This window comes from Amycolatopsis sp. NPDC058986 (assembly GCF_042741125.1).
Lineage (GTDB): Bacteria > Actinomycetota > Actinomycetes > Mycobacteriales > Pseudonocardiaceae > Amycolatopsis.
The window spans coordinates 1-55,249 of sequence record NZ_JBHYJW010000027.1 but is presented as its reverse complement, the minus strand read 5'-3'; the positions used below and the strand labels follow the sequence as shown (position 1 = coordinate 55,249).

The window sequence follows — 55,249 nt, the reverse complement described above, 5'->3', positions numbered from 1 at the left end:
CCGTCCACACCGCCGAAGGTGAGTTACACCCTCACCGAACTCGGGTGCAGCGTCATGCGGCCGCTCGGTGATCTCGTGCGGTGGATCGAGGACAACGGGAGCGCCGTCCTCGCCGCCCAGGACCGGCACGACCGGGAGCACGCCGGCTGATGCCCGGTCTCGTCGAACTCGCGTACACGACCGCGGGCGGCGCCGTCGGGGCGGTCGTGACCAACTACTTCGCCAAGCACCAGGAACGCCGCCAACTGCGTGGCACGGTGATGGAGGCGCTCTACACGGTGGCTGCCGTACCCGGCAGCGTGTGTGCGCTCGCACCCGGTGCCGCGCCGATCCCGCCGGTTCCCGGGCGACCTCGGTCCATTGCCGCCGAACTCGGTCTCAGCGTGAGACTCGGCGAAGAAGCCTCGGCGGATTCCGCGTTTCGCAAGGCGCTCGCGACGTACATGGTGGCCGCACTGGCCGCCGGGATCCCGCGCGTCGCGATGGACTTCGCCGCGGGCGCGTACGAGCGCGAGCTGGAATGCGAGGTGCTCCGGCTGATCGACGCCGAGGCCGGCAATCCGCTCGGGGCGGCGACCGCCGAACTCCTCGCCGCGTGCGTGAGCTACCGGAAGTCCGCCACCGGGCTGCTGCTCGCCCTGTTGTGGCACCCCCGGCGTTCGCGGCCGCGGATGCGTTCGCGTATCCGCGGCTTGCGGGCCGAAGTCGGGTCGCTGGGCGAACTGCAGGAAGCCGCGTACCGGCGGCTGCTCGCCTCCGAGCGCACCGCCGCGTTGGCAGAGCGGCTCAAGAGCACCACGGAACCGGATATCTAACGGACGTTTTCTGTCCTATATGGCTTCTAGCGTGGTCCGCACCAGACCACGGACGAAGGAGCCACCGATGACCACCCACCCCGCCGCCGGCCCGATCCCCGCCGGATACACCACGGTCACCCCGTGGATCATCTCCCGGGACACCGCCGCGCTGATCGACTTTCTCAAGCGTGCTTTCGGTGCCGAGGAACTGGGCAGGGTGACCGGCGAGGACGGCAGGATCGGGCATGCCGAGGTCCGCATCGGCGACGCCGTCGTGATGATGTTCGACGCGCTGGACGAGTGGATCGACACACCCGCCTTCCTGCGGCTGTACGTCGAGGACAGCGAAGCCACGCAACGCCAAGCCCTCGCGGCCGGGGCGACCGAGGTGACGAAGCAGACCGAACTGGCCTTCGGCGACCGTGTCGGCCGTGTGCTCGATCCGTTCGGGAACCTGTGGTGGATCCAGACGCGGCTGGAGGACCTCGACTATCCGGAGATGGAGCGCCGGATGCGGGACCCGAAGTACATCGCCGCCATGGAATACGTGCAGAGCGCGGACATCGTTCCGCGTAAGGCGTGACCGCGTCCGGTAGCGATGTGTCATCCTTGCCGGGTGACCACCGAGACCGCCGAAGACTACCGCGAGGCCGTGCTTTCCGGACAGTGGTGGGAAAAACGTCATTTCACCGGCTGCGATTTCACCGATGCCGACCTGCGCGGGCTGCGGACAAGGGGCTGCACGTTCGACGACTGCGACTTCTCCGGGGCCGATCTCAGCGGCTCCCGGCACGACGCGTCGGCGTTCCGCTCCTGCGTGTTCGAGCGGACCGCGCTCGGCGAAAGCCGGTGGACTTCCTGTTCGCTGCTCGGTTCGTCCTTTGTGGACTGCTGGTTCATCGGCATCGCGCTGACCGAATGCGACCTGTCACTGGCGTCGCTGGCACGGGCGCGGCTGCGCAAACTCGGCCTGTCCGGGCTGCGGCTGCGCGAGGTCAGCCTGATCGAGGCCGATCTCACCGGCGCGGACCTGCGCGGCTCCGACCTGACCGGCGCGCGGCTGGGCGACGCGAAACTGTCCGGCGCGGATCTGCGCGGCGCGATCCTGGACGCGAACGGGCTCGTGCAGGCCGACCTCGCCGGTGTCTACGTCGATCCCGAGACGGCGGTCGCGTATGCCGCCGCGCACGGCCTGATCGTCAAGTAGCCCAAGAGAAACGGGGCACGCGATTGCTCGCGTGCCCCGTTCGGCGAAGCCGGATCAGTCCACCGGGGGTTCGCCAGGGTCGAGTTCGATCAGGTCGCCCTCGGCCAGCAGTTCCTCGATCGACGCGGGCAGCAGGTACGCCGACCCGCCGCCGGGCTGGTTGAACCACGGGATCGCGACGCCGGCGAGCGTTTCGAGCGGACGCTGCACGCGGTAGACGTGGTACGGGCGGTTGACCCACTCGGGCACGAGCGAACGCTCCTCGAACGGCGTGCCCGCGGCGTAGGTCAGGTTCCCGCTCGGCCCGCCGAACCGGTCCAGCTCGCTGCCCGCGGGCAGCTCCCGCAACTCCTTGCCACGGAACAACGTCAGCGGCGGTTCCCCGGCCATCGGGGCGATCGGCCACTGCTGGTTCCCGCCGCCACCGCCGGAAGCGGCGGCACCCTGCGCGGCGGCCCGCACGGGCGCTTCGCGGCGCGGAGCGGGCGGTGGCGGAACCGGGACGACCGCTGTCGGCGCCGCGGCGGGCGGCTCGCGCCTCGGCGGTGCGGGCGGGGGCGGCGGAGTCACCTGTCCGCTCAGCGCGGGGGCAGGGGGTGCCTGCGGACGCCCGGGCGGCGCCGGCTCGTCGAGCGGGTCGTCCCCGAGCAGTTCCTCGGCCGTGGTGAACGCGGTCTGCTCCTGGGCGGGAATCGCCTCCCGCGGTGGAACGGGTTCCCGCACGGGCGCGGGCTCGCGTGGCGGGATCGGGTGCGAGCCGGTCGCGATCTCCGGCGACAGCGTCGCCAGCACCGGGGGCGGCGGGGCGTCCGCCGGGTCCGGCTGCGCGGGCTCCGGCTCGGCGGGCGGCGGCGGGGGTGGCGCGGCCACGTGACCGTTCGGGTTGAGCAGCACCTTGCCGAGCATGAACGCGGCGGCGTCCTCCGGGTCCCCGAAGACCGCCGGGTTGCTCAGCTCGCCGTCGTACCAGCCGACGCGCCAGCCCTCTTCGACCTGTTCGACACTCCAGCCGTGTTCGGCGGGCTCGCCCAGCCGATAGCCGTCGGCGGGCACGCCGAGCTCGTCCAGCTTCTCCCGCAGATCCGCCAGCGCGGGCACTGGATGACGCTCTTCGGGCTGGGCCCGGCGCGGCTCTTCGCGCAGTGCCCGGCGCGGCCCGGACTGCTGCTCGCGCTGCGGCGTCGCCAGGGGAGCGGGCGGCTGCTCCGGCTCGGCCACGGGCAGCGGGCCGGGCACCGGCGGCACACCGGCGATACCGGGCTCCGCGATCATGGTCGGCGGGCCGGGGTCGTAGGCCTCGGGCTCCTCATGGGCACCCACCGGCTCCGAGGGCACCTGCTGGACCGGGCCCGTGTCTCCGTCCTCGTGGGCCGCGGCGGGGGAGTACTCCTCGGTCTCGCCGAGATCGGGGTGGTGTCCCGGCTCGGGCGAGGAGCCGTTGCTCTGGGCGCTGTGCGCCGCGTGCGCGGCCGGTTCCTCCGGCTCGTGCTCGTGCTCGTCGGCGAACCGGTCGTCGAACTCCTCGTGCTGGTGGTACGCCTCGTCGTCGTAGTGCTCGGCGTAGTCCCCGGCCTGCTCGTCATGCGCGGAATCCGCGTAGTCGTGCTGTGGCTCGAACGTTTCCTCGAACGGCGGCTCGGCCTGTCCGGCCGCGGGCGGCTCGGCAGACGGGGCGTGCACGGCGAGCGGGCTTTCGACCACCGGAGCGGCCTGCGCGGCGGCGGGCGGCTCGACGGGTGGGGGGCCGTCCTGAGCAGGCGGCGCCGGAGGCGCAAACGCTTGCGGAGCCACCGGCGGGGGCGGCGGCGCGGCCTGCGGGGGCGGTCCGCCGGGGCGCTGCTGCGGCGGCTGGTTGCCCCGCGTGAGGTACGCGCCGGCGGCCTGCAGCGTCGCGTCGTCGACCGGCGGCAGCGCGAAACCGACGGACCGGATGTGCTCGATCAGGTCCGATTCGGGCGAGACGCCGTAGGTGCGCAGGTAGAAGTTGACCGCCGCGGGCCAGATCCACTGCCCGTCGCTGTGGAACGCGACCGGGACGGTGGCCTCCGGCGTCTGGGCGAGCCGGTCGATGTCGTAGCCGCGCTCGGTGACCACCAGCGGCGCGTGGTCGAGGTACTCCAGCAGCCGGTCCTGTTCCTCGACCTCGAGGTCGGGGCGGTTGATCACCGGACGGCCCGCCGGGCCGATCGTGTCGAAGATCCGGGCGATCCGGAAGTGCGGGCCGGGCAGTTCGGGACCGAGACCCGACATGCGGCGGATCAGCCAGTCCGGCACGTTCTCCTCGGTGCGCGGGAACATCCTCAGCTCGTCGGAGTACGCCTGCGGCGGCGGCGCGAGGTCCCACTGCGGTTCGTCGCGGTTGTACTCGAGGTTGTAACTGGACGGGTGGTCGAGCTGGTAGCGCGCGTTGAACCAGGTGCCACGGCCGTCGCGGTACATCCCGGCACGCAGGCGCCCGAACAGCGTCGCGATGTCGTGGGTGGCGACCCACTCCTGCGCGGTGCCGTCCTCGGTGATGATCTCCCCGGTCAGCTCGTGGTATCTGCCGACGGCTCGGTACTCCGCGGTCACCTTGCGCCAATCGCGCGGGGCGGCGCGCAGCAGGGCGAGGCCGATCTGCTTGACCAGGGTGTCCTGCTCCGTCGCGTTCAACTGCGTCGTCGGTTGTGCCACGGAGACATTTTGACTGTTCGCGCGCGCGTGTGCACCCCGCATGTGGGTTTTGCCGCCCTCCGGCAGCCGGACACGCCCGCTGACCTCGGCGTATGCGGAGTGTCCTGCATCACGTCATGATCGCGGGTGGGTGAGCCCGGTGTCCGCGTCACGATATCGGGAGAGCCCGTCGAAAGCCGGGAACGACGCGCGGGGAGGCGGCCGGGCGCGCTTTGCCAGAATGGTGCCCATGACGGCCAAGGTTCTCGACGGTAAGGCCACCAAGGACGCCATCTTCGCGGAGCTGCGCCCGCGAGTGGCGGCGCTCGCCGCGCGGGGGGTGACCCCCGGGCTGGGCACGGTGCTGGTCGGCGACGACCCCGGCTCCCACGCGTACGTGAAGATGAAGCACGCCGACAGCGCGAAGATCGGCGTCAACTCGATCCGCCGCGATCTGCCCGGTGACATCACCCAGGACAAGCTCGAAGCCGTCATCGACGAGCTCAACGCCGACCCGGCGTGCCACGGCTACATCGTCCAGCTGCCGCTGCCGAAGCACCTCGACCCCGGCCGGGTGCTCGACCGCATCGACCCGGCCAAGGACGCCGACGGCCTCGCCCCGGTCAGCCTCGGCCGCCTGGTGCTCGGCGAGCGGGGCGCCCTGCCGTGCACTCCGTACGGGATCATCGAGCTGCTCAAGCGGCATGACGTCCCGATCAACGGCGCGCAGGTCACCGTCATCGGCAGGGGGATCACGGTCGGCCGCACCCTCGGGCTGCTGCTGACCCGGCGCAGCGAGAACGCCACGGTGACGCTCTGCCACACCGGCACCCGCGACCTCGCCGCCGAGGTCCGCCGCGCCGACATCGTCATCGCCGCCGCCGGCGTGCCCGGGATCATCACCCCCGAAATGGTCAAACCCGGTGCCGCGGTGCTCGACGTCGGCGTCTCGCACGTCGACGGCAAGCTGACCGGCGACGTCGCCCCCGGCGTTGCCGAGGTCGCCGGTTGGCTGTCGCCCAATCCCGGCGGCGTCGGCCCCATGACCAGGGCGATGCTGGTCAGCAACGTGGTCGAGGCCGCGGAACGTTCGGTCGCGGGCTGATGGCCGTGGCCGGACACCGGAGCGTCCGCCGCACACCGCGGGAGCACCTGCCGTTCGCGCTGGTCCTGCTCGTCGTCGCGGTCGCCGCGCTGCGGATCTTCCAGTACCACTGGCGGGAGGGCGCGGTGCTCATCGGCGGCGCGCTGCTGCTCGCCGGCCTGCTCCGCGGGATCCTGCCCACCGAGAAGGCGGGGCTGCTCGCCATCCGCGGCAAGCCCGTCGACGTCCTGACCTACGCGGCCTTGTCGGTGCTCATCCTCTTCGTGGCGCTGACCATCATCGGCGGCCCCTTCGGCGGCTCTTCCTGAAGGGGACCTTTGTCTCGCAGGATGAGCTGAAGGGGACTTTACTCGCATCAAAATGCGAGGAAAGTCCCCTTCAGCACACGCGGGGTCAGGAGGCCATCGCGGGGGCGAGGCGGGACTCGCGGCGGTCCAGGCCGCCGGACACCGCCGCGATGGAAAGGCCGAGGACGGCGAGCAGCGCGCCGACCCAGTTCGGAGCGACCAGGCCGAGACCGCCCGCGATCACCAGGCCGCCCAGGTAGGCGCCGATCGAGTTGGCGATGTTGAACGCCGACTGCACCGCCGCCGACACCAGCGACGGCGTCCCGCCCGCCTTCTCCATGATCCGCGCCTGCATCATCGGGCCGATCATGAACCCGGCGACGCCGACGAAGAAGATCGTGATCGCCGCGCCGACCTTGCCCTGCGCGGTCACCGTGAAGATCCCGAGCACCGACGCGAGCCCGAGCAGCGCGACGTACAGGCTCGGCATCAGCGCCCGGTCCGCGAGCCGTCCACCCAGCAGGTTGCCGATCGTCATGCCGACCCCGGCCAGCGCGAGCAGCACCGTGACGTTCGACGGCGAGTAGCCCGCGACGTCGGTCAGCATCGGAGCGATGTAGGACAGGCAGGCGAACACACCGCCGAGGCCGAACATCACGATCGCCAGCGCCAGCCACACCTGCGGACGGCGGAACGCGCCGAGTTCGCTGCGCAGCGAGGGTTCCGCCGGCCTGCCCTGGTGCGGCACGAGCTTCGCGATCGCGGCGATCGCGACCAGGCCGATCACCGCGACGACACCGAACGTCGCGCGCCAGCCGACCCGCTGCCCGAGCAGGGTGCCCAGCGGCACGCCGACGACGTTGGCCAGTGTCAGGCCGAGGAACATCATCGACACGGCCTTCGCGCGCTGGCCGTTCTTGGCCAGGCTCGACGCGACCACCGCGCCCGCACCGAAGAACGCGCCGTGCGGCAGCCCGGCGAGGAAGCGGAACGCCACGCCGAACTCCTGGTTGGGCGACAACGCGAACAACGCGTTGCCCAGGGTGAACAGGCCCATCATGGCCAGCAGCATCGTCTTGCGCGGCAGCCGGACGGCGGCCGCGGTGAGCAGCGGCGCACCGACCACGACACCGAGCGCGTAGCCGGAGATCAGGTAGCCCGCGGTCGGGATGGACACCCCGAAGTCGGCGGCGGCCTGGGGCAGCACACCCATCATGACGAACTCGGTTGTCCCGATGCCGAAGGCACCGATGGCGAGCGCGAGCAGCGCGACGGGCACGGCTCTCCTTCCCTGGGTAAACGATTTCTCAGACCAGGCTTCGCCACAGTGTCCGTGGCGGCGTCTGAATCGATTTAGTCGGCTGGCAAAAAGGAAGACAGCTTCAGCGGCCCCGACGTCGCGTGCTGTCCCGCGTTCAGTTCAACCCACGAGGGGTGCCGTTGTCATCCCGGTTTCGCGTGAGCCCGCCCACGTGGCCGATCAAGGGTGGTGGGGTGCGGCCAGCACCGCGTCGAGCAGCCCGGGGAAGACGACGTCAAGATCGTTGCGCCGCAACGAGTTGTAGCGCGTCGTGCCGTCCTGGCGGCTGGCGAGGACGCCCGCCTGGCGCAGGATTCCCAGGTGGTGGGTCAGTGTGGACTTCGTCACGGGGACGTCGAACGCGCCGCACGCGACCTCGCCCTCGGTGTTCGCGACCTGCCGCACGATCGCCAGGCGGATCGGGTCGGCCAGTGCGCGGAGCAGGGCCTCGATCGTCAGCTCGGCGCGGTCGGGATGGACGATCGGCGTCAGGGGTACGGCGCTGTTCACGGTCCCATAGTACGACAGTCATCGAAATTGTCGGTGCCGCGTAGTACGGTGATCTTCGTACTACGACAGCTATCGAACTATGCTTGTTGGGGGATCCACCTCATGGCCACCGTCTCCACGGCAGCACCGCCGGCACCGCCGGTGAAGCAGGCGAGAACGTCCGTGCTCGCGCTCGGCACGTTCGCCGTCGGCACCAGCGGGTACGTCGTCGCCGGGCTGCTCCCGGCGCTGACCACGCAACTGCACATCTCCGCCACCACCGCGGCGCAACTGGTCACCGCCTTCGCCGTCGCGTACGCGATCGGCTCCCCACTGTTCGCCGCGCTCACCGGGCGCTGGGAACGGCGTGCCGTCCTGGTCGGCGCGCTCGTCGTCACCGCGGTCGGCAACGTGCTGGCCGCGCTCGCGCCGGAGTACTACACCCTGCTGGCCGCGCGGGTCGTCACCGCGATCGGGGCGGCCGTGTTCACGCCCGCGGCCAGCGCGGTCGCCGCCGAGCTCACCGCGCCCGAGCGGCGGGGCCGCGCGGTGGCGCTCGTGTTCGGCGGGCTCACCATCGCCACCATCCTCGGCGTTCCGCTGGGCAGCCTGCTGTCCCAGCAGCTCGGGTACCAGACCGTGTTCGCGCTGGTCGGGGCATTCTCGCTGGCAGGGGCGGTCGCGGTCCGGTTCGCGCTGCCGAAGGTCGCGCCACCGCCTCCGGTGCGGTTCGCGGAGCGCTTCTCCGTCGCCAGGGACACCCGGGTCCTGGCGATGCTGGTGACAACCGTGCTCGCCTGTCTCGCGGCCTTCACCGTGTACACGTTCATCTCACCCGTGCTGGCCACCACGGCCGGGCTGCACGGCACGGCCGTGACGGTATTGCTGTTCTGCTACGGCATCGGCGGCGCGATCGGCAACTTCGCCGGCGGCCGCGTCACCGACCGCTGGGGCGCGCGGCGGCCGTTGCTCGCCGTGGTCGCCGGGCTCACCGTGGTGCTGGCGCTGCTGCCGCTGATCGCGAGCACGGCCGTCGGCGCGGGCATCGTGATGTTCCTGTGGGGCCTGTGCACCTGGTCGTTCAACCCGCCGGTACAGCACCGCCTGATCGAGCTGTCGCCGGTGCACGCCGGGCTGGCGCTTTCGCTCAACGCGTCCGCGATCTACCTCGGCGTCGGCCTGTCCGGCGTCGTCGGCGGGGTGGTGCTGGACATCGGCGGGCCGATCCTGCTGCCCGAGGTCGCGGCGGTGCTGACCGCGGTGGCCGCCGTGGTCATCGTGGTGGGCTGGCGCGCCCGTACCGCCACCGCCCGGGAGGAGGTGGCGGTATCGAGCTGAGGGCGCCGGTCAGCCGGTGTGTGCCTGTACCTCGCAGTCGGGGCCGGGATACACCAGGGCTTCGTGCCCGTCGGCGAACCGGACCAGATACGGCGGTTCCCCGTTCTTGCCCCGCACCTCGAGGATCTCGCCGCGCTGTTCGGCGGATCCCACGGTGCGGCCATGGACCTGGATCTCGTCTCCTACCATCGCGTGCATTGGGCTTCACCTCCGCGTGTTCCAGGTTACCAATCCGACCGAAAGTAGGCGGATACGTTCGGTGACCGATCTGCTCGTCGGTACCCGTTTCCGCCGTGGCTGCCGTCGGATTGGTAACGAACGGCGCAGTAAAAGCGGGAAGGAGTCCGTACAGGGCCGATGGGTCGCCTGGCCGGGTGCTCACCCAGACTCGTGAGCGTTGCGGACCGTTGACGGGCGAAAACGCTCACGAGTCCTAGACCTGCGGCGCGAACCTCGGCATCCTGCTCCGCACGTGTGACGCCGTCGGCGCTTGTCCTGTGGTACCGAGGTTTGCGGGTCCCGGAGGCATTGCGCCGCGGCGCTGCGCCGTGACAGAACGTCCTGCGCCGTCCGGCCTGTGCGCGCTGGGTGCATGACCTGGCTGGCGCGGGAACGCGCGGCCGGACGATCGCGGTGCTCGGGCACGAACAGCACGGCCTCCCGCCCGAGGCGCTGGACCCGCTCGACACCGTGGTCGAGATCCCGATGGCCGGTACGGGAGCCAGCCTGAACGTCGCGGTGGCCGGGAGCCTGGTGCTGTACAAGCTCGCCGGGCTGCTGTGAGAAGGTCCGTGCGTGGCGGAAGTGGTCGATGTGGTGCGAGGCCGCGGTGGGGAGCTGGTGCTGCGGCGTGACGGGGAAGCGTTCGAGGTCATCGCGAACGGGGTGTTCCTCATGGACACCCGCAACGGCGAGTCGGAGCGGCTCCTGGTGACCGGCGCGGCGGACGCGCTGGCGCCGGGGGCGCGCATCCTGATCGGCGGTCTCGGCGTCGGGTTCTCGCTGCGGGCGGCCCTCGATCACCCGAACGTGGCCGAGGCCGTCGTCGTGGAACGTGAGCCCGCGGTGATCACGTGGAACCGCGGCGGTCCTTTGCGGACGGTGCACGAAGACGCGCTCGCCGACCCGCGGGTCACCGTCGTCGAGGCGGATCTCGTTGCCTGGCTGCGGGAAACCGGCGAAACCTTCGACGCGCTGTGCCTCGACATCGACAATGGTCCTGAATGGACAGTCACGGACGGGAACGCCGCGCTGTACGGCGAGTCCGGTGTGGACGGTCTCGCCGAGCGGCTCCGGCCCGGGGGCGTGCTCGCGGTGTGGAGCGCCGGCGCGGCGCCGTCGTTCACCGAGCGGCTGCGATCGCGGTTCGCCGACGTCCGGGTGGCCGTGGTCCCGGTACCGCGCGGCGAACCGGACGTCGTCTGGTTCGCTAAGATGTCGGGCCGGTAAGAGCGGTTATCGCTGGGAGGGGACGTAGGTGACGACGTCGGCAGAGACGCTGGAGTTCCAGTCGGAAGCGCGGCAGCTGCTGCGGCTGATGATCCACTCGATCTACTCGAACAAGGACACGTTCCTGCGGGAACTGGTCTCGAACGCCTCGGACGCGCTGGACAAGCTCCGGCTGGAGGCGTTCCAGGACAAGGACCTGCAGGCCGAGACCGATGACCTGCACATCACGCTCGAAACCGATCCGGAGCAGCGCACGCTCACCGTGCGCGACAACGGCATCGGGATGTCCCGGGACGACGTGGTGAACCTGATCGGCACGATCGCGAAGTCCGGCACCGCCGAGTTCCTCGCCAAGCTCAAGGAGGCGAAGGACGCGGCCGCCTCCGGCGACCTGATCGGCCAGTTCGGCATCGGCTTCTACTCCAGCTTCATGGTGGCCGACAAGGTCACGCTGGTGACCCGGCGGGCCGGGGCGGACGAGGGCGTCCGCTGGGAGTCGGAAGGCGAGGGCACCTACACGATCGAACCGGTCGCCGACGCCCCGCAGGGCACCGCGGTGACACTGCACCTCAAGCCGGTCGACGTCGAGGACCACCTTTTCGACTACACGTCGGTGGCGAAGCTCCGGGAGATCGTCAAGAAGTACTCGGACTTCATCACCTGGCCGATCCGGATGACCACCGAGCCCGCCGCCGAGAGCAAGGAAGGCGAAGAGGGCGAGGAGCGCGCGGAGCCCAAGGTCGAGACGCTCAACTCGATGAAGGCGCTCTGGGCCCGCCCGTCCTCGGACGTGAGCGAGGACGAGTACCACGAGTTCTACAAGCACGTCAGTCACGACTGGCAGGACCCGCTGGAGACGATCCGGCTGCAGGCCGAGGGCACGTTCGAGTACCAGGCGCTGCTGTTCCTGCCCTCGCGCGCGCCGATGGACCTGTTCATGCGGGAGCGCAAGCGCGGTGTCCAGCTCTACGTCAAGCGCGTGTTCATCATGGACGACTGCGAAGCGCTGATGCCGGAGTACCTGCGCTTCGTCAAGGGCGTGGTCGACGCGCAGGACCTTTCGCTCAACGTCTCGCGCGAGATCCTGCAGCAGGACCGCCAGATCCAGCTGATCCGGCGTCGTCTGGTCAAGAAGATCCTCTCCACGGTCAAGACCCTGATGTCCACCGAGGCGGAAAAGTACGCGACGTTCTGGCAGGAGTTCGGCCGCGCGGTCAAGGAAGGGCTGCTCGACGACACCGAGAACCGCACGGCCATCCTCGACATCTGCTCGTTCGCCTCGACGCACGACGCCGAGAAGCCGACCACGCTGCGCGAATACGTCGAGCGGATGAAGGACGGTCAGGAGCACATCTACTACCTGACCGGCGAGTCCCGGCAGGCGATCGAGAACTCGCCGCACCTGGAAGCCTTCCGTGCCAAGGGGTTCGAGGTGCTGATCCTGACCGACCCGATCGACGAGATGTGGGTCGACGCCGTCGCCGGGTTCGAGGAGAAGCAGTTCCAGTCGGTCGCCAAGGGCCAGGTCGACCTCGACACCGACGACGAGGAGAAGACCGCCGAGCGCGAGCAGCGGCAGAAGGACTTCGCCGACCTGCTCACGTGGATGTCCTCGGCGCTGGAGGACAACGTCAAGGAGGTGCGCCTGTCCTCGCGGCTGACCACTTCGGCGGCCTGCATCGTCGGCGACAGCTACGACATGACGCCGACGCTCGAGAAGATGTACCGGGCGATGGGGCAGGAACTGCCGCCGGTCAAGCGCATCCTCGAACTCAACCCCGAGCACCCGCTGGTGAGCGGCCTGCGCACCGCGCACGAGGCGCGGCCGGAGGACGAGGGGCTCAAGGAGACCGCGGAGCTGATCTACGGAATGGCTTTGCTGGCCGAGGGCGGCGAGCTGGCCGACCCGGCGCGGTTCGTTTCGCTGCTGTCCCAGCGGCTGCAGAGCGCACTGTAGGCGATTTCCCCGCACCGCCGCCGTCCACAGTGGACCCACCGGTTCACCGCGGCGGCGGTGCGCGGAGCCGTGTTACTTCGCGGCCGCCGCCTTGGCGGCCTTCTTGAACGCGCGGACCTCGGCGAGCGACTCGGGGCTGGTGACGTCGGCGATGGAGCGGTGCGAACCCTCGTCGCCGTACGCCCCGGCGGCCTCGCGCCAGCCCTCGGGCTGGACACCGCGCTGCTTGCCCAGCAACGCGAGGAAGATCCGGGCCTTCTGGTCGCCGTAGCCGGGCAGGGCCTTGAGCCGCTTGAGGACTTCCTTGCCGTCCGGCTTGCCCTGCTTCCAGATCCGATCGGTCTTGCCGTCGTAGTTCTCGACGATGTGCTGGGCGAGCGCGTGCACCCGGCGGCCCATCGAACCGCCGTAGCGGTGGATCGCCGGGGGCGTCACGCAGAGCTCCACGAACTCCTCGATGTCGGACTCGGCGATCCTGCGGACGTCGAACCCGTCCATGCGGTCGGCGATCTTCTTCGGGCCGATGAACGCGACCTCCATGGCGATCTGCTGGTCGAGGAGCATCCCGGTCAGCAGGGCGAACGGGTCCTTCGACAGCAGGGCGTCGGCTTCCTTGTCGCCGGTCAGGTGCAGTGCGCGTGCCATGCGCACAGCATCTCACGAGCCGCACCGGGACGCTTTCGCTCGTCTGCGGTGCCGCTGCGAGTGTCAGCCTGCCGCGAAACGCGCAGGGGTCGTACCGAGATAGCGCTTGAAATGCCGGGTCAGATGGGCCTGATCGGCGAATCCGGCGCGGACCGCGGCTTCCGCGGCCGGCGTCCCCGCGAGCAGGAGGCGGCGGGCCCGGTCGACGCGGCGGCCGGTCAGGTAGCGGTGCGGCGGCAGGCCGAACCGCCTGCCGAAGGCGCGGACCAGGTGTGCCGGGTGCGCGCCGAGGGCGTCGGCGGCTTCGCGCAGGGTCAGCGCGTCGGGCAGGTGCGCGTCGAGCAGGTCGCGGAGGTCGTCGGCGACGCCCCTGGCGGGCGGGGCGCCGGTGAGCGGGCGGTCGAGGTGGTCGCGCAGGCGGTCGGCGACCAGGACCAGCCTGCTTTCGGCTTCGAGGGCGTCCGCCGGGTGTGCCAGCGTCTCGTGCAGCTGGTGGACGCGGGTCCGCAGCAGCGGATCGGCCATGCTCGGGTGGTCTACGGCCGCGCCGATCAGGTCCTCGCCCAGAATCGACGTGTCCAGGTAGAGCACGCGCTTGCGGAAGCCGTGGCTGGTGGCGGCCCTGCCGTCGTGCGCGACGTTCGGCGGCAGCAGCGTCACCGACGCGCCGAGCGCGCCGTGGTGGTGGCGGTCCAGGTCGTAGCGGATCGCGCCGTCGTCGACGATCAGCAGCGTCCACGTGTCGTGGGTGTGCACCGGGTAGGAGTGCTCGACGAAGCGCGCGTGGAAGACCTCGGCGATGCCCGGCACCGGCGGCCGCCAGGCGGAGATCCGTGGCCTCATGTGAAAAACGTACAAGACGCCGAGGTCGCGCTGCGGCGAGTCTTGCGGGTATGTCCGAACCGATTCGCTTTCCCACGAAGATCGCCGTGCTCCTGCGGGAGGACCTGGCGTCCTGGCAACGGCTCAACGTCACCGCGTTCCTGGTCAGCGGCATCGCGCACGCGACGCCCGAGATCATCGGCGAGCCCTACGAGGACGCGGACGGCGCCGGCTACCTGCCGATGTTCGGCCAGCCCGTCATGGTCTTCGCCGGGTCCGCCGACGTGCTCGCCGCCGCGCACGGCCGTGCCCTCGGCCGCGGCCTGCGGATCTCGATCTTCACCGACGAGCTGTTCCACACCGGTAACGACCGCGACAACCGCGCCGCCGTCCGCGCGGTGCCGGGCGAGAAGCTCGCGCTCGCCGGGCTGGCGGTGCACGGTCCGAAGAACGCCGTCGACAAGATCCTCAAGGGCGCCACGTTGCATCGGTGACCGGACTGTGCCGCTGACCGACCGTGCCGTTGACCGACTGTGCCGTTGACTGAAAGTCGTTGCGCCGAAAGGGTGTTGAGGCTACCTGGCGGGGACGGCGTGCTGCCAGGATCGGATCAGGGGCCGCCATTGTGGCGGCGAGGAGGGGATCCGATGAACATCGTGCTGCGCCGTGCCCTGCTCACGTTCGCGGCGGTCGCCGCCGCGAACACGCTCGCGATCCCGGCGGCGTCGGCCGATCCGTCGACGAGCCTGTCGTTCACTGCCGAGGACGGTGCCTGGCCGGTACACGGCCGCAGTGCCCAGTGGACTTCGCCCGCCCAGGAGATCAACGTCTGGGAGAACGCCGGAGTGGTCAAGGTGGACGCCGAGGCGGACGGCGGCTTCGACTACATCCGGATCGAGCTGAGCGACGCCGGGGGCGCGGTGCTGCGGCCGGGGACCTACCCGGGCGCGAGATTCCGCGGCCAGCGTGACGCGCCGCTCGCGACTCCGGGAATTTTCCTGGTGTCCAACGGTTTCGGCTGCGGCAAGGAAGACTACGCGGACTTCACCGTCGCCCGGATCGAGCGCGACGCCACGGGCAAGCTCACGGCGTTCGACGCCGACGTCGATCAGCGCTGCGGTGGGCCGGACAAGCCTGCCTTCCGTGCCACGATCCGTTTCCAGGCCTGAGACCCGGCCACACCATCCATAAAGGATTGACGCGGGGGTCCGGTTCGGACAGTGAGACGAGCCGGATCAGCGTGGCGCGCGGGCGTGCACGACGAAGGCGGAGCGCGGACGTTCGTCCTCGGTGTTCAGCCTGCGCGCGACGACGTCGGTGAAGCCGGCCCCGGTGGCCAGTGCGGCGGCTTCCTCGGCCGTGTCCGGGATCGGCAGATCGGCAGGGACGAACGCGGCGAACTTCCCCGACGGGGAAAACCGTGCCGCCAGCGGAAGGCTGAAGGCCGCGACGCCGCCGGGCCGCAGCACACGCAGCCAGTCGCGCAGTGCCGTCGCGCCGAGGAAATGCAGTGCGGACGCGCAGAGCACGGCGTCCGCGCTGCCGTCTTCGGCGGGCATCGGCACCGCGGAGCCGACCTGCCAGGTGATCCGGCGGTCCGGATCCAGCGTCGCCGCCTTGGCCTCGGCCTGCGCGATCATGCCGGGGGAAATGTCCACCGCGAGCACCCTGCCCGGGGACAGCCGCAGAGCCGCGAACGCCGCGTGGCCGGTGCCCGCCGCGACGTCGAGCAGCAGCCCGGGCGCCGGTTCCCCGGCGAGGCCGTCGACAAGCGCGTCCGCGATGGTCGCGTGGAAGGTGTTCTCGTCGTAGGTCCCGGCCAGTTCGTCGTGCAGCTGGGCCATGGTGGGGTCGCTCACCAGCCCACCTTAGCCGCGTTTCACGGCAGCGGGCGGCGTCCCGCGAAACCCAGATCCGTGCGGTGGTACCAGGCCAGTTCCCGGTCGCCTTCGAGCCAGCACAACAGGACGTCCACACCGTCCATCTCGGACGGGAAGTCCACGAGCAGCGGCGCGAATCCCTTGAGCTCGGCGCCGGTGGCCTGCACGGCGGTCATCAGCTCGTCGAGCCGGGCCTGCGCGGCCTTCCATTCGGGCAGGCCACCGAGGTCGGTGTCGCGCCCGCCGACCCGGAGCGCGGCGGCGAGTTCGGCGGCGTCGGCCCGTACGCGCACCAGTTCGTCGAGCACGGGTCTCAGCCGGGCGAGTTCGGCGCGCGCCTCCGACACGGTGAACAATCCCATGCGTCGATGGTCCCACCGCACCCGGCGGCGGAACGAGCCCGGTCCGTTACGAAATCCGGGTAGCGCAGCAGGTCGGGCGGTCATCCGACAGGAAAGGCCGCGCGTACCGTGACGGCTGACGTGAGCCGGTGGGCGGGCCACGCCGCCCGGTGAGCCTGGCCACAATCCGCTGTTGGAGACTTGATGCCGACCACTACTGGAACCATCCAGCTCCGTTAAGCAGTACGCTTGTACCGCTACCGGCGAGACGAAGAAGTAACGCGAAGATCCGCGGAAGGAGCACCGCTGCTCATGGCCAAGATCAAGGTCCAGGGCACCGTCGTCGAACTCGACGGCGATGAGATGACCCGCATTATCTGGCAGTTCATCAAGGACAAGCTGATCCACCCGTACCTGGACGTCAACCTGGACTACTACGACCTGGGCATCGAGGAGCGGGACCGCACCGACGACCAGATCACCGTCGACGCCGCGAACGCCATCAAGCAGCACGGCGTCGGCGTCAAGTGCGCCACCATCACCCCCGACGAGGCGCGTGTCGAGGAGTTCGGCCTGAAGAAGATGTGGGTCTCGCCGAACGGCACGATCCGCAACATCCTCGGCGGCGTGATCTTCCGCGAGCCGATCGTCATCCGGAACATCCCGCGGCTGGTGCCGGGCTGGACGAAGCCGATCATCATCGGCCGTCACGCGCACGGCGACCAGTACAAGGCGACCAACTTCAAGGTCCCCGGCCCCGGTACCGCGACGATCACCTACACCCCGGAAGACGGCTCCGCGCCGATGGAGTTCGAGGTCGCGAAGTTCCCCGAGGGCGGCGGCGTCCTGATGGGGATGTACAACTACCGCAAGTCCATCGAGGACTTCGCGCGCGCCTCGCTGCAGTACGGCCTGGACCGCGAGTACCCGGTGTACCTCTCCACCAAGAACACGATCCTCAAGGCCTACGACGGCATGTTCAAGGACGTGTTCCAGGAGATCTTCGACACCGAGTTCAAGGCGGCCTTCGACGCCAAGGGCATCACCTACGAGCACCGGCTGATCGACGACATGGTCGCCGCCTCGCTCAAGTGGGAGGGCGGCTACGTCTGGGCGTGCAAGAACTACGACGGTGACGTCCAGTCCGACACGGTCGCGCAGGGCTTCGGCTCGCTCGGCCTGATGACGTCGGTGCTGCGCACGCCGGACGGCAAGACCGTCGAGGCCGAGGCCGCGCACGGCACGGTCACCCGGCACTACCGCCAGCACCAGCAGGGCAAGCCGACCTCGACCAACCCGATCGCGTCGATCTACGCCTGGACCCGGGGCCTGGAGCACCGCGGCAAGCTGGACTCGAACGCCGAGCTGGTCGGTTTCGCGAACACGCTGGAGCAGGTCGTCATCGAGACCGTCGAGAGCGGCAAGATGACCAAGGACCTCGCCCTGCTCGTGGGCAAGGACCAGGCCTGGCAGACCACCGAGGAGTTCCTCGGCACGCTGGACGAGAACCTGGCCAAGAAGATCGCCTCACAGGGCTGATCCACCGGCTCCGTCAAAAGCCCCCTTTCCGGCCGAAATGCCCGGAAAGGGGGCTTTTCGGCGCTTCTCGGCCGTTACCGGGTGGTCACCTGCCGTCACCGCCGGGTGACACGGTTGGCGCCTCCGGGTGGTTGGCAAGGCGGAGGCTGTCCGGCCCGCCAAGGTTTGCCTACCCTGGTCGTGGCTGGTTCCCGTACTGAGGAGCTGACGTGATCCTGGGCCTGGCGAAGAAGACGTGGATCATCATCGGCGTGGTCGCCGCGGTGATCATCATCTACGCGCTGAACAAGCAGTCCGCCGACGCGACTTCGGCGACCGGGTGCAAGGTCGGTGTCACCGCGGACGTCCTCAACGTCCGCGAAGCTCCCGACGGCAACGCGAAGATCGTGGGCAAGTACGTCAAGGACGCGAAGGTCGACGTGCTCCCCGGCGCGCAGAACGGGTTCCGCAAGATCTCGGACACCAAGTGGGTTTCCGCCGAGTTCACCAAGCCCGAAGAGGGCGCGAAGTGCTGACGGTCAGAGCCTGACGACCAGACCCTCGCCGGCGATGAGTACTTCGCCGTCGTATTCGGCTTTCGCCTGCTCCAGCGACAACGCGCGATCGGAGCCCGGCCAGAAATGCGTCAGCAACAGCCTGCGCGACCCGGCCGCCGCCGCGTGGCGCCCCGCCTCGGCCGCGGTCATCACGCGCCGCGGACCGTCCACCGGCGCGCTCTGCAGCGTCGCGTCACAGATCAGCAGGTCGGCGTCGCGCGCCAGTTCGGTGACGAGCGGCGACGGCCCGCTGTCGCCCGTGTAGGCCACGGTGAGGCCGGGCGCGCTCAGCCGGATCCCGTGGTTCGGCACGTGATGCGGCAACAAGGACGACGTCAGCCGGAACGGGCCCAGGTCGCGGGGCGCGCCGAGTTCGTGTACCGCGAAGATCGAGGCCGGATGCGGGCGCGGCTCCAGTGCTTCCAACCGGCGCAGCGTGCCGGGAGTGCAGTGGAGCGGCAGCCGGTTTTCGTCCTGCTCGCCCTGGACCGTGTAGTGCCACGCGCGGCCGAGCGCGCTGACGTCGGCACAGTGGTCGGGGTGTTCGTGGGTCACCACGACGGCGTCGACGTCGGCGGCGGCACAGTGCGTGAACAGGCGGCTCGCGGCGCCGTAGCCGAGGTCGAGAACGACGCGGAAACCGTTGCAGGACAAGAGGAACCCCGCGCACGCGCGGCCGGGCGCCGGTCACGCGCCGCAGCTGCCCAGCACAGTCAGCTCGCTCATGGCGCCGCAGTCTTCCAGAGTCCGCCGCGGGCCCGCGCGGAATTGTCGGGCCCGCGAGGTAGCGTGCCCGGCGTGCTCATCGTCTCCACCGTGAACGTCAACGGCCTGCGGGCCGCCGTGAAAAAGGGCTTCGTCGAGTGGCTCGCCGCGACGAAGGCCGATGTCGTCGCGTGCCAGGAGGTGCGTGCCGAGCGGGATCAGCTGCCCGCGTCGGTCGTCGAGCCCGAAGGCTGGCACGCCGTGCACGCGCCGTCGGAAGTCAAGGGCCGCAACGGTGTCGCGGTGTACAGCCGCGTCGAGCCCGAGGAGGTGCGGGTCGGCTTCGGCGAGCCCGAGTTCGAGAACAGCGGCCGCTACCTCGAGGCGCATCTGCCGAAGGTCGTGGTGGCGAGCCTGTATCTGCCCAGCGGGGACGTCGGCACCGAGCGGCAGGCGGAGAAGGAACGCTTCATGGCGGCGTTCCTGCCCTATCTCGCGGAGTTGCGCGCCAAGGCGGAGGCGTCGGGGCGGGAAGTGGTCGTGGTGGGGGACTGGAACATCGCCTACGACACCGTGGACCTGAAGAACTGGCGCGGAAACCGGAAGAACTCCGGTTTCCTCCCGGAGGAGCGGGCCTGGCTCGGGCAGGTGTACGAGCAGGCGGGCTACGTCGACGTGCAGCGTGTGCTGGACCCCGAAGGGCCCGGCCCGTACACGTGGTGGTCCTACCGCGGGCAGGCCTTCGACAACGACTCGGGCTGGCGCATCGACTGCCAGCTCGCCACCCCCGGGCTGGCCGGGAAGGTCGTCTCGGTGGAGGTCGAGCGGGCGGCGTCCTATGACCAGCGCTGGTCCGATCACGCTCCGGTGACCGCGGCCTACGACATCGAGTTCCCCGGCTGATCGGGCGGCTTTTCGTGTGGACGGCACTGGGGGTGGCGGCGAGGGCGCGCGAACCCTTTCGTGGTCACGGTCCGTGCTGGGCGTGAGTTCGCTACCACTGTGAGTAGCGCAGAGTGGGGGTGGGCGTCGTAGCTCCCCGTGTGGGCGCTAGTCTCTGGCCCCGAGTTGATCAGGACCAGCAGGTCTTGACACGCTCGGTAGTTTTTTGACCAGTAGCACGTCGGGTCTCACTCGTACGGGTGAGGGCTCGCTCAGAACCGTTACTACGTGGGAGGCACCCCGGTGCGCAACCCAGGTCATCCCCTGACGCGATCCGTCCTGCGCGGGACACGGGTCACGGCCATGCTCGTCGCCGTGCCGGCGGCGCTGCTCCTGGCCGGGGGCGGCGCGGCACTGGCCGACGTCCCCGACTCGCGGGTCGAGACCAGCGCGGTGTCGTTCGGGCTGCTGGGCCCGGTCGGGATGGTGGCCGTCGCGCTGGGCATCGTCGGGATGGCCCTCGGGGTCCTGCGTCAGCGTCGCAAGACCCGCGCCGCCGCGGCGGCGGCCGCGCGGGCGGAGAACGCCGCCGACGTCACGGCCATGGCCGAGGCCGTCCTCGCCGAGGCGGACCTGGCCGAGGCCGAGCTGGCTCAGGCGGACAAGCCGACCCGGCCCGCTCTCACGCCCTACCGCCAGCCCTGAGCCGAGCGCGCTCAGCGGGCTGAACGCGCTCGGCGGGGGAGCGCTTACCGGGTGTTCGAGGCGATCCAGCTGGCGAAGTACGGGACGTCCACGTAGATGGACGGACCGGTCGCGCAGGTGGGGTTGTTGTTGCCGGCCCGGCTCGTGGCGCCGATCAGCTGCCACACGCCGTTGACCTTCTTGACCTGCGGGCCGCCCGAGTCGCCGTAACAGGCGCCCTTGTTCCCGCCGGGGTTGTTCGTACAGATCTCACTGGCTCCGTTGATCCCGGAACAGCGGCTGTCCGACACGATCGACGTGTCCAGCTGCTGCAGGTTCACCGGTGCGCCGCAGCCGCCCCGGCTCGGGCAGGTCTGGCCCCAGCCGATGATGCGGGTGGCCGTGCCGTCCGGACCGGACGACGCCGCGATCGCGATCGGGGCCTGGCTGACCGACGTCGCGAGCTTCAGCAGCGCGATGTCCGCGCTCGGGTGGGCGATCCGCGAGGACACCCTGGCCACCGCGCCACCGCTCGTCCGGTTGGTGGTGCCGACGCGGACCTGGGCGGGCTGCCCGCAGTGCTTCGCGGTGACGACCCAGTTCGCCTTGATCAGGGAGCCGCCGCAGGAGTGACCGCCGCTGCTCGACTGCAGCGACGCCATGAACGAGTAGACCTCGGTGGCGTTGGTGCCACCCACGATGTTCGGCTGCACACCCGTGGGTTCCGTCGATGCCGCGGCCACGCCGGGCAGGGACAGGGCTGCCGCGACGGCCACGGCCATGCCCGCGAGCAGAGATCGTGCCTTCATCGGGTTCTCCTTCGTGTCGACCGGTAGTCCGGTGATCACGAAGGGTAGAAACGCCAGGTACGTGCGCAGAACCGTCGGAAGTATGGGGTATTTCACGGATTCGTCCGAATGGTCGCACCGGACCTCGCGGTTCGCGGTACCGGAGCGCCTGGAAGAATCCTGGCGTGTCCGAAGAACAGACCGCGCCCGCCGCTCGTCCCCGCGTCCTCTCCGGGATCCAGCCGACCGCCGACTCGTTCCACCTCGGCAACTACCTCGGCGCGCTGCGTCAGTGGGTGCGGATGCAGGACACGCACGAGACCTTCTACATGGTCGTCGACCTGCACGCGATCACCGTCGAACAGGATCCGAAGGTGCTGCGGCAGCGCACCCGGATCGCGGCCGCGCAGCTGCTCGCGATCGGCATCGACCCGCGGCGCAGCGCGTTGTTCGTGCAGAGCCAGGTGCCCGAGCACGCCCAGCTCTCCTGGGTGATGGAGTGCCAGACCGGGTTCGGCGAGGCCAGCCGGATGACGCAGTTCAAGGACAAGTCCGCCAAGCAGGGCGCCGACCGTGCCAGTGTCGGGCTGTTCACCTATCCGGTGCTGCAGGCCGCGGACATCCTGCTGTACCAGGCCGACGCGGTGCCGGTCGGCGAGGACCAGCGCCAGCACCTCGAGCTGACGCGCAACCTCGCGCAGCGCTTCAACAACCGGCTGGGCAAGACGTTCACCGTGCCGGAGCCGTACATCCTCTCCGAGACCGCGAAGATCTACGACCTGCAGGACCCGACGGCCAAGATGAGCAAGTCCGCGGCGACGACGAACGGGCTCATCGAGCTGCTGGAGGATCCGAAGCGCTCTGCCAAGAAGATCCGTTCCGCGGTCACCGACACCGGCCGCGAGATCGTCTTCGACACCGAGAACAAGGCCGGGGTTTCGAACCTGCTCACGATCTACTCGGCCTTGACCGAGCGCAAGATCGCCGAGCTGGAAACGGCGTACGAGGGCAAGGGATACGGCGACCTGAAGAAGGACCTCGCCGAGGTGCTCGTCGAGTGGGTCACCCCGCTGCAGGCCGCGGTCAAGTCCTATGTGGACGATGTCGCGGAGCTGGACAGGATCCTCGCCGCCGGTGCCGAGCGCGCCCGTTCGGTGGCGTCGGAAACGCTCGCGCGGGTGTACGAGCGGATCGGCTTCCTTCCCCCGGCCTGAGTGCTCGCATTGCGGGCGGCACCGGGGGTGGTTAGCGTTTCCCGGTGGCGAACGCACGCGAAACCAGCCCCGGTAAGGAAAAACTGATCCCCCGGCTGCGGCGGAAATATCCCTGGCTCGATCACCTGTTCCGTGCGAACGACGCGTTCGGGGAACGGTACGGAAACCACTACGCGGCGGCGATCACGTATTTCAGCGTGCTCGCGGTGTTCCCGCTGCTGCTGGTCGCCTTCGCCGTCGTCGGCAAGGTGGTGAACCACGATCCGGTGATCATCGGGCAGATCAAGGACGGCATCAAGAAGTCCGTGCCCGAGGGGTTGCAGGACCTGGTCATGGGGATCGTCAAGGGCGCGCTGGATTCCGGTGGCGGGATCGGGATCTTCGGGCTGTTGCTCGCGCTGTATTCCGGGATCGGCTGGATGTCGAACCTGCGGGACGCGCTCACCGCGCAGTGGGGGCTGGAGAAGAAGTCGCTGCCGCTCGTCTCCACCACACTCAAGGATCTGCTGGCCTTGATCGGACTCGGCCTGGCGCTCGTCGTGTCGTTCGCGTTGACAGCCGCCGGTAGTGGGGTGGGGCGTCTTCTCCTGCGTCTGGTGGGGCTGGAGCACGAAGGCTGGGCGGTGTTCCTGCTGACAGCCGCGACCATCGTGCTCGGCATCGCGGCCAACACGCTGGTGTTCCTGTGGGTGATCGCCCGGCTTCCCCGGGAACACGCGACCTTCCGCAGCGCGGTCAAGGGCGCGATCTTCGCCGCCGTCGGATTCGTGATCCTGCAACAGGTCGCGACGATCTACCTGAACTCCGTGCTGAAATCGCCCGCGGCGGCGCTGCTCGGCCCGGTGATCGGCCTGCTCGTGTTCGCGAACCTCGTCTCGCGGTTCCTGTTGTTCGTCACCGCGTGGACCGCGACGGCGCGGGAGAACCAGCGCAAGGTCGTCCAGCCGCCCCCGCCGGTGGTGCTGGAACAGCGTGTCGTCGTCGAGCCGGGCCCGGGGCTGGGCGCGGTCGCCGGGGCGTTCGGCGTCGGCGCGATCCTCGGCTGGCTGGGGCGCCGCCGCTCCTAGCGGTCCTGCTCGGCCTGAGCTTTCTTGCGCTGATAGCCGACGGCGAAGCCACCGGCGATGATCAGGAACACCAGCACGGTGATGACCCAGCCGGTGGTGCCGAAGGCGTCCTCCGCCGCGGCGCCACCGCCGGCGGCGGCGTTGGCGACATTGGTGCCGCCCGCCTTACCCGACTTCTCCTCCGTCGTGGCCGCCGCCGGGGCCTGATAGTCGATCTTCCCGACCGGATCGGCCTTGACCTTTTCCAGCGCGAAGCCGTAGTCCAGCAGCTTGCTCGCCTGGCTGACGACGGGAGTCGGCTGCTGTTCGGCACGCACCAGCACGATGGCGACCCGCTTGCCGTCGCGCTGGGCGGCGCCGACGTAGGTGTGCCGCGCGTCGTCGGTGAAGCCCGTTTTGCCGCCGAGGAATCCGGGATAAACACCGAGCAGCTTGTTGTCGTTGAGGATCGGAATGGCCGGTTTGCCGTTCGAACCGGGCAGTTCGTACTGCTTGGTGGCAACGGCTTTCGCGAACTCCGGCTGCTTCATCGCGTAGTGGAAGATCAGGCTCAGGTCGTAGGCCGAGGTCGACATGCCGGGGCCGTCGAGCCCGGACGGCGTCGCCGCGCGGGTGTCCGTCGCGCCGATGCGGGCGGCGAGCCCGTTCATTTTGGCGAGCGTCGCGTCGACGCCGCCGAGCGCGGTGGCGAGTGCGTGCGCGACGTCGTTGCCCGAGTGCATCAGCAGCCCGTGCAGCAGCTGGTCCACTGTGTACTGTTCGCCCGCTTCGATGCCGACACAAGTGCATTCCTGCTCGGCGTCCTCCTTGGTCACTGTGATCGGCTGCTCGGGTTTCAGCTCGGTGACGGCGACGAGTGCCAGCAGCGTTTTGATCAGGGAGGCGGGGCGTTCGCGCACGTGCGGGTCCTTCGCGGCGAGCACGTTGCCGGTGTCGAGGTCCTGCAGGACCCACGACGCGGCGGTGACCCCGTCCGGCGGATTCAGCACGTCCGCCGGGACCACCGTCCCGCATTCACCCATCCGGGCGCCGCCGACCGGCTGCGCCGGGACCGGCAGCGGCGCGGGCGAGGCCTGGCCGGGCGCCGGTTTCTCGGAGGTGTCCACCGGCGCGGGCGGGGCCGCGTTCTTGGCGCAGGCCTCGGCGGGTTTCGGGACCGCGGGCCGTGGCGCGGCGGACGCGGCGGCCGGTATCGCGAGGGCGATGGTGGCGGCGAGCGTCGTGGCGAGGACCTTGAGCGACCGGCGTGATGCGCTGTGCACCCACGCAGGCTAGCGCCGACGGGCCGGTTGCATACTCAGGGGCATGCGCATTTCGCGAGGTACCTCGGTTTTCCTGCTCGCTTTCGGGGTGTGGTCCTGGATCATCTGGATCACCTTCGCCAAGAACCTGTGGGAGAGCGACCGGGCGTGGGCGGCGGACGGATCGCCCACCGGGTACTTCGTCGTGCACGCGGTGCTGACGGTCGTGTCGTTCCTGCTGGGCACCGTCATCGGCGTGCTCGGCTGGCGGGGTGTCCGCGCGCACGCGCGGGAACGGTCCGGCGCCTGAGGCATTCGCACTATGCGGTGACCGTCCTTTGGTCGGTGGCGGGCAGGCGCGGTGGACCCTAACGTTCACGCCACTGACTTGTGGAGGTGGAATGTCCCGTTTACGACGATGGTTCGTCCCCGCGCTGGGTCTCGCGGTGACCGCCGGGGTGCTGGCGGCGCCCGCCGCGTCGGCCGCGCCCGCACCTTCGTGTGACACGTCGAGCGCGCCGTACACGTATGTCGTGCTGTACAAGCCTGGGCAGCCTGTGGGACAGGTCGACTCGGAGCTCAAGGCGAAGTGCGGCGCGAAGGTCGCGTATTACCCCGAGATCGGCGTCGCGGTGGCGAGCTCGCGCAACGCGGACTTCGCGCAGCGGATAGGCGTGAACCGGGCCTACTCCGGCGGAAAGGACGTCGCGGGTGCCGCGGCGTCGCGCGCGTCGGTCGGCGCGGTGGGCAGGCTGGAGGAGACCACCAGCACGCCCGCGGGTGAAGGCGATCTTTCCGCGGAACAGTGGGACATGCGGGCGATCAAGGCGCCCGAAGCGAACAAGGTCAACCCGGGCAGCCGGTCGGTGACCGTCGGCGTGCTGGACTCGGGCATCGACGCGAAACACCCGGCGCTCGCCGCGGCGGTGGACCCGAAGGCGTCCGCGGGCTGTGTCACGGGCGCGGCGGACCCGGCCCCGGCGTCGTGGGCGCCGACCAACTCCGACCACGGGACGCACGTGGCGGGGACCATCGCGGGCAAGGACACCGCGCGCGGGTTCACCGGCATCGCGCCCGGCGTCCGGCTGGCTTCGGTGAAGGTGGTCAGCGACGGCGGGTACATCTTCCCGGAGTCGGCGGTGTGCGGGTTCATGTGGGCCGCGCAGCACAAGTTCGCGGTGACGAACAACAGCTACTACATCGACCCCGGCATGTTCTACTGCGCGAAGGAGCCCGGCGACGCGGCGGCGTTCGAAGCGGTGCGGCGCGCGGTGTCGTTCGCGACCGGGCACGGGGTGCTTTCGGTGGCGGCCGCGGGCAACGCGGGCTTCGACATCCCGAAGCAGACCACCGACCCGAACCGGCCGCACAAGGTCGACGGCTCGTGCGCGATCCTGCCGGGCGGCCTCGACGGCGTCGTGACCGTGTCTTCGGTGGGCTACGCCGGGACGAAGGCGTCGTACAGCAACTTCGGCAGGCACGCGGTCGAGGTGACCGCTCCCGGCGGTGACGGCGCCCAGCTGCCGCCACCCGGCCAGGGTGCCGGCTGCCCGCTCTCGACCACCGTGTTCGGCGGTCCCTACGGCACCAAGTGCGGCACGTCGATGGCGTCCCCGCACGTGGCCGGTGTCGCGGCCCTGCTGGCCTCTACGCATCAGGGTGCGCCGCCTGCCGTGCTGACCCGGTTCCTGGAGGCGGGCTCGGACGCCGTCCCCTGTGGCTCCGACGCCCCGACCTGCTCGGGCCCGGACCGTGACAACTCCTACTACGGCCACGGCCGCGTCAACGCCCTCCACGCCGTCAAGTAGTTCCTGTCCGTTTCCAAGGTCCGTGAATGCCACATTGAGGGATTCTGAATCCCTCAATGTGGCATTCACGGACAACTAGGCGGCCTTGCGGGTAGCCACGACGGCCGGGCGTGGGCGGGCGGCAGCGGCCCGGTATGCGGCTTTGAGTTCGGCGAGCACGGCTGCGGGGTCGCTCTGCAAGCGAGATGGCAATGTTTGCACGACAGTGATGCCAGCGGCCGCATAGCGAGTATTGCGTTTCAGTGTTCGTGCGTATCCGTGGTGGTAGAAGTGGAAGTCGACCGAGTCGATTTCCCAGGCCATGGCGATGTCGTCCCACCATGCGTCCGGGCAACCGATGTAGTTGCCAAGGGAGTCGTAAACGTCGGCGTTCCAGTGGCTGGGCGGTACGGGTAGCTGTCGTGCGAGCGTTTTCGCCCTGGCCTCGGCGACCGATCGAAGATCTGCCCATTCGGCTAGCAGCCGACGGGGGATGGCGGTTCCTCTGGTGGTGCCTTCGTCTAGTTCCCTGCTAATGGCTTGAGGCGAACAGCGTCCCCGTTGTATCGCTTCGATCAGGAGAAGGCCGATCGGCTCAACCGCCCGGATTCGGCGGACGGCATCGGTCACAGCTCGTACTGGTGGTGCCAGAGGGATGGCCTCTCGGATCCAGGGTTCCGGCCGCCGCCAGGTTCGTTCGATGATGACGAACTCTGAGCTCAGAATCTTGTGCGTGTGTGGGACGAGCACATGCAAGCTGCCGCCGTTGTGCAGGTCGGGCACGCGAAGGCCGTACCGGAGGCACGCTTCCAGTCCCGTGATCATGCCGTGAGGTCCCGCGTAGAGTAGCGCCGCGATTGCTCGCTCTCGCTGGGTGGGCTGGCTGCTGTGGAGCAAGATGATGCCTGGCAGCAGTCGCTGCCATGGGCCACCGGGCAGGCATCTGTTGTAGATGACCTTGCTGCTCATGTCGAGCGATTCCAAGCTCGTGGCTTTGATGACGCCTTCCCGGCTCCGCTCCTTGAGCAGTTCGGGATGCTCAGCCCATCTCCCCCGCTTCTTCATACAGCCATGCTGTGCCGTCGGCGGAATCGCCGCCAGCCCTTTGTACAAGCTGTGGATAACTCGCCCTTTTGTCGAGCCCTGTGGATAACTGCGAAGGTCCGTGAATGCCACATTGAGGGACTCAGAGTCCCTCAATGTGGCATTCACGGACCTTGGAGCATGGTTAGACGCGTTTGAAGAGGAGGGCGCGTTTGACCTCTTGGATGGCCTTCGTGACCTGGATGCCCCGAGGACAGGCGTCGGTGCAGTTGAACGTGGTCCGGCAGCGCCAGACGCCCTCGGAGTCGTTGAGGATGTCGAGACGCTCTTCGGCGGCTTCGTCACGCGAGTCGAAGATGAAGCGGTGCGCGTTGACGATCGCGGCGGGGCCGAAGTACGAGCCGTCGTTCCAGTACACCGGGCACGAGGACGTGCAGCAGGCGCACAGGATGCACTTGGTCGTGTCGTCGAACCGGTCGCGGTCGGCCTGCGACTGGATCCGCTCGCGCGAGGGCTCGTTGCCGTACGAGATCAGGTACGGCTTGATCGAGCGGTACGCCTCGAAGAACGGGTCCATGTCGACGTAGAGGTCCTTCAACGTCGTCAGGCCCTTGATCGGCGCGATCGTGATCACGGTCGGCTTGCCGTTCTTTTCCAGCAGGTCCTTCATCAGCACCTTGCAGGCCAGCCGGTTGATCCCGTTGATCTGCATGGCGTCCGACCCGCACACGCCGTGCGCGCACGAGCGGCGGAAGGAGAACGTGCCGTCGATGTAGTCCTTGACGTAGAACAGCAGGTTCAGCAGCCGGTCGGTGCGCTGCGCCGGGACGTCGTAGGACTCCCAGTGCGGCTCCTCGTCGACCTCCGGGTTGAACCGCAGGATCTTCAGCGTGACCGTGATCGGGGTGTGCTCGTCCGAAGAGGACGGAGCTTCCTCGGTGGTAGCCGCAGTCATCAGTACTTCCGCTCCATCGGTTCGTAGCGGGTGAAGGTCACCGGCTTGTAGTCGAGCCGGATGTCGGACGACAGACCAGAACCCTGCTTGTAGGCCATGGTGTGCCGCATGAAGTTCGTGTCGTCGCGGTTCGGGTAGTCCTCGCGCGCGTGGCCGCCGCGGGATTCCTTACGCGCCAGGGCACCGACGACGAGGACCTCGGCCAGCTCCAGCAGGAAGCCCAGCTCGACGGCCTCGAGCAGGTCGGTGTTGTACCGCTTGCCCTTGTCCGCCACGGTGATCCGGCCGTACCGCTCCTTCAGCGCCTGGATGTCGGTCAGCGCCTGCTTGAGCGTGTCCTCGGTGCGGTACACCGAAGCGTGCGAGTCCATCGTCTGCTGCATTTCCTTGCGGATGTCGGCGACGCGCTCGTCACCGTGCTCGGAAAGCAGCTGCGAGAGCTGCTCCTCCACCAAGGAAGCCGGGGTCTCCGGCAGCTCGACGTGCTCGTGCGCCAGCGCGTACTCCGCGGCGGCGATGCCGGCGCGGCGGCCGAACACGTTGATGTCCAGCAGCGAGTTCGTGCCCAGGCGGTTCGAGCCGTGCACGGACACGCACGCGACCTCGCCCGCGGCGTACAGGCCGGGGATGACATTTTCGTTGTCCCGCAACGCTTCGCCGTGGACGTTGGTCGGGATGCCGCCCATGACGTAGTGGCACGTCGGGAACACCGGCACCGGCTCCTTCACCGGGTCGACGCCCAGGTAGGTCCGGGAGAACTCGGTGATGTCGGGAAGCTTGGTCTCCAGCACCTCGACCGGCAGGTGCGTGACGTCGAGGACGACGTAGTCCTTGTTCGGGCCACAACCGCGGCCCTGCAGCACTTCCTGCACCATCGAGCGCGCCACGATGTCGCGCGGCGCGAGGTCCTTGATGGTCGGGGCGTAGCGCTCCATGAAGCGCTCGCCCGAGGCGTTGCGCAGGATCCCGCCCTCGCCGCGGACGGCTTCGGAAATGAGAATCCCGAGGCCGGCGAGGCCGGTCGGGTGGAACTGGAAGAACTCCATGTCCTCCAGCGGCAAGCCCTTGCGGAAGATGATGCCGAGGCCGTCACCGGTGAGGGTGTGCGCGTTCGACGTCGTCTTGAAGATCTTGCCCGCGCCGCCGGTGGCGAACACGACCGACTTCGCCTGGAAGACGTGCAGCTCGCCGGTGGCCAGCTCATAGGCGACGACGCCGGAGGCGACCGGGTGGCCGTTCTCGTCCTCGCTCGTCACCAGGTCGAGAACGTAGAACTCGTTGAAGAACTCGGTCCCGTGCTTGACGCAGTTCTGGTACAGCGTCTGCAGGATCATGTGCCCGGTGCGGTCCGCGGCGTAGCAGGCGCGGCGCACCGCGGCCTTGCCGTGGTCACGGGTGTGCCCGCCGAACCGGCGCTGGTCGATCTTGCCCTCGGGCGTGCGGTTGAACGGCAGGCCCATCTTCTCCAGGTCGAGCACCGCGTCGATGGCCTCCTTGGCCATGATCTCCGCGGCGTCCTGGTCGACGAGGTAGTCGCCGCCCTTGACCGTGTCGAAGGTGTGCCACTCCCAGTTGTCCTCTTCGACGTTCGCCAGCGCGGCACACATGCCGCCCTGCGCCGCGCCGGTGTGCGAACGCGTGGGGTAGAGCTTGGTGAGTACCGCGGTGCGGGCGCGCTGGCCGGATTCGATGGCCGCGCGCATCCCGGCGCCACCGGCGCCGACGATCACCACGTCGTACTTGTGGAACTGCATCAGGTTCTCCGCTTACGTGCGTGTGGTGGACGTCAGTTGGCGGGCATGTTCGGGTCGAACGTGAAGATCACCATCGTGCCGACAGCGAGGATCAGCGCCATCGAGACGTAGAGGACGATCTTCAGCCAGAACCGCGTGGTGTCCTTGCGGGCGTAGTCGTCGATGATCGTGCGGAGCCCGTTGCCACCGTGGATCTGGGCGAGCCACAGCATCGCCAGGTCCCAGAACTGCCAGAACGGCGACGCCCAGCGGCCGGCCACGAAGCCCCAGTTGATCCGGTGCACACCGCCGTCGAGGATGTTCATGATCAGCAGGTGGCCGAGCACCAGGATGATCAGGGCCAGGCCTGAGATCCGCATGAACAGCCAGCTGTACAGCTCGAAGTTGCTGCGCCGGGCGGCCGGGCGCCGCGGCGCGCGCGGGCGGTCGAGAACGAGGTCGGCCATGTCAGTTACCCCCGAACAGCGTTTCGACGGTGCGCTTCATCATGAAGAACGCCCCGGGAACCATCACCACGACCCACACGATCCCGATGACCCACAGCATCGCCTTCTGCAGCTTCGGGCCCTTCGACCAGAAGTCGACCAGCATGACCCGCAGGCCGTTCAGCGCGTGGAAGAGCACCGCGCCGACCAGGCCGACCTCCATGAGGTTCACCAGCGGCGTCTTGTAGGTCTCGATCACCTGGTCGTAGGTGTTCGGCGACACGCGCACCAGCGCGGTGTCGAGCACGTGCACGAACAGGAAGAAGAATGTGAGCACGCCGGTGATGCGGTGCAGCACCCAGGACCACATGCCGGGGTCGCCCCGGTAGAAGGTCCCCTTCCGGCGTGAGGCACCCGCCCGATCGCTCGCCCCTGCCTCAGTGGCAGTGCTCGCCGTGGTGGACATCGGTGAACGGCCTCCAACGTCATGGCTGTGTTGCCCGGCTGACCGCTGAGGTCCGCACTCGCCGCCGGGGAGCCAGGCGTCCACTAGGGACACAACTCCGGCGACAATGCCGAGATCAAGGTCATCGAGCGTGGATGCAAGGGATGCTAGACCCGGCACCGGCGACCGGCTCACCTCCGGGTTCGTCTCTGTGATGGACCAGACACCCGGTACAAGGGCGGATCGCCCGGACGTGTGGCGCAGGGCACGCGTCCGCGGGGTTGTACGGTCTGCGTGAAGCGTCGTACATCCGATCTTTGCGGCATTGTGGTCGATATCACGCATTCCGGCGCTGTTCCGCTTATCGGGAGCTATCCGGCCGGATGGCGTGTTTTCTGCGGAGGGTTGTTGACGGTTTCTGCGTGGTCTCTTACGTTCATTTCACGCCAGACATCCGACCAATCGTCGGAACTCACGATGGGGTGACGATGACGCAGCCCGCTGGTTTCCCCCGGCGCGACCTCCTCGGCGGCACGATGGCCGGGATTCTCGCCACCACGTTCGCCGCCGGGACGCCCGCCGCCGCGGCCGGGAAACCGCTGGACAGCGACGCTTTCCCGCCACAGCCCGGGGGCATGTCCGACGAGCAGTGGGCGCGCTTCCTCGCCGCGCAGGATCTGCGCTGGCAGCGCCTCCCGCGTACCTGGTACGAGGGCGCGTTCCTGGGCAACGGCTTCGTCGGCGCGCAGGTCTACCGGGAGCAGACGCCGTCGAACAGGAGCGCGCTGAAGTTCACCGTCGACCACAGCGAGAGCCAGGATCACCGGCCCGCCTTCGGCAACGAGTGGGGCGTCGCGCGGCTGCCGATCGGCAAGGTGCTGCTCACTTCGTCCGGCACGCTCACCGGCGCGGACCTGCGGCTCGATCTGTGGAACGCGGAACTCTCCGGAACGGTCACCACCGACCGGGGGACCTTGGAGATCCACGCGTTCGTGCACTCCACCCAGCAGCTGCTGGTGATCGACGTCCGCCCGAGCGCGGGGGAGCGCGGCTTCTCGCTCGCGTTCGAACCGCTGCCCGCGGTCAGCCCGCGCATCGTCCGCGAGCAGCCGCCGAAGGGGTTCGATCCCAACCCGGGGTGGACGACCCGCGACGAGCGGGACGTCTCCTTCGTGACCCAGCCGCTGTTCGCGGGCGGCCAGAACGCGACGGCGTATCAGCTCCGGCGGGCCGCGCACGGTGGGCGCACGCTCGTGCTCTCGACGGCGCACAGCTTTCCCGGCGCCGAAGCCGAGCAGTCCGTGCGGACGGCGATCGGCGCGGCGGGCACGATCGGCGCGCTGCGCGCCACGCACCGCCAGTGGTGGCACGCCTTCTACCGGCGCAGCTTTCTGTCCATTCCGGACGCGAAGCTGCAGAGCTTCTACTGGATCCAGCTGTACAAACTCGCGTCCGCAGCCCGCGCGGAGGCGCCGATCATGGCCACCACCGGGCCGTGGCTGGAGCCGACGCCGTGGCCGTCGGTGTGGTTCAACCTCAACGCGCAGCTGGAGTACTGGCCGGTCCACGGCTCGAACCACCTCGAACTCGACCCGATCCCGCGCACGGTCCGCGGGAACCAGCAGACGCTGATCGACGGCTTGAGACCCGAATACCGCGCCGATTCGATGGGGCTGCGGCGCAGCACCGACGCGCGCTTCGCGGACGCCGGATACGTCGGCGTGCCGAATCCCGACAGCGACGCCGAGATCGGTGACCTGCCCTGGCTGCTGCACAACGTCTGGCTGAGCTACCGGCACACGATGGACGTCGCGATCCTGCGCGACGACCTGTTCCCGGTGCTGCGCAAGGCGATGAACTATTACCTGCACTTCCTGAAGTACGGCGCCGACGGCCGGTTGCACCTGCCGCCGACGTTCTCGCCCGAGTACGGCCGCGCGCCCGACTGCAACTACGACCTCGCGCTGATCCGCTGGAGCTGCCGGACCCTGCTGGACGCGGCGAAGACGCTGGGCATCGACGATCCGCTCGCGCCGAAGTGGCGCGAGGTGCTCGCGAAGCTCGTCGACTATCCGGTCGACGAGAACGGCCTGATGATCGGCACCGGCGTCCCGTTCGCCAAATCGCACCGGCACTATTCGCACATCCTGGCTGCGTATCCGCTGTATCTGCTCAATGTGGACGATCCGGCGCAGGCCGCGCTCATCGCGAAGTCGCTGGACCACTGGATCAGCTTCGAGGGCGCCCTGCGCGGGTTCAGCTTCACCGGCGCCTCGTCGCTGTCGTCGGCGCTGGGCAGGGGCGAGGACGCGGTGAAGCACCTCCGCGAGTTCGTCGCGCGGTTCGCGCAGGCCAACACGATGTACTACGAGGCGGGGCCGGTAATCGAGACGCCGCTCTCGGCGGCTCAGTCGGTGCACGACATGTTGTGCCAGAGCTGGGGTGACACGGTTCGGCTCTTCCCCGCGCTCCCGGCGGCCTGGCGCGACGTCGTCCTGCACGACTTCCGCACGCAGGGCGCTTTCCTGGTGAGCGCGGCGCGCAAAGCCGGGGTCACCACGTTCGTCCGCGTGCGCAGCCTCGCCGGGCAGCCGCTGAAGCTGAAGCCGTCGATCGACGGGCCGGTGACGGTCGAAGGCGCGCGGCGCTGGCGCCGATGTCCTAACGGGACACTTGAGATCGACCTGCCGCGCGGTGGCGAGGTCCTCGTGTATCCGCGCGGGAGACGTCCGGACACCACGATCGCGCCGGTCCCGATCAGCGAACCGGCGCCGCCGTGGGGACTGCCGATGCTGCCGCCGAGCGGTCAGCAGGTTCCGGTGGATCTGGCCGGTGTGCTCAATTCCGACGGCGTGACCAGTGAGTTCTACCTCGGCGACGGGGATTTCGACGGCGCGGGCAACACCTACCCGGCCGCGCAACTGCCGCAGACCGGGCAGCTCACCGACGACGGCGTGCCGTTCCTCTTCGTCAACGGCGCCGAGGGCACGCCGAACAACTTCGTCGGCACCGGGCAGGCGATTCCGTTGCCCGCCGGGAACTACGCCGTGCTGCACGTGCTCGGCGCGGCCGACACCGGCAAGAGCACCACGCCGCTCACAGTGTCCTATAAGGACGGAACCACGGCGCAGGTTCCCTTGCGGCTCACCGACTGGCGGACCGCCGCGGCGTTCGGTGAGACCGAAGCCGTCGTCACCACCCAGCTGCACACCCGGGCCGGGATCCAGGCGGCGCGGCTGGCGATCTTCCACCAGCGCGTCCCGCTCGACGCCGCCCGCGAGGTCGTCTCGGTGACCCTGCCTGCCGCCACCGCCCCGCGCCCGCACCTGTTCGCGCTCACCTTGGAGAAACGGCACGTCGAGAACGGAGCGATGGCATGAGGAAGAGAGCTGTGCTGGCGAGCGCGCTGGTGGTGACGTCGGCGGTGGTCGGACTGCCCGCTTCGGGGCAGGCCTCGTCCGCGACGCGCTGGATACTGACGGCACCCGGTATGTCCGTCCAAAAAGGAGCGACGCCGGAAGCCCATATCGCGCTGGACCGCGGACGGCTCACGCTGTCGGTCACCCGCGGCGCGACGACGGTGCTGGAGCCCTCGGCGCTGGGCGTCGAAACCGCGAACGGCGATCTGACGAGCGGGCTCGCGGTCACCGGGTTCTCGCAGCGGCCGATCCACGAGAAGTACGAGACCAAGGTCGGCAGGCGGCTGAACCACACCGTCGACGCCGCCGAGACGACGTTGAACCTGCGTGGGTCCGGCGGGCAGACGTTCGCGGTGGTTTTCCGGGTGTCCGCGGACGGCGTCGCGTACCGGTATGTCTTCGACACTCCTAAGTGGACGACAGTGGTCCGCGAGGCGTCGGAGTTCGCGGTGCCGCAGACGGCCGATTCGTTCCTGCTGCCGTACGACAACGGCCGCAGTGACTACGAGAGCATTCACGTCCACCGTCCGGTGGCCCAGCAGGATCCCGTCGAGTACGGCTACCCGTCTTTGTTCCACGTCGGCGACTCGTGGCTGACCGTGCTGGAGTCGGATCTCGACGGCAGCTACGGCGGTTCGCGGCTCAAGCTGGACGCGGCGTCCAAGCGCTTCGGACTCGTCCTGCCCGATCCGGCCGAGGTCGCGAAGGGCCCACTGCGGACACCGTGGCGGGCGATGATCGTCGGCGATCTGGCCACGGTCACCGAAAGCACGCTGGTGACCGATCTGGCGAGCCCGTCGAAGCTCGCCGACACGTCGTGGATCAGGCCCGGCGTCGGCGCGTGGTCGTGGTGGTCCGACGGGCCCAGCGCGGGAAGCCTGGAGAAGCAGAAGCAGTTCGTCGACTACGCGGCGAAGATGGGCTGGGAATACACGCTCGTCGACTCCGGGTGGAACGCGAGCTGGATTCCCGAGCTGGTCAAGTACGCCGCCGATCGGCACGTCGGGATCTGGCTGTGGGCCGACGCGAAGATCACCGACACCGACAGCGAGCGCGAGAAGAACTTCAAGCAGTACCGCGACTGGGGCGTCGTCGGGCTGAAGATCGACTTCGTGGAGTCCGACCGCCAGGACCGGACGCGCTGGTACGACGCCGTGCTCGCGGCGTCGGCGAAGTACCACCTGATGCTCAACTTCCACGGCGCGCCGATCCCGCGCGGCATCGAGCGCACCTGGCCGCAGGTGATGTCGGTCGAGGCGGTCAAGGGCGCCGAGGGCACCAAGCCGAAGCCGGGCCGCGAGCCGTTCCCGATCGAGCACTACGTGACGCTGCCGTTCACCCGGAACCTGACCGGCTCGATGGACTTCACCCCGGTCACGTTCAGCGGCGTGCGGCCGAACAGCGAGGGCGGCGAGCTGGCGCTGGCGGTGGTGTACGAATCGGGCGTCCAGCACTTCGCGGACAGCGTCGAGAGCTACCAGGCGCGTCCGGTGGCCGAACGCCTGCTCAGCCACGTCCCGACGGTGTGGGACGAGACGCGGCTGCTCGCAGGCGACCCCGGCAAGCTCGCCGTGTTCGCCCGGCGATCCGGCGCCGAGTGGTACGTCGGCGCGATCACCGCGGGCCCCGCGACCCGGCTGGACACGCCGCTGACGTTCCTGCCGCCCGGCGACTGGCTCGCCGAGATCTACGGCGACGGGGCCGACGGCAAACTCGTCCAGACCACTCAGCGGGTCACACCGGGTAGCGCCCTGAGCGTCCCGGTCGCGGCCAATGGCGGTTACTCGGCGCGCTTCTGCCAGGCCCCGCCGGGCGCCACGAGCTGCTGAAGGGGACTTTCTCCGCCCATGCCCCCGCCACCACCCTCAACGGAGACGCTTCGCGTCCAGTCTTGATCGTCAGACGAGCTGAAGGGGACTTTCAGCGCATGCGACGCGAGGAAAGTCCCCTTCAGCACTGATCACGGTCGGTAAGGGCATGATCGCGAATGCCGCCTGTCGAGTAAACGTTTGTGTTACGTAGCGTGCCTTTCCTATGGAGCCTTGTTGGCCGTTAGGTACGGTCTGGCGGTCGAACCCGGCACTGGGGCCGGGTCGTTCTCTGACACATCCGCTGGATCAGCGGGGAGGGAGACACACGGTGCGTCGCATGCGTGGAACCGCGCTGGCCGCCGCGACCATGGCCGGGGTACTCACCCTGGCCGGGTGCGCGAAGGACTCCGGCGGTGGCAGTAACAACAACGCCTCGGGCAACCAGGCAGGCAGCTGCGTGACCGCGCCGAAGCCGCCCGCGGCACCGCCGTCGTCGAGCACCAGCAAGACGGGTGAGAAGGTCGACGGCAGCAAGCTCAAGGTCGGCCTGGCCTTCGACGTCGGCGGCCGGGGCGACGCCTCGTTCAACGACGCGGCCGCCGCCGGGACGGACAAGGCGAAGTCCGAGCTCGGCGTCACCCAGGTCAGCGAGAGCACCGCCGGTGCGAGCGAGGACGAGGCCGCGAAGCAGCAGCGGCTGGAGCAGATGGCCGCGCAGGGCCTCAACCCGATCGTCGCGGTCGGGTTCGCCTACGCGAAGTCGGTCGCCGCCGTCGCCCCGAAGCACCCGGACACCAAGTTCGCGATCGTCGACGACGACTCGATCAACCTCCCGAACGTGACGCCGCTGGTCTTCGCCGAGGAGCAGGGCTCGTTCCTGGCCGGCGTCGCCGCGGCGTACAAGAGCAAGAACTGCCACGTCGGCTTCGTCGGCGGCGTCAACACCCCGCTGATCCAGAAGTTCGAGGCGGGCTTCCTGCAGGGCGCGAACCAGGTCTCGAACAAGATCAAGATCGAGCACGAGTACCTCACCCCGGCCGGTGACTTCTCCGGGTTCCAGGACCCGGCGAAGGGCAACGTGAAGGCCGCGGCCGAGATCTCCAACGGCGCCGACGTCATCTACCACGCCGCCGGCGCCTCCGGTAAGGGCGTGTTCGAGGCCGCGAAGGCCAAGCAGGTCTCCGCGATCGGTGTCGACTCCGACCAGTACAACCAGAAGACCGTCGCCGACAGCAGGGACGTGATCATCACCTCGATGCTCAAGCACGTCGACGTCGCGGTGTTCGACTACCTCCGCGCGGTCGCGAAGAACGACCTGAGCTCGCTGCCGAAGCGGTTCGACCTCAAGGTCGACGGCGTCGGCTACTCGACCTCGGGCGGCAAGGTCGACGACATCAAGGATGTCCTCGACGGCTACCAGGCCCAAATCGTCGCGGGCCAGATCAAGGTTTCGGACAAGCCGCAGAAGTAGTACGCAGCGCGCACGGCCCGGAAGGGGATCCCCTTCCGGGCCTCCGCTGTTTTGACGAGAAGAGAACTGGAACTCATCACCTCATGAGCACTTCCGAGTCTCCGGCCGCGGCGGTCCCCGACCGGGGTGTCCCGGCCGTCGAACTGACCGGGATCACCAAACGCTTTCCCGGCGTGGTGGCCAACTCCGACGTCAACCTCACCGTCGCCCTCGGCGAGGTGCACGCCCTCTGCGGCGAGAACGGCGCGGGCAAGTCCACCCTGATGAAGATCCTCTACGGCATGCAGCAGCCGGACGAGGGCAGCATCGCGATCAACGGCAAACCGGTGAAACTGCGCAATCCGCAGGACGCCATCAAGGCCGGGATCGGCATGGTGCACCAGCACTTCATGCTCGCCGACAACCTCACCGTCGGCGAGAACGTCTTCCTCGGCGCGGAGAACCTGCACGGCATCGGCCGGGCCGCCCGCGCGCGGCTGGCGACGCTCGCCGAGCGGACCGGCTTGAAGGCCGATCCGGGCACGCTGCTCGAAGAACTGGGCGTCGCCGACCGGCAGCGCGTCGAGATCGTCAAGGTGCTCTACCGCGGCGCGAAGATCATCATCCTCGACGAGCCCACCGCGGTGCTCGTGCCGCAGGAGGTCGACGCGCTCTTCGAGACCGTGCGCGCGATGCAGGCCGAGGGCTACACCTTCCTGTTCATCTCGCACAAACTCGACGAGGTCCGCGCGATCGCCGACTCGGTCACCGTGATCCGGCGCGGGACCACGGTCGGCACCGCCGACCCGAAGACGATCACCAGCCGCGCGCTGGCCGAGATGATGGTCGGCTCCGAACTGCCCAGCCCGGAGACCCGCGAGTCCACCGTCACCGACCGCGACGTGCTGCGGCTGGACGGCGTTCGCCTGTCGGTCGAAGGCTCGGAGCGCAACGTCCTCGACGACGTCACCTTCACCGTGCACGCGGGTGAGGTGCTCGGCATCGCCGGCGTCGAGGGCAACGGGCAGACCGAGCTGGTCGAGACGATCATGGGCATGCGCAAGGCGACCGGAGGCACGATCGAGCTGGTCGAGCAGAACGGCCGCGCGCACGACCTGACCAGGATCGGCACGCTCGCCCGCCGCGAGGCCGGGATCGGCTACATCGCCGAGGACCGCACGCGGCACAGCCTGCTGCTCACACAACCGTTGTGGGCCAACCGGATCCTCGGTTACCAATCACGCAAACCGGTCTCGAGTGGACAGTTGCTCGACATCGCGGCCGCGCGTGAGGACACCCGGCGGATCGTGCGGGAGTACGACGTCCGGACACCCGGCATCGACGTCCCCGCCGCCGCGCTTTCCGGTGGTAACCAGCAGAAGCTCATCGTCGGGCGGGAGCTGTCGGGCAACCCGGTGCTGCTCATCGCCTCGCATCCGACCCGCGGCGTCGACGTCGGCGCGCAGGCCCTGATCTGGGAACAGATCCGCCAGGCCCGCGCCGACGGCCTGGCCGTGCTGCTGGTCTCGGCGGACCTCGACGAGCTGATCGGGCTGTCGGACACCATCCAGGTCATGTTGCGTGGCAGGCTGGTCAGCCGCGCCGATCCGGCGACCGTGACCCCGCAGGAGCTGGGCTCGGCGATGACCGGTGCCGGTGACGACGCCGCGGAGTCCACTGTGGACACCGGGGACAACGCGGAAGGGGGTGCGGCGGAATGAGTTCGTGGCGCACGAAGGTGCTGCCGCCGCTGCTGGCGATCGTGTTCGCCCTGCTGCTGTCGGCGATCGCGCTGATCATCTCCGGCGCGGATCCGCTGACCGCGTACGGCACCATGATCGGCCAGCTGTTCAAGGGCTCCACCGCCGTCGACACGGTGAACCTCGCGACGGTGTACTACCTCGCCGGGCTCGCGGTGGCCATCGGGTTCCAGATGAACCTGTTCAACATCGGGGTCGAGGGCCAGTACCGCTTCGCCGCGGTGACCACCGCGATCATCGGCGGCGCGCTGAACCTGCCCCCGGTCATCCACACCGTGGTGATCCTGCTGGTCGCGTTGCTGGCCGGTGCGCTGTACGCGGCGATCCCGGCGATCCTCAAGGTGACTCGCGGGGTCAGCGAGGTCATCTCGACGATCATGCTGAACTCGATCGTCGGCGGCATCGTCGCGTTCCTGATCAACCCGGACGCGTTCGGCGTGCTGACCGGCAACAACCTCGGCACCAAGCCGATCGCGCCGTCCGGGCACATCCCCGGCATCCCGCTGGGCTCGGGCACGCTGTTCGGGTTCGTGATCATCGCCGCGCTGATCGGCGCGGGCTACTGGTTCATGCTCAACCGGACCCGGTTCGGCTTCGAGCTGAAGGCCAGCGGCGAGTCGCCGACGGCGGCCGCGGCGGGTGGTGTCAACGCCAAGAAGATGACGTTGATCGCGATGCTCACCTCCGGTGCGGTGGCGGGCCTGATCGCGATGCCGGAACTGCTCGGCCGCGACTTCAGCTACGGCATCACCTCGACCCAGATGTACGGCTTCACCGGGATCGCCGTCGCGCTGCTCGGCCGGAACCACCCCGGCGGGATCGCGCTCGGCGCGCTGCTGTGGGCGTTCCTCGACAAGTCCGCGGTGTCGCTGGAGCAGATCCACGTGTCCAAGGAGATCGCCACGATCATGCAGGGGATCATCGTGTTGTCGGTCGTCGTGGCCTACGAGGTCGTGCGGCGCGCCGACCTGGCCGCCGAGCAGCGCCGGGTCGGCCGCGCGCTGGCCGGCAACGGCCGCAAGGGATCGAGCGTCGCGGAAGGGGGTGCGGTGTGACGATCACCGAGAACCCGTCAGCCGCTCCGGTCACGGTCGCGGTGCGCCGCGGGAACCGGATTCCGGGCTGGCTCAAGGGTGTCATCTGGGCCGTCGTGGCGATCGCCGTGCTGTCCATGGCGTCGTACGCCACCGGCGTCGACACGCTGACGTCGAGCAACACCGCGCACACCGCGTTGCGTCTCGCGCTGCCGATCCTGCTGTGCGCCCTCGGCGGTCTGTGGGCCGAACGCGCCGGCGTGGTCAACATCGGTCTCGAGGGCATGATGATCCTCGGGACGTGGGGTGCCGCGTGGGGCGCGTACTACGGCGGTGTCTGGGCCGGTCTGGTCGCGGCGATCGTGTTCGGCGCGCTCGGCGGCCTGCTCCACGCCGTCGCGACGGTCACCTTCAACGTCAACCACATCGTCTCCGGTGTGGCGATCAACCTGCTCGGCCTCGGCATCGCGAAGTACCTGTCGAACCTGGTGTTCACGCCGCTGTCCGGCAATCCGCGGCAGTCGCCGCCGGTGCCGAAGTTCGACACCTACTCGGCGACGTTCCTCGGCGACTGGCTCGGCGATCTGGAAAAGGCAAGGCGCGTCGGGATTTCCGACGTCGCCGGGATTCTGCACGGCCTGGTCACCGAGGTCGCCCCGCTGACGATGCTGGCGATCGTGCTCGTGCCGGTGAGCTACCTCGTGCTGTGGCGGACCCGGTTCGGCCTGCGGCTGCGTTCGTGCGGGGAGAACCCCGTCGCGGCGGAGTCGCTCGGCGTCAACGTCTACCTGCACAAGTACGTCGCGATGCTCATTTCCGGTGGGCTGGCGGGTATGGGCGGGGCGTCGCTCGTGCTGCTTTCCGGCGGCGCGGACTACCTGGAGAACCAGACCAACAGCCGCGGCTACATCGGCCTCGCCGCGATGATCTTCGGCAACTGGCGGCCCGGCGGGCTGCTCGGCGGCGCGGCGCTGTTCGGCTACGCGGACGGCCTGCAGCTTTCCGGCGGGGGCAAGGCCGTGCTCGCGTTGCTGTACGGCACGGTGATCCTGCTCGGCGTGATCGTGGTGGTGCAGCTGATCCGGCGGCAGTGGATCGCCGCCGCGATCGGCGTCGTCGGCGCCGGGGTGCTGTACGCGATCTACTGGGCGAACGACTCGCTGCCGAGTGACCTGATCCCGTACACCGCGCACTTCGTGACGCTGATCGTGCTCGCGGTCGCCTCGCAACGGCTACGGCCACCACGCGCGGACGGCGTCCCGTACCGGCGGGGTGAGGGCGACTGATGACCAGCGTCGAGTCCACTGTGGACTGGGAGTCGTTGCGGGAGTGGGCCGTCGAGGCGGCTTCCCACGCGTACGCGCCGTATTCGGGGCTGCATGTCGGGGTCGCCGGGGTCGTGGACGACGGCAGGATCGTCACCGGCTGCAACGTCGAGAACGCCTCGTACGGGCTGGCTCTGTGCGCCGAGTGCACGATGGCCGGGCAGCTGCGGCTGTCCGGCGGCGGACGGCTCGTCGCCGTCGCGTGCCGCAGTGGCGCGGGTGAGCTGCTGATGCCGTGCGGGCGGTGCCGTCAGATCCTGTTCGAACTGGGCGGGTCGTCGTGCCTGGTGGACACGCCGAGCGGCATCCTCCCGATGGCGAAGGTCCTGCCCGACGCCTTCGGGCCGGACGACCTGCCCTGAGCGCGGGTCTCCCCGGCGGGCGGTGTGCCGTCCGCCGGGGGCCACCCCGGGACCGCGACCGGCAAGGTTAGAAATTTTCACGTCTTTGCGACGGTTTGTTACCCGTGTTACGGTCAGCCGAGCCCATGGGGGGCTAGGGGAGGGGCTGACCGAACTTCCGGTGTTATCGGTCCCACCCGGATTCATGACGGGTGACCGCTTCGGTCATCCGGGAATGGGGGTCGGCGAAAATGCTCCGGAAAATTCTGCTGGGTGCTGCGGTCATTCCGCTGGCCGCCGGTTTTCTGGTTTCCGCTCCCGCCGCCGCGTCGGCGGCCGGAACGCTCAACTGTCACGTCAACTGGAACGGCGCGATCAAGAGCTGTCTCCAGCTGGTGATGGCGCCGGACGGGCACACTCTGCAGCGGATCGTCGCCACGCAGGTCAACGACCGTGGTTGTGACACCCCGAGTGTGGAACACGACCGGGTCAACCGCACCTATTTCAAGGTCTGCACGAACAACCAGGTCCTGCAGTACGCCGACACGGACAGCCTGTGGATCGGCAAGAACTATCCGAGCGGCGCCGAATTCTGCCTCACCTGGGAGACGCTGAACCCGCCGAACACCTCGCCGACCGTGCCGAAAACCTGCGCGACGGTGAACTGAACCGGATTTCCGGTCCTGCCGTTCGGGAAAACCGTACCGGCGCCGCCGAACGGTAGGATCGGAATCCTATGAGCGAGCACAGAATCGAAGCGTTCGCGGCCGTCGACGTCATCCGCGCGAAGCGGGACGGCGGGCGGCTGAGCGACGAGCAGATCGCCTGGGTGGTCGACGCCTACACGCGCGGCGTCGTCGCCGAGGAACAGATGTCCGCGCTGGCGATGGCGATTTTCCTGCGGGGCATGGAAGCGGGCGAGATCGCCCGGTGGACCGGCGCGATGATCGACTCGGGGGAGCGGCTGGCACTGAAGGTCGACCGGCCGACCGTCGACAAGCACTCGACCGGCGGCGTCGGCGACAAGATCACGCTGCCGCTGGCGCCGTTGGTCGCGGCGTGCGGTGCGGCGGTGCCGCAGCTGTCCGGGCGCGGGCTCGGGCACACCGGCGGCACACTGGACAAGCTGGAGTCGATCCCCGGCTGGCGGGCCGCACTGTCCACTGAGGAGATCACCCGGCAACTGTCCGAAGTGGGCGCGGTGATCTGCGCGGCCACCTCCGGCCTCGCGCCCGCCGACAAGAAGCTCTACGCGCTGCGCGACGTCACCAGCACGGTCGAGTCGATCCCGCTCATCGCCAGCTCGATCATGAGCAAGAAGATCGCCGAGGGCGCGGCCGGGCTGGTGCTGGACGTCAAATCCGGTTCGGGCGCCTTCATGAAAACGCTTTCGGACTCCCGGGAGCTGGCGCGGACGATGGTCGAGATCGGGGCCGCGCACGGCGTCGCGGCCACGGCCGTGCTGACGGACATGAGCGTGCCGCTCGGGCAGGCGGTCGGGAACGCGATCGAGGTCGCGGAGTCGGTCGACGTGCTGCGTGGCGGTGGGCCCGCCGACGTCGTCGAGCTGACGGTGACGCTGGCACGCGAGATGCTCGCACTGGCCGGACTGTCCTCAGTGGACCCCGCAGAAGTGCTGGCTTCGGGACGCGCGTACGAGACGTGGTGCCGGATGATCACCGCGCAGGGCGGCGACCCGGAGGCACCGCTGCCGAAACCCGCCCACGTGCACGTCGTCACCGCGCCGGAGGACGGGGTGCTGGCGTCGCTGGACGCCTACGCGGTGGGCATCGCCGCGTGGCGGCTCGGGGCCGGACGGGCGCGCAAGGAGGATCCGGTGCAGGCCGCCGCAGGCGTGCGCTGCCTGGTGAAGCCCGGTGAACCAGTGGCGGCCGGGCAGCCACTACTGGAACTGCACACCGACACTCCGGATGCCGTCCCCGCGGCACTGGCCGCTCTGACCGGTGCCTACAACGTTTCGGACACGGCCGCGGAACGCACTCCCCTGGTCTTCGACACCCTCCACACCTCCTGACCCGGCGTGTCGTCCATCCAGGTACGCGAGCCGACCGGTTCGGTACACCGGATTTAACGCGAAAATGACACTCGCCCACCGGGCGAACGGCGTGTTCGGGAGACCTCGGGTGTTCCGAACGTTCCATTGAGGACGTTCAACGTCCCGAACGCGCCGTTCAGGACGTGCTGCCGTGCGCGGTGGGCTTGCCTGTCCGCGGTCTGCCATCCACCGGGGGCAGCTCCCGGCGGTGCTTCGGAGACGACAGTGCCCCCGCCGGGAAGCCCGGCGGGGGCACTGTCGTGAAGAGTTAACGCGCGAAGATCACTCAGTCGGAGGAGTCATCCGAGGCGTCCGACGAAGCGGCCTTCGACTTGGCGTCGGCGGACTTCGGCGCGCGGCCGTTGCGCGAGCTGCGCCGCGGCTGACGCGGGGCGGGCGGCGGCGGGGCGATCTGCTGGACGGCGGGGCCGCCGCCGAGCATCAGCTCCGCGAAGGTCGCCATCGCCTCGTCGAGCTGGCCGCCGATGCGGCGGACCGACTCGTCGTTGCTCTTGCGCACCAGCGAATCCACCGAGTCGGTGTCCGGCTGCTTGGCCAGCGTGCCCTCGACCTTGGACAGCCCGCTCTTGAGCGAACCGTCGAGGTCGCCGAGCCTGCCGCCCAGATCGTTCTCCACCTTGTCGAGCCGCGAGGCCAGGTCGTCGAGCCTGCCGGTGACCGTGTCGAGCTTGCCGCCGAGGCCGTCGAGGCGCTCGGAGGAGTCGACCATCTCGCCGGTCTCGGTGACCGCGGTCTTCAGCGCCTCGGTGGCCGAGCCGATCCGCTCCTTGGTCGCGCGGTCGAGATCGTCCACGCGCGAGCGCAGTTCGGCGTCGGTGGAGTCGATCCGCTCGCGCAGCCCGGACTCGGCCAGCTCGATCCGCTCGCGGACCGGGCCGTGCACGGCGGCGGGGAGCGATTCGAGGCGCGCGTCCTGCTTGTCCAGGTGGCCGCCGAGCTCGTCGAGCCTGCGGTGGATGTTCTGCAGCTTGTCCTCGAGGCCGTCCATCCGGCCGGCGACGCCCTCGAAGCGCGCGGCGACGCCGTCGAGGCGGCCGTCGAGCTGGGCGAAGGGCTTGGCCAGCTTGTCGACGATGCTCTCGACCGCGTGGGTCAGCGCGGAGATCGCGTTGTCCTGGGCCTCGAGCCGCGACATGGCCTCGTCGAGCCGCTCGGCGAGCACGCCGACCTCGGTCCGGTCGGGCAGCTCGGACAGCCGCTTGCGGACGGCGCCCAGCGAGTCCACCGGGGCGAGCCGGGCGTAGATGTCGTCCAGCGCGTCGAAGATCTGCTGCTGCTCGCTCTCACGCACTTCGGCCGCGCGCACCAGCATGTTGCGCATCCGGTCGAAGGACGGGGCGGCAATGTGGTTGTCAGTGGTCACTGCGGTGTCCTTCGTCGGCGGGGAAAATGGGAGGGACGTGTAACGAAGCTTATCCATTGCGAAATTGCTGTGTGTATGACCCCCGTGAAGCACGCAATGCCGAGGTCGCCCCCGGATGGCCGATTCAGTCGGTGATCGTCAACGCTCAGGGTTAGGTGGAGGCTGAGCGTTAGGGCCATGTAGGGGAATGACACCAAGACTACCGTTGGATCCATGTCAGACGGAAGCACAGTAACCCCAGTAGCGCCCGTACCTCCGGCGTTGCGCGCGGAGACCCTGCGCCGCGCGCCCAAGGTCCTCCTGCACGACCATCTCGACGGCGGGCTGCGGCCCGGCACCGTCGCCGAACTCGCCGAGGCGACCGGGTACGCGGGCCTGCCCACGACCGACGTCGACGCGCTCGGACGGTGGTTCCGCGAGGCCGCCGACTCCGGTTCGCTGGTCTCGTACCTGGAGACGTTCGCCCACACGTGTGGCGTGATGCAGACGGAAGAGGCGCTGGTCAGGGTCGCCGCCGAGGCGGTGGAGGACCTCGCCGCGGACGGTGTCGTGTACGCCGAGGTTCGTTACGCACCGGAACTGTTCGTCGAACGTGGGCTGTCACTCGATGCGGTGGTCGAGGCCGTGCAGGCGGGCTTCGCCGAAGGCGTCAGCCGGGTAGCGGAGCGTGGTGCCGCCATCCGGGTGGGGACGCTGCTGTGTGCCATGCGCCAGCACGCCAGGGCGCTGGAGATCGCCGGTCTCGCGGTGCGTTACCGCGATGCCGGTGTGGTCGGGTTCGACATCGCGGGACCGGAGGACGGATTCCCGCCGACCCGTAATCTCGACGCGTTCGAGTTCCTTCGCCAGAACAATGCGCATTTCACTATTCATGCCGGCGAAGCGTTCGGGCTCGCTTCCATTTGGGAGGCCATTCAGCACTGCGGTGCCGAACGGCTCGGGCACGGGGTGCGTATCGTCGACGACATCAAGACCGACGCCGACGGAACGGTCCATTTGGGACGGTTGGCGGCCTATGTCCGGGACCGCCGGATCCCGCTGGAGATCTGCCCGACGTCCAACGTGCAGACCGGCGCGGCGCCCTCGATCGCCGAGCATCCGATCGGGCTGCTGGCCCGCCTGGGCTTCCGGGTGACCGTCAACACCGACAACCGGCTGATGAGCGGATGCTCGATGAGCAGCGAATTCGCGGCGCTGCACGAGGCGTTCGGCTTCGGCCTCGACGACCTGCGGTGGTTCACCATCAATGCGATGAAATCGGCGTTCATCGATTTCGACGACCGGTTGAAGCTCATCAACACCGTGATCAAGCCGGGATACGCCGCGCTGGCCTGAGTTTCCCCGGCCCGGAACGCGGCCGCCGGATGGCGGTTGCGTTCCTTAGCATGCCCAACTATATTTCAGTATATAGGAACAGGGTCTCAAAATATGGGATAGTGGTGAGGATGTCGCAGGTCGCGAGCGCGCGTGTGGTCCGGGAAATACCTCGGGTGAACCGGTGGCTCGTGCTCGCGCTCGGTCTCGCCGCGCAGACCGCGAGCTGCACTTTCCTGTACGGCCTTCCCTTTCTGGTCCCCGCGATGCGGACGACCGCGGGACTCACCCTCGCGCAGGCGGGCACCGTGGTCGCGGCGCCGAGTATCGGGTTGCTCTTTACCCTGATCGTGTGGGGCGCGGCTGCGGACCGTTACGGGGAGCGGCTCATCATGGCGCTCGGACTGGGCGCCTCGGGGTTACTCCTGGTGTTCGCCGCGCTCGGAACTCACTCGGTCGGCCTACTCTTCGGGGTGTTTCTGGCTGCCGGTGCGTGTTCGGCCTCGGTCAACGCGGCGAGCGGCCGGGTGGTGATGGGCTGGTTCTCCGCGTCCGAACGCGGGGTGGCGATGGGCATCCGGCAGACCGCGCAGCCGCTCGGCGTCGGCGTCGCCGCGCTGGGGCTGCCGCCGCTCGCGGAGCACTGGGGTTTCCGGGCCGCGATGCTGCTGCCCGCGGTGCTCGCGGTCGTCGTCGCCGCGCTGGTCGCCTGGCTCGTCGTCGACCCGCCGCGCCCGGCCGGGTCAGGTGCGGGGGCGGGCTCGGGCGAGAAACCGCCGTCGCCGTACCGGAAACCGGCGCTGTGGCGGCTGCACGGCGCGAGCGCGCTGCTGGTCGTCCCGCAGTTCGCGGTGTCGGCGTTCGCCCCGGTGTACCTGGTTTCGGTGCAGCACTGGAGCGTGCTGGCGGCGGGCTGGTTCCTGGCGGTGGTGCAGGTGCTGGGCGCGCTGGGCAGGCTGGCCTCGGGCTACTGGTCCGACCGCGTGAGCAGCAGGCTGCGGCCGATGCGGCAGCTGGCGATGGCGAGCGCGGCGGCGATGCTGCTGGTCGCGCTCGGGGACGCGACCTGGCCGTGGCTGGTGGCGCTCGCGCTGGTGCTGGCGGCGGTGATCACGGTGAGCGACAACGGTCTTGGCTTCACCGCGTCGGCCGAACTCGCCGGCGTGGCGTGGTCGGGCCGCGCGATGGGCGCCCAGAACACCGCGCAGAACCTCGCCTCGGCCCTCACCCCGCCGGTACTGGGCCTGGTGATCGGGGACTCGCGGTACGCGCTGGCGTTCTGCGTCGCGGCGATCTTCCCGGCGCTGGCCATCGCCCTGGTCCCTGCCCGCGCCGAACACCTCGGCTCCTGAGCCACGGGCACACACCCGGGAAGCACTTGCCCCGGCGCCCCGCATCCGCACGGCATCCTCAGGGTGTCCCCCACCCGCTCCGGGGGGCGACCCCGACAACATTCTATCGCCGGGGTACGACAGTTCCGGGTTTCCCGGGGAGCGGGGCCGAAGTTGTCCACAATCGGTGGTGGCTGTGGACAGGTGCTCGCGGGGTGGCGGAGGGCGCGTCCTGAACGACGCGTTCGGGACGTTCAACGTCCGCAACGCGTCGTTCGGGACAGCACCCCCACCCCGGACCGAACGATAAGGGTCTAGACCACCGTGAGGCGGTTCTCGAACGACTCGACGAGCTTCCGCCACGCGCTCTGCTCGGCGTCGAACGGGGCCGACGGCTCGAGCCGCGTCGGGTCCGGCCGCAGCACGAACGACACCAGCCAGCCGAGGCTTTCGTTGGCGGCCAGCGCGGTTTCCGCGACGTCGTCACCCGCCCAGTCGGACGCGTCGGTGATCAGCTCGACGGCCAGCTCCAGCTGGGTCGGGTCGATCGACTCGGGGCCCTCGGCGATGTCGTCGTCGAGACCGTTGAGCACGTAGGTGTTCTCGGCGTCGACCTCGATCTCCAGCTCGCCCGCGGTGGCCCTCTGCACCACTTCGTCCCAAGTGGACACTTCGACGAGGTCGGTGTCGGCGAGTTCCTTGCCGTCCGCGATCGCGCGGACGAGGGCCTTCTCCGAGGTGAAGACGTCGATTTCGCCCTCGCTGCCGAGGAACACCGGCTTGTCGTCGAGGTAGCAGCGCAGCGTGTAGTACTCCGCGCCCGAGGTCACGATCTTGATCGGGTCGATGCCGACCTCGCCCCAGAACCCGACCGGGACGTCCTCTTCGTCGTCCTCGTCCTCGTCGTCGGAGTCCTCGTCGGTGGAGACGGCTTCCAGATCGTCGTCACCCTCGTCGGCGCCCGCCTCGGCCTCGGCCGACTCCTCGTGGAACGCGGCCAGCTCCTCGGCGGTCTGCTCCAGCACCGCGGCGTCGACCTCGGGCTGGGTCACCAGGCCGTCGATCGCGTCGAGCACGGTGTCCCATTCCTCCGACACCGCCTTGGACAGGTCGTTCCACAGCACCGTGCCCTTCTGGCCGGTGAACGGCAGCCGTCCCTGCTCCAGCAAGGAGAAGCCCTCGTGCGCGTCGAGGATCTCGTGCACGTCCTCCAGCTCGCAGACGTCGGCGAGCGAGCGGACGATGCCGATGATCTCGGCCAGCTCGGAGATGGTCCACGAGTCCGGCTCGTCGGCGACCAGCTCGGGCACGCCCACCAGGTCGTAGGAGTGGTCGTCGTCGGGGATCAGCTCGGGCACGTTCAGCGCGGGCACCGCGTCCCACGCCGGGTGGTCGAGCAGGTCGTGCTGCTCGGACGTGCGGACGAACGCGGCAAGGTGCGCGGCGTCGGGGAAGGCGTACAGGTCGTCCTCGTCGCCGAGGAACGCTTCCCACTCCTCGCCGTCCTCCCGCCAGCGCGGCGCCCACAGGGTGACCACATCGCCCTGCGGCAGGCCGAGTTCGATCGGGATGATGTCCTGTGCCATTCCTTAGCCCTCCGGATTACCGCCCGTGTACGCGCGACACCGGTTGTTCCCCCGGTCGTGCGCGGTATGCGCAGCCTACGGGTTTCCGCTCCGGCCCGCGATTGCCCCTGGCCAAGTCCGAACCAACGGATGGCACGATGGGGCACCTGATGACTCTTACAGACCTCCTGCCAGCGGATCCCGACGCCGACGCCCTGTTCGAGGCCTTCTCCACCTGGACGGCCGAACGGGGGCTCGAGCTGTACCCGGCGCAGGAGGAGGCGCTGATCGAAGTCGTCTCCGGGGCGAACCTCATCCTGTCGACCCCGACCGGTTCCGGCAAGAGCCTCGTCGCGGTCGGCGCGCACTTCACCGCGCTCGCACACGGGCGGCGCAGTTACTACACCGCGCCGATCAAGGCGCTGGTCTCGGAGAAGTTCTTCCAGCTCATCGACATCTTCGGCGCGGACAACGTCGGGATGATGACCGGCGACTCCAGCGTCAACGCGGATGCCCCGATCATCTGCTGCACCGCCGAAATCCTGGCGAACATCGCATTACGGTTCGGTCGCGACGCCCCGGTGGGCCAGGTGGTGGCCGACGAGTTCCACTTCTACTCCGAGCCCGACCGCGGCTGGGCGTGGCAGGTACCGCTGCTGGAGCTGCCGGACGCGCAGTTCGTGCTGATGTCGGCGACCCTGGGCGACGTCTCCTTCTTCGAAAAGGATCTGACCCGCCGCACCGGCCGCCCGACCGCGGTTGTGACATCGGCACAGCGACCTGTCCCACTGACTTTCCGCTACGCGCTGACGCCGTTGCACGAAACGCTGTCCGAACTGCTGCACGGCGGCCAGGCCCCGGTGTACGTCGTGCACTTCTCGCAGGCGGCCGCGATCGAGCGGGCGCAGACGCTGATGAGCATCAACGTCACGTCGAAACCGGAGAAGGAGGCCATCGCCGAGATGATCGGCGACTTCCGGTTCTCCGCCGGGTTCGGCAAGACGCTGTCGCGGCTGGTGCGGCACGGCATCGGCGTGCACCACGCCGGGATGCTGCCGAAGTACCGGCGGCTGGTCGAGCAGCTCGCGCAGGCGGGGCTGCTCAAGGTGATCTGCGGGACCGACACCCTCGGCGTCGGCATCAACGTGCCGATCAGGACCGTGGTCTTCTCGGCGCTGACGAAGTACGACGGCGTCCGGCAGCGTCACCTCAAGGCGCGGGAGTTCCACCAGATCGCCGGGCGGGCGGGCCGCGCGGGCTACGACACCGACGGCTATGTCGTGGTTCAGGCGCCGGATCACGTCGTGGAGAACGCGAAGGCACTGGAGAAGGCGGGCGACGATCCCAAGAAGAAAAAGAAGATCGTCCGCAAGAAGGCGCCCGAGGGGTTCGTCAACTGGACCGAGAGCACCTTCGACCGGCTGATCGCGGCGGAGCCGGAGCCGCTGACGTCGAGCTTCCAGGTCAGCCACTCGATGCTGCTGAACGTGATTTCCCGGCCGGGCAACGCCTTCGACTCGATGCGGCATCTGCTGGAGGACAACCACGAGCCGCGACCGTCGCAGCGGAAGCTGATCCTGCGCGCCATCGCGATCTACCGCGCGCTGCTCGCCGCGGGCGTCGTGGAGCGGCTCGACGAACCCGACGAGCAGGGCCGGATCATCCGGCTCACCGTCGACCTGCAGTTCGATTTCGCGCTCAACCAGCCGCTTTCGCCGTTCGCGCTGGCCGCGATCGAACTGCTCGATCCGGAGTCGCCGGTCTACCCGCTCGACGTCGTGTCCATTATGGAATCCACTGTGGACAACCCGCGTCCGGTGTTGTCGCAGCAGCAGTTCAAGGCGCGGGGCGAGGCCGTGCAGGCGATGAAGGCCGACGGCATCGAGTACGACGAGCGGATGGAACTGCTCGAAGACGTCACATACCCGAAGCCGCTGGAGGAGCTGCTGAACGCGGCGTACGCCAGTTATCGGCAGGGGCATCCGTGGGTCGCCGACTACGAGCTCTCGCCGAAGTCCGTGGTGCGCGACATGTACGAGCGCGCGATGAACTTCGTGGAGTACATCGGTTTTTACCAGCTGGCGCGGTCGGAAGGCTTGGTGCTGCGCTATTTGGCCGACACCTACGACGCGCTGCGTCACACGGTCCCGGACGAGGCGAAGACGGAACCGTTGCAGGACCTCATCGAATGGCTCGGCGAGCTGGTCCGGCAGGTCGACTCCAGCCTGCTCGACGAGTGGGAAGCGTTGCGGCATCCGGAAGAAGAGGGGCCGGTGCCGACGCGGCCGCCGTCCGAGCCGCCCGCGGTCACGCGCAACGAGCGGGCGTTCCGGGTGCTGGTGCGCAACGAACTCTTCCGCCGCGTCGAGCTGGCCGCGCGGCGTGCGTACGTGTCGCTCGGCGAGCTGGACGGTGCGGACGGCTGGGACGCCGACGCGTGGGAAGACGCCATGGAGGACTACTTCGACGAGCACGAGACGCTCGGGATCGGCCCGGACGCGCGCGGCCCGGCGTTGCTGATGATCGAGAAGGAGTCCGGCGTCTGGCGCGTGCGGCAGATCTTCGACGACCCGGCGGGGGATCACGACTGGGGTATCAGCGCCGAGGTCGATCTCGCGGCGTCCGACGAGGCGGGCTCCGCGGTGCTCCGGATCGTGGACGTCAACCAGCTCTGATCTTCGGGAGGGTGGGGAAAACCCCACCATGGAACTGTGGTGCGCACCCTGGCCGCCGGGGCCGCCGTCGAGCAGAGTCGTCGGTATGGCATCCACCAGGCGTGACATGCTCAAGCTCGGGGCGGCGGCCATCGCGGCGGGCGCGGCCACGATGGCGCCGCAGGCCGCGTCGGCGGCTCCGGCCGGGTTCGAGCGGCTGCGGATCCGGACCAGGGCAGGGACGTTCGACGCGCTCGCCGCCGGACCACAGAGTGGGCGCCCGGTCCTGTTGCTGCACGGCTTTCCCGAGTCGAGCCTCGAATGGCGGGCGCAGCTGACGGCGCTGGGCGCGGCCGGATTCCGCGCGGTGGCGCCGGATCAGCGTGGTTACTCGCCGGGGGTGCGGCCGGCGCGGATCGACGCCTACCGGCTCGACAACGCTGTCTCGGACGTCCGCGGCATCGCGAACACCTTGGGCTGGAACAGGTTCGACGTCGTCGGTCACGACTGGGGCGCGTGTGTCGCGTGGATCGCCGCCCGGTACCCGGGGCGGATCCGGAAGCTGGCCGCGGTGTCGGTCCCGCATCCCGCCGCGTTCGCCGAGGCGTTGCGGGCCGATCCCGCGCAGCGGGAGGCGTCGAAGTACATGGATGGGTTCCGCGAGCCCGCGCCCGGCCCGGAAAACCGCATCCTCGCGGCGGGGCCGCCGAAGCTGGACGGCGTCCCGCGGGAGATCTGCGAGGAGTACTTCGCGCGACTCTCCGAGCCCGGCGCCTTGACCGCCGCGCTGAACTGGTACCGCGCCAACGACTTCGCCGGATACGAGCAGTGCGTGCGGGTACCGGCCTTGTTCATCGCGGGCGACGATCCGATGGTCGCGCCGTCCGGGATCTTGAACACTCGCCGTTGGGTGACCGGGCCGTACCGGCTGGAACGGCTGACCGGCGTCGGGCACTTCGTCCCGGAATCCGCGCCGGAGACCGTTTCCCGGCTTCTGCTCGACCACCTGTGTCCTGTTTAGACATTCGGCGGCGGAAGGATCGCCTGTGCGTCGGCACCGTCGAACCACAGCTTGACGACGAAGGCCATGGTCGCCTCCATGAGCACGGCCCGGTCGAGCCCGCCGCCGTCGAGCGGGACGCAGCCGAGATCCCGCACGAGCGTGCGGACGTGGTCCAGCGCGCGTTCGTCGTCGCCGCACAGCGGCACCGCGAGCGGGCGGCCGCCGAACACCGGCGGGGTCAGCCGCCAAGTGTCCACATGGCACAGATTGAACGCCTTGACCACGTGGGCCCCCACCGATTTCGCGGTGATCTGCTCCGCCATCGAGGTGCCAGGTGGCGTCTGCGGGAACAGCGTCTCGTCGACGGCGTTGGTGGGATCGATCAGGGTGATCCCGTCGAGGGCGCCGGACGCAGCGCCGGCGGCGTCGAGGACGTCCAGGACGCTGTCGGCGGGCAGCGCCAGCAGGATCGCGTCAGCGAACTCGACCGCGTCGGTCCAACTCCCGCTTCGCGCGCCGAACTGTTTCGCGAGCGCGGCGGCCTTCGCCGGGTCGCGGCCGCTCACGAGCAGGTCGTGCCCGGCACGCGCCCACTGCGTGCCGAGCGCGTCCGCCATCCCGCCGGTGCCGAAAATGCCGATGCGCATGGGAACTCCTTCTCCGGTGTGCTGACCGGGTCAACGGTAGGAAGGCGCGCGGGTACCGATTGGTTACCGCGTGAGCGGGCACAATGGAGCCGTGGACCGCATCGAGCACGAGTTCCTCGCCGACTGCCGCACCCGGCTGGCCTTCGACCTGGTGGCCAACACGTGGAACCCGGTCGTGCTGTGGGCATTGCGGAAGGGGCCGCAGCGGCCTTCGCTGCTGCGGCGGCGGATCGGCGGGATCAGCACGAAGGTGCTCACCGAAACCCTGCGCAGGCTCGAGTACTCCGGGCTGGTCATTCGCCGGGCGGTCGACACTCCGTCACGGGTCGAGTACGCGCTGACCGAACTCGGCGCGAGCCTGCTCGGCCCGATCGAGGCGTTCGGACACTGGGCGGCCGAACACGGTGACGACGTCATGGCCGCGCAGGAGCGGATGGACGAGCTGGCCTGACTCCGCCCTTTGGGGCAAGTTTCGGTCAACTACGTCCTCTGCGAGGCCGGTTCGGGCTAGCGTCGGCGCACTGGGACGGATTCGTGAACTGGAGGGGTCATGCGGAACATCAAGCGGGTGGCGGCCGGGATGCTGGTGGCGGGTGCCGCGGCGGCGGTACTGGGCGTGGTGGGCGCGACGTCCGCGCAGGCCGCCACGGCCATCGAGTACGGGGCACCGGCCGCGACGACGCAGAGCGGCGGCGACGTCGAGTCCATTGTGGCCGGTGCGTACAAGAAGCTCGGCAAGGCCGCGGTGACCCCGGACGCCTCCGCCACCGAGTACTGAGCTGACCTGACCTGCCGTCAAGGCCACCTTATGGGCGTCAGA

The 55,249-nt window shown here is 69.2% G+C and carries 53 protein-coding genes and 1 pseudogene (1 of these 54 cut by a window edge); 35 read left to right on the top strand and 19 right to left on the bottom strand.

What is annotated here, in order from left to right; translation table 11 throughout:
* The 4 genes from ACFW0G_RS23625 to ACFW0G_RS23610 all read left to right on the top strand — a co-directional run.
* Positions 1 to 150, top strand: the 3' end of a protein-coding gene (locus ACFW0G_RS23625; RefSeq protein WP_378327535.1) for a winged helix-turn-helix transcriptional regulator. 234 nt of this gene lie to the left of the window's left edge; only the last 150 of its 384 coding nucleotides appear in the window; its start codon lies beyond the left edge, outside the window; it ends in the stop codon at positions 148 to 150.
* Positions 150 to 815, top strand: a complete 666-nt coding sequence (locus ACFW0G_RS23620; RefSeq protein WP_378327534.1) for a hypothetical protein — start codon at positions 150 to 152, stop codon at positions 813 to 815. Before ACFW0G_RS23625 ends, ACFW0G_RS23620 begins: the two co-directional genes overlap by 1 nt.
* Positions 816 to 882: 67 nt before the next feature.
* A complete protein-coding gene (locus ACFW0G_RS23615; protein ID WP_378327533.1) occupies positions 883 to 1,380 on the top strand; it encodes a VOC family protein in 498 nt (165 codons plus the stop codon).
* Between the two features lie 33 nt (positions 1,381 to 1,413).
* Complete coding sequence (locus ACFW0G_RS23610) at positions 1,414 to 2,004, top strand: pentapeptide repeat-containing protein (protein WP_378327532.1); 591 nt, start codon at positions 1,414 to 1,416, stop codon at positions 2,002 to 2,004.
* Between the two features lie 54 nt (positions 2,005 to 2,058).
* Here the strand turns inward: ACFW0G_RS23610 and ACFW0G_RS23605 are convergent, their stop codons facing one another.
* Positions 2,059 to 4,719 carry a glycohydrolase toxin TNT-related protein gene (locus ACFW0G_RS23605; protein WP_378327531.1) on the bottom strand — a complete coding sequence of 887 codons (2,661 nt, stop codon included), beginning with the start codon at positions 4,717 to 4,719 and terminating at the stop codon, positions 2,059 to 2,061.
* A 187-nt stretch (positions 4,720 to 4,906) separates the two neighbouring features.
* Here ACFW0G_RS23605 and ACFW0G_RS23600 point away from each other — a divergent pair, with 187 nt between their 5' ends.
* Positions 4,907 to 5,761, top strand: coding sequence for a bifunctional methylenetetrahydrofolate dehydrogenase/methenyltetrahydrofolate cyclohydrolase (locus ACFW0G_RS23600; protein ID WP_378327530.1), 855 nt, complete (start codon positions 4,907 to 4,909; stop codon positions 5,759 to 5,761).
* The gene (locus ACFW0G_RS23595; RefSeq protein ID WP_378327529.1) at positions 5,761 to 6,069 is read left to right on the top strand and encodes a DUF3017 domain-containing protein; all 309 of its coding nucleotides are present in this window, start codon (positions 5,761 to 5,763) and stop codon (positions 6,067 to 6,069) included. The genes ACFW0G_RS23600 and ACFW0G_RS23595 overlap by 1 nt, the downstream gene beginning before the upstream one ends.
* An 85-nt stretch (positions 6,070 to 6,154) precedes the next feature.
* Here ACFW0G_RS23595 and ACFW0G_RS23590 read toward each other — a convergent pair whose 3' ends face one another.
* Together ACFW0G_RS23590 and ACFW0G_RS23585 are read right to left on the bottom strand one after the other, a co-directional pair.
* On the bottom strand, positions 6,155 to 7,327 hold the full coding sequence (locus ACFW0G_RS23590) for an MFS transporter (protein ID WP_378327528.1): 1,173 nt from the start codon (positions 7,325 to 7,327) through the stop codon (positions 6,155 to 6,157).
* A gap of 201 nt (positions 7,328 to 7,528) precedes the next feature.
* Positions 7,529 to 7,858, bottom strand: coding sequence for an ArsR/SmtB family transcription factor (locus ACFW0G_RS23585; RefSeq protein ID WP_378327527.1), 330 nt, complete (start codon positions 7,856 to 7,858; stop codon positions 7,529 to 7,531).
* Between the two features lie 102 nt (positions 7,859 to 7,960).
* Here ACFW0G_RS23585 and ACFW0G_RS23580 point away from each other — a divergent pair, with 102 nt between their 5' ends.
* Positions 7,961 to 9,175, top strand: a complete 1,215-nt coding sequence (locus ACFW0G_RS23580) for an MFS transporter (RefSeq protein ID WP_378327526.1) — start codon at positions 7,961 to 7,963, stop codon at positions 9,173 to 9,175.
* Positions 9,176 to 9,184: 9 nt separating this feature from the next.
* On the opposite strand, the gene ACFW0G_RS23575 is transcribed toward ACFW0G_RS23580, so the two are convergent.
* A complete protein-coding gene (locus tag ACFW0G_RS23575) occupies positions 9,185 to 9,373 on the bottom strand; it encodes a DUF1918 domain-containing protein (protein ID WP_378327525.1) in 189 nt (62 codons plus the stop codon).
* A gap of 390 nt (positions 9,374 to 9,763) precedes the next feature.
* Between ACFW0G_RS23575 and ACFW0G_RS23570 the strand changes: the two genes are divergently transcribed.
* Genes ACFW0G_RS23570 through htpG form a run of 3 tightly spaced genes read left to right on the top strand, consistent with a single transcriptional unit; the run spans position 9,764 to position 12,581 of the window.
* Positions 9,764 to 9,958, top strand: coding sequence for a TrmH family RNA methyltransferase (locus tag ACFW0G_RS23570; RefSeq protein ID WP_378327524.1), 195 nt, complete (start codon positions 9,764 to 9,766; stop codon positions 9,956 to 9,958).
* Positions 9,959 to 9,970: 12 nt separating this feature from the next.
* A complete protein-coding gene (locus ACFW0G_RS23565; protein WP_378327523.1) occupies positions 9,971 to 10,624 on the top strand; it encodes a spermidine synthase in 654 nt (217 codons plus the stop codon).
* A gap of 28 nt (positions 10,625 to 10,652) precedes the next feature.
* Entirely contained in the window at positions 10,653 to 12,581 is a 1,929-nt protein-coding gene (gene htpG, locus ACFW0G_RS23560) for a molecular chaperone HtpG (protein WP_378327522.1), read from the top strand.
* A gap of 72 nt (positions 12,582 to 12,653) precedes the next feature.
* On the opposite strand, the gene ACFW0G_RS23555 is transcribed toward htpG, so the two are convergent.
* Positions 12,654 to 13,226 carry an HhH-GPD-type base excision DNA repair protein gene (locus ACFW0G_RS23555; protein ID WP_378327521.1) on the bottom strand — a complete coding sequence of 191 codons (573 nt, stop codon included), beginning with the start codon at positions 13,224 to 13,226 and terminating at the stop codon, positions 12,654 to 12,656.
* A 63-nt stretch (positions 13,227 to 13,289) separates the two neighbouring features.
* Positions 13,290 to 14,069, bottom strand: a complete 780-nt coding sequence (locus ACFW0G_RS23550; RefSeq protein ID WP_378327520.1) for an AraC family transcriptional regulator — start codon at positions 14,067 to 14,069, stop codon at positions 13,290 to 13,292.
* Positions 14,070 to 14,119: 50 nt separating this feature from the next.
* Between ACFW0G_RS23550 and ACFW0G_RS23545 the strand changes: the two genes are divergently transcribed.
* Positions 14,120 to 14,542, top strand: coding sequence for a DUF2000 family protein (locus ACFW0G_RS23545; RefSeq protein ID WP_378327519.1), 423 nt, complete (start codon positions 14,120 to 14,122; stop codon positions 14,540 to 14,542).
* 153 nt (positions 14,543 to 14,695) lie between these two features.
* A complete protein-coding gene (locus tag ACFW0G_RS23540; RefSeq protein ID WP_378327518.1) occupies positions 14,696 to 15,217 on the top strand; it encodes a hypothetical protein in 522 nt (173 codons plus the stop codon).
* Between the two features lie 66 nt (positions 15,218 to 15,283).
* Here the strand turns inward: ACFW0G_RS23540 and ACFW0G_RS23535 are convergent, their stop codons facing one another.
* The gene (locus ACFW0G_RS23535) at positions 15,284 to 15,907 is read right to left on the bottom strand and encodes a class I SAM-dependent methyltransferase (protein ID WP_378327517.1); all 624 of its coding nucleotides are present in this window, start codon (positions 15,905 to 15,907) and stop codon (positions 15,284 to 15,286) included.
* Positions 15,908 to 15,927: 20 nt separating this feature from the next.
* Complete coding sequence (locus ACFW0G_RS23530) at positions 15,928 to 16,290, bottom strand: DUF2203 domain-containing protein (RefSeq protein WP_378327516.1); 363 nt, start codon at positions 16,288 to 16,290, stop codon at positions 15,928 to 15,930.
* A gap of 291 nt (positions 16,291 to 16,581) precedes the next feature.
* Here ACFW0G_RS23530 and ACFW0G_RS23525 point away from each other — a divergent pair, with 291 nt between their 5' ends.
* Together ACFW0G_RS23525 and ACFW0G_RS23520 are read left to right on the top strand one after the other, a co-directional pair.
* Positions 16,582 to 17,808 carry an NADP-dependent isocitrate dehydrogenase gene (locus ACFW0G_RS23525; RefSeq protein ID WP_378327515.1) on the top strand — a complete coding sequence of 409 codons (1,227 nt, stop codon included), beginning with the start codon at positions 16,582 to 16,584 and terminating at the stop codon, positions 17,806 to 17,808.
* A gap of 209 nt (positions 17,809 to 18,017) precedes the next feature.
* Positions 18,018 to 18,323, top strand: a complete 306-nt coding sequence (locus ACFW0G_RS23520; protein WP_378327514.1) for an SH3 domain-containing protein — start codon at positions 18,018 to 18,020, stop codon at positions 18,321 to 18,323.
* Between the two features lie 3 nt (positions 18,324 to 18,326).
* On the opposite strand, the pseudogene ACFW0G_RS23515 reads toward ACFW0G_RS23520, so the two are convergent.
* Positions 18,327 to 19,070: pseudogene (locus tag ACFW0G_RS23515) on the bottom strand (MBL fold metallo-hydrolase).
* A 63-nt stretch (positions 19,071 to 19,133) separates the two neighbouring features.
* On the opposite strand from ACFW0G_RS23515, the gene ACFW0G_RS23510 reads away from it, so the two are divergent.
* Both ACFW0G_RS23510 and ACFW0G_RS23505 read left to right on the top strand, forming a co-directional pair.
* The gene (locus tag ACFW0G_RS23510; RefSeq protein ID WP_378327513.1) at positions 19,134 to 19,952 is read left to right on the top strand and encodes an exodeoxyribonuclease III; all 819 of its coding nucleotides are present in this window, start codon (positions 19,134 to 19,136) and stop codon (positions 19,950 to 19,952) included.
* A 282-nt stretch (positions 19,953 to 20,234) separates the two neighbouring features.
* Complete coding sequence (locus tag ACFW0G_RS23505) at positions 20,235 to 20,636, top strand: hypothetical protein (protein WP_378327512.1); 402 nt, start codon at positions 20,235 to 20,237, stop codon at positions 20,634 to 20,636.
* A 44-nt stretch (positions 20,637 to 20,680) separates the two neighbouring features.
* Here the strand turns inward: ACFW0G_RS23505 and ACFW0G_RS23500 are convergent, their stop codons facing one another.
* Positions 20,681 to 21,424: a S1 family peptidase gene (locus ACFW0G_RS23500; RefSeq protein ID WP_378327511.1), complete on the bottom strand. Its 744-nt coding sequence runs from the start codon at positions 21,422 to 21,424 to the stop codon at positions 20,681 to 20,683.
* Between the two features lie 164 nt (positions 21,425 to 21,588).
* On the opposite strand from ACFW0G_RS23500, the gene trpS reads away from it, so the two are divergent.
* Together trpS and ACFW0G_RS23490 are read left to right on the top strand one after the other, a co-directional pair.
* Entirely contained in the window at positions 21,589 to 22,617 is a 1,029-nt protein-coding gene (gene trpS, locus ACFW0G_RS23495) for a tryptophan--tRNA ligase (protein ID WP_378327510.1), read from the top strand.
* A 44-nt stretch (positions 22,618 to 22,661) separates the two neighbouring features.
* Positions 22,662 to 23,684 carry a YhjD/YihY/BrkB family envelope integrity protein gene (locus ACFW0G_RS23490; RefSeq protein ID WP_378327509.1) on the top strand — a complete coding sequence of 341 codons (1,023 nt, stop codon included), beginning with the start codon at positions 22,662 to 22,664 and terminating at the stop codon, positions 23,682 to 23,684.
* Here ACFW0G_RS23490 and ACFW0G_RS23485 read toward each other — a convergent pair.
* Complete coding sequence (locus tag ACFW0G_RS23485) at positions 23,681 to 24,946, bottom strand: D-alanyl-D-alanine carboxypeptidase family protein (RefSeq protein WP_378327508.1); 1,266 nt, start codon at positions 24,944 to 24,946, stop codon at positions 23,681 to 23,683. The genes ACFW0G_RS23490 and ACFW0G_RS23485 overlap by 4 nt on opposite strands.
* 43 nt (positions 24,947 to 24,989) lie before the next feature.
* On the opposite strand from ACFW0G_RS23485, the gene ACFW0G_RS23480 reads away from it, so the two are divergent.
* Both ACFW0G_RS23480 and ACFW0G_RS23475 read left to right on the top strand, forming a co-directional pair.
* A complete protein-coding gene (locus tag ACFW0G_RS23480; RefSeq protein ID WP_378327507.1) occupies positions 24,990 to 25,235 on the top strand; it encodes an SCO4848 family membrane protein in 246 nt (81 codons plus the stop codon).
* A 91-nt stretch (positions 25,236 to 25,326) separates the two neighbouring features.
* The gene (locus tag ACFW0G_RS23475; protein ID WP_378327506.1) at positions 25,327 to 26,733 is read left to right on the top strand and encodes a S8 family serine peptidase; all 1,407 of its coding nucleotides are present in this window, start codon (positions 25,327 to 25,329) and stop codon (positions 26,731 to 26,733) included.
* 75 nt (positions 26,734 to 26,808) lie between these two features.
* Here the strand turns inward: ACFW0G_RS23475 and ACFW0G_RS23470 are convergent, their stop codons facing one another.
* The 5 genes from ACFW0G_RS23470 to sdhC all read right to left on the bottom strand — a co-directional run bounded on the left by ACFW0G_RS23470 (position 26,809) and on the right by sdhC (position 31,356).
* On the bottom strand, positions 26,809 to 27,777 hold the full coding sequence (locus ACFW0G_RS23470) for a hypothetical protein (protein WP_378327505.1): 969 nt from the start codon (positions 27,775 to 27,777) through the stop codon (positions 26,809 to 26,811).
* Between the two features lie 163 nt (positions 27,778 to 27,940).
* Positions 27,941 to 28,711, bottom strand: coding sequence for a succinate dehydrogenase iron-sulfur subunit (locus ACFW0G_RS23465; RefSeq protein WP_378327504.1), 771 nt, complete (start codon positions 28,709 to 28,711; stop codon positions 27,941 to 27,943).
* A complete protein-coding gene (gene sdhA / locus ACFW0G_RS23460) occupies positions 28,711 to 30,465 on the bottom strand; it encodes a succinate dehydrogenase flavoprotein subunit (RefSeq protein WP_378327503.1) in 1,755 nt (584 codons plus the stop codon). Before sdhA ends, ACFW0G_RS23465 begins: the two co-directional genes overlap by 1 nt.
* A 32-nt stretch (positions 30,466 to 30,497) precedes the next feature.
* Positions 30,498 to 30,911 carry a succinate dehydrogenase hydrophobic membrane anchor subunit gene (locus ACFW0G_RS23455; protein ID WP_378327502.1) on the bottom strand — a complete coding sequence of 138 codons (414 nt, stop codon included), beginning with the start codon at positions 30,909 to 30,911 and terminating at the stop codon, positions 30,498 to 30,500.
* Position 30,912: 1 nt separating this feature from the next.
* On the bottom strand, positions 30,913 to 31,356 hold the full coding sequence (sdhC, locus tag ACFW0G_RS23450) for a succinate dehydrogenase, cytochrome b556 subunit (RefSeq protein WP_378327501.1): 444 nt from the start codon (positions 31,354 to 31,356) through the stop codon (positions 30,913 to 30,915).
* 467 nt (positions 31,357 to 31,823) lie between these two features.
* On the opposite strand from sdhC, the gene ACFW0G_RS23445 reads away from it, so the two are divergent.
* The 9 genes from ACFW0G_RS23445 (at position 31,824) to ACFW0G_RS23405 (ending at position 44,510) form a co-directional block, all read left to right on the top strand.
* Positions 31,824 to 34,715 (top strand): Tat pathway signal sequence domain protein, encoded by a 2,892-nt coding sequence (locus ACFW0G_RS23445; RefSeq protein ID WP_378327500.1) that lies wholly within the window; start codon positions 31,824 to 31,826, stop codon positions 34,713 to 34,715.
* Complete coding sequence (locus tag ACFW0G_RS23440; protein ID WP_378327499.1) at positions 34,712 to 36,583, top strand: glycoside hydrolase family 97 catalytic domain-containing protein; 1,872 nt, start codon at positions 34,712 to 34,714, stop codon at positions 36,581 to 36,583. The genes ACFW0G_RS23445 and ACFW0G_RS23440 overlap by 4 nt, the downstream gene beginning before the upstream one ends.
* 319 nt (positions 36,584 to 36,902) lie before the next feature.
* A complete protein-coding gene (locus tag ACFW0G_RS23435; RefSeq protein WP_378327498.1) occupies positions 36,903 to 38,036 on the top strand; it encodes a BMP family protein in 1,134 nt (377 codons plus the stop codon).
* An 83-nt stretch (positions 38,037 to 38,119) separates the two neighbouring features.
* The gene (locus ACFW0G_RS23430; RefSeq protein WP_378327497.1) at positions 38,120 to 39,736 is read left to right on the top strand and encodes an ABC transporter ATP-binding protein; all 1,617 of its coding nucleotides are present in this window, start codon (positions 38,120 to 38,122) and stop codon (positions 39,734 to 39,736) included.
* Positions 39,733 to 40,830 (top strand): ABC transporter permease, encoded by a 1,098-nt coding sequence (locus tag ACFW0G_RS23425; protein ID WP_378327496.1) that lies wholly within the window; start codon positions 39,733 to 39,735, stop codon positions 40,828 to 40,830. Before ACFW0G_RS23430 ends, ACFW0G_RS23425 begins: the two co-directional genes overlap by 4 nt.
* Positions 40,827 to 42,095, top strand: coding sequence for an ABC transporter permease (locus tag ACFW0G_RS23420; RefSeq protein ID WP_378327495.1), 1,269 nt, complete (start codon positions 40,827 to 40,829; stop codon positions 42,093 to 42,095). Before ACFW0G_RS23425 ends, ACFW0G_RS23420 begins: the two co-directional genes overlap by 4 nt.
* The gene (locus tag ACFW0G_RS23415) at positions 42,095 to 42,496 is read left to right on the top strand and encodes a cytidine deaminase (protein WP_378327494.1); all 402 of its coding nucleotides are present in this window, start codon (positions 42,095 to 42,097) and stop codon (positions 42,494 to 42,496) included. The genes ACFW0G_RS23420 and ACFW0G_RS23415 overlap by 1 nt, the downstream gene beginning before the upstream one ends.
* A 230-nt stretch (positions 42,497 to 42,726) precedes the next feature.
* The gene (locus tag ACFW0G_RS23410) at positions 42,727 to 43,143 is read left to right on the top strand and encodes a hypothetical protein (RefSeq protein ID WP_378327493.1); all 417 of its coding nucleotides are present in this window, start codon (positions 42,727 to 42,729) and stop codon (positions 43,141 to 43,143) included.
* Between the two features lie 83 nt (positions 43,144 to 43,226).
* Positions 43,227 to 44,510 (top strand): thymidine phosphorylase, encoded by a 1,284-nt coding sequence (locus ACFW0G_RS23405; RefSeq protein WP_378327589.1) that lies wholly within the window; start codon positions 43,227 to 43,229, stop codon positions 44,508 to 44,510.
* Between the two features lie 307 nt (positions 44,511 to 44,817).
* On the opposite strand, the gene ACFW0G_RS23400 is transcribed toward ACFW0G_RS23405, so the two are convergent.
* Entirely contained in the window at positions 44,818 to 45,915 is a 1,098-nt protein-coding gene (locus ACFW0G_RS23400) for a PA containing protein (protein ID WP_378327492.1), read from the bottom strand.
* Positions 45,916 to 46,128: 213 nt separating this feature from the next.
* On the opposite strand from ACFW0G_RS23400, the gene ACFW0G_RS23395 reads away from it, so the two are divergent.
* Complete coding sequence (locus ACFW0G_RS23395) at positions 46,129 to 47,250, top strand: adenosine deaminase (RefSeq protein WP_378327491.1); 1,122 nt, start codon at positions 46,129 to 46,131, stop codon at positions 47,248 to 47,250.
* A 110-nt stretch (positions 47,251 to 47,360) separates the two neighbouring features.
* Positions 47,361 to 48,581 carry an MFS transporter gene (locus tag ACFW0G_RS23390; protein WP_378327490.1) on the top strand — a complete coding sequence of 407 codons (1,221 nt, stop codon included), beginning with the start codon at positions 47,361 to 47,363 and terminating at the stop codon, positions 48,579 to 48,581.
* Between the two features lie 293 nt (positions 48,582 to 48,874).
* Here the strand turns inward: ACFW0G_RS23390 and ACFW0G_RS23385 are convergent, their stop codons facing one another.
* The gene (locus ACFW0G_RS23385; RefSeq protein WP_378327489.1) at positions 48,875 to 50,146 is read right to left on the bottom strand and encodes a primosomal protein; all 1,272 of its coding nucleotides are present in this window, start codon (positions 50,144 to 50,146) and stop codon (positions 48,875 to 48,877) included.
* Positions 50,147 to 50,295: 149 nt separating this feature from the next.
* On the opposite strand from ACFW0G_RS23385, the gene ACFW0G_RS23380 reads away from it, so the two are divergent.
* Together ACFW0G_RS23380 and ACFW0G_RS23375 are read left to right on the top strand one after the other, a co-directional pair.
* On the top strand, positions 50,296 to 52,800 hold the full coding sequence (locus ACFW0G_RS23380) for a DEAD/DEAH box helicase (protein ID WP_378327488.1): 2,505 nt from the start codon (positions 50,296 to 50,298) through the stop codon (positions 52,798 to 52,800).
* A gap of 85 nt (positions 52,801 to 52,885) precedes the next feature.
* Positions 52,886 to 53,800, top strand: a complete 915-nt coding sequence (locus tag ACFW0G_RS23375) for an alpha/beta fold hydrolase (RefSeq protein WP_378327487.1) — start codon at positions 52,886 to 52,888, stop codon at positions 53,798 to 53,800.
* Here the strand turns inward: ACFW0G_RS23375 and ACFW0G_RS23370 are convergent.
* Positions 53,797 to 54,429, bottom strand: coding sequence for an NADPH-dependent F420 reductase (locus ACFW0G_RS23370; protein ID WP_378327486.1), 633 nt, complete (start codon positions 54,427 to 54,429; stop codon positions 53,797 to 53,799). The two genes, ACFW0G_RS23375 and ACFW0G_RS23370, sit on opposite strands and share 4 nt — an antisense overlap.
* Positions 54,430 to 54,529: 100 nt before the next feature.
* Between ACFW0G_RS23370 and ACFW0G_RS23365 the strand changes: the two genes are divergently transcribed.
* Entirely contained in the window at positions 54,530 to 54,880 is a 351-nt protein-coding gene (locus ACFW0G_RS23365) for a winged helix-turn-helix transcriptional regulator (protein ID WP_378327588.1), read from the top strand.
* A gap of 99 nt (positions 54,881 to 54,979) precedes the next feature.
* Positions 54,980 to 55,207: a hypothetical protein gene (locus ACFW0G_RS23360; protein WP_378327485.1), complete on the top strand. Its 228-nt coding sequence runs from the start codon at positions 54,980 to 54,982 to the stop codon at positions 55,205 to 55,207.
* Positions 55,208 to 55,249 lie beyond the last annotated feature (42 nt).

Excerpts from the sequence above, each read along its gene's own strand:
- ACFW0G_RS23620 (WP_378327534.1), top strand. The coding sequence starts at position 150 with ATGCCCGGTCTCGTCGAACTCGCGTACACGACCGCGGGCGGCGCCGTC.
- ACFW0G_RS23615 (WP_378327533.1), top strand. The coding sequence starts at position 883 with ATGACCACCCACCCCGCCGCCGGCCCGATCCCCGCCGGATACACCACG.
- ACFW0G_RS23605 (WP_378327531.1), bottom strand. The coding sequence starts at position 4,719 with ATGCGGGGTGCACACGCGCGCGCGAACAGTCAAAATGTCTCCGTGGCA.
- ACFW0G_RS23600 (WP_378327530.1), top strand. The coding sequence starts at position 4,907 with ATGACGGCCAAGGTTCTCGACGGTAAGGCCACCAAGGACGCCATCTTC.
- ACFW0G_RS23595 (WP_378327529.1), top strand. The coding sequence starts at position 5,761 with ATGGCCGTGGCCGGACACCGGAGCGTCCGCCGCACACCGCGGGAGCAC.
- ACFW0G_RS23580 (WP_378327526.1), top strand. The coding sequence starts at position 7,961 with ATGGCCACCGTCTCCACGGCAGCACCGCCGGCACCGCCGGTGAAGCAG.
- ACFW0G_RS23575 (WP_378327525.1), bottom strand. The coding sequence starts at position 9,373 with ATGCACGCGATGGTAGGAGACGAGATCCAGGTCCATGGCCGCACCGTG.
- ACFW0G_RS23555 (WP_378327521.1), bottom strand. The coding sequence starts at position 13,226 with ATGGCACGCGCACTGCACCTGACCGGCGACAAGGAAGCCGACGCCCTG.
- ACFW0G_RS23550 (WP_378327520.1), bottom strand. The coding sequence starts at position 14,069 with ATGAGGCCACGGATCTCCGCCTGGCGGCCGCCGGTGCCGGGCATCGCC.
- ACFW0G_RS23545 (WP_378327519.1), top strand. The coding sequence starts at position 14,120 with ATGTCCGAACCGATTCGCTTTCCCACGAAGATCGCCGTGCTCCTGCGG.
- ACFW0G_RS23540 (WP_378327518.1), top strand. The coding sequence starts at position 14,696 with ATGAACATCGTGCTGCGCCGTGCCCTGCTCACGTTCGCGGCGGTCGCC.
- ACFW0G_RS23530 (WP_378327516.1), bottom strand. The coding sequence starts at position 16,290 with ATGGGATTGTTCACCGTGTCGGAGGCGCGCGCCGAACTCGCCCGGCTG.
- ACFW0G_RS23525 (WP_378327515.1), top strand. The coding sequence starts at position 16,582 with ATGGCCAAGATCAAGGTCCAGGGCACCGTCGTCGAACTCGACGGCGAT.
- ACFW0G_RS23500 (WP_378327511.1), bottom strand. The coding sequence starts at position 21,424 with ATGAAGGCACGATCTCTGCTCGCGGGCATGGCCGTGGCCGTCGCGGCA.
- ACFW0G_RS23480 (WP_378327507.1), top strand. The coding sequence starts at position 24,990 with ATGCGCATTTCGCGAGGTACCTCGGTTTTCCTGCTCGCTTTCGGGGTG.
- ACFW0G_RS23475 (WP_378327506.1), top strand. The coding sequence starts at position 25,327 with ATGTCCCGTTTACGACGATGGTTCGTCCCCGCGCTGGGTCTCGCGGTG.
- ACFW0G_RS23470 (WP_378327505.1), bottom strand. The coding sequence starts at position 27,777 with ATGAAGAAGCGGGGGAGATGGGCTGAGCATCCCGAACTGCTCAAGGAG.
- ACFW0G_RS23465 (WP_378327504.1), bottom strand. The coding sequence starts at position 28,711 with ATGACTGCGGCTACCACCGAGGAAGCTCCGTCCTCTTCGGACGAGCAC.
- sdhA (WP_378327503.1), bottom strand. The coding sequence starts at position 30,465 with ATGCAGTTCCACAAGTACGACGTGGTGATCGTCGGCGCCGGTGGCGCC.
- ACFW0G_RS23455 (WP_378327502.1), bottom strand. The coding sequence starts at position 30,911 with ATGGCCGACCTCGTTCTCGACCGCCCGCGCGCGCCGCGGCGCCCGGCC.
- sdhC (WP_378327501.1), bottom strand. The coding sequence starts at position 31,356 with ATGTCCACCACGGCGAGCACTGCCACTGAGGCAGGGGCGAGCGATCGG.
- ACFW0G_RS23445 (WP_378327500.1), top strand. The coding sequence starts at position 31,824 with ATGACGCAGCCCGCTGGTTTCCCCCGGCGCGACCTCCTCGGCGGCACG.
- ACFW0G_RS23440 (WP_378327499.1), top strand. The coding sequence starts at position 34,712 with ATGAGGAAGAGAGCTGTGCTGGCGAGCGCGCTGGTGGTGACGTCGGCG.
- ACFW0G_RS23435 (WP_378327498.1), top strand. The coding sequence starts at position 36,903 with ATGCGTGGAACCGCGCTGGCCGCCGCGACCATGGCCGGGGTACTCACC.
- ACFW0G_RS23430 (WP_378327497.1), top strand. The coding sequence starts at position 38,120 with ATGAGCACTTCCGAGTCTCCGGCCGCGGCGGTCCCCGACCGGGGTGTC.
- ACFW0G_RS23425 (WP_378327496.1), top strand. The coding sequence starts at position 39,733 with ATGAGTTCGTGGCGCACGAAGGTGCTGCCGCCGCTGCTGGCGATCGTG.
- ACFW0G_RS23415 (WP_378327494.1), top strand. The coding sequence starts at position 42,095 with ATGACCAGCGTCGAGTCCACTGTGGACTGGGAGTCGTTGCGGGAGTGG.
- ACFW0G_RS23410 (WP_378327493.1), top strand. The coding sequence starts at position 42,727 with ATGCTCCGGAAAATTCTGCTGGGTGCTGCGGTCATTCCGCTGGCCGCC.
- ACFW0G_RS23395 (WP_378327491.1), top strand. The coding sequence starts at position 46,129 with ATGTCAGACGGAAGCACAGTAACCCCAGTAGCGCCCGTACCTCCGGCG.
- ACFW0G_RS23390 (WP_378327490.1), top strand. The coding sequence starts at position 47,361 with ATGTCGCAGGTCGCGAGCGCGCGTGTGGTCCGGGAAATACCTCGGGTG.
- ACFW0G_RS23385 (WP_378327489.1), bottom strand. The coding sequence starts at position 50,146 with ATGGCACAGGACATCATCCCGATCGAACTCGGCCTGCCGCAGGGCGAT.
- ACFW0G_RS23380 (WP_378327488.1), top strand. The coding sequence starts at position 50,296 with ATGACTCTTACAGACCTCCTGCCAGCGGATCCCGACGCCGACGCCCTG.
- ACFW0G_RS23375 (WP_378327487.1), top strand. The coding sequence starts at position 52,886 with ATGGCATCCACCAGGCGTGACATGCTCAAGCTCGGGGCGGCGGCCATC.
- ACFW0G_RS23370 (WP_378327486.1), bottom strand. The coding sequence starts at position 54,429 with ATGCGCATCGGCATTTTCGGCACCGGCGGGATGGCGGACGCGCTCGGC.
- ACFW0G_RS23360 (WP_378327485.1), top strand. The coding sequence starts at position 54,980 with ATGCGGAACATCAAGCGGGTGGCGGCCGGGATGCTGGTGGCGGGTGCC.